Source organism: Paenibacillus durus ATCC 35681 (assembly GCF_000993825.1).
GTDB lineage: Bacteria > Bacillota > Bacilli > Paenibacillales > Paenibacillaceae > Paenibacillus_AQ > Paenibacillus_AQ durus_B.
Window position 1 is genome coordinate 3113043 of record NZ_CP011114.1, and the last position, 55245, is coordinate 3168287.

General features: G+C 47.1%; 70 protein-coding genes, 3 tRNA genes and 1 pseudogene (2 of these 74 running past the window's edge). 11 read left to right on the plus strand and 63 right to left on the minus strand.

What is annotated here, in order from left to right; translation table 11 throughout:
- From hypF to VK70_RS27255, 24 genes are all read right to left on the minus strand, one after another.
- Positions 1–155, minus strand: partial view of a carbamoyltransferase HypF gene (hypF, locus tag VK70_RS14365; protein WP_025693725.1) — the 5' portion only. The gene continues 2212 nt to the left of window position 1, outside the view; only the first 155 of its 2367 coding nucleotides appear in the window; it begins with the start codon at positions 153–155; the stop codon falls past the left edge of the window.
- 285 nt (positions 156–440) lie between these two features.
- Positions 441–1184: a twin-arginine translocase subunit TatC gene (gene tatC / locus VK70_RS14370; RefSeq protein ID WP_025694936.1), complete on the minus strand. Its 744-nt coding sequence runs from the start codon at positions 1182–1184 to the stop codon at positions 441–443.
- Entirely contained in the window at positions 1177–1926 is a 750-nt protein-coding gene (tatC, locus tag VK70_RS14375; protein ID WP_025694937.1) for a twin-arginine translocase subunit TatC, read from the minus strand. The genes tatC (VK70_RS14370) and tatC (VK70_RS14375) overlap by 8 nt, the downstream gene beginning before the upstream one ends.
- A gap of 21 nt (positions 1927–1947) precedes the next feature.
- A complete protein-coding gene (locus VK70_RS14380) occupies positions 1948–2196 on the minus strand; it encodes a Sec-independent protein translocase subunit TatA/TatB (protein ID WP_025694938.1) in 249 nt (82 codons plus the stop codon).
- Between the two features lie 16 nt (positions 2197–2212).
- The gene (hypB, locus tag VK70_RS14385; protein ID WP_025694939.1) at positions 2213–2875 is read right to left on the minus strand and encodes a hydrogenase nickel incorporation protein HypB; all 663 of its coding nucleotides are present in this window, start codon (positions 2873–2875) and stop codon (positions 2213–2215) included.
- Positions 2876–3217, minus strand: coding sequence for a hydrogenase maturation nickel metallochaperone HypA/HybF (locus tag VK70_RS14390; RefSeq protein ID WP_025694940.1), 342 nt, complete (start codon positions 3215–3217; stop codon positions 2876–2878).
- Entirely contained in the window at positions 3210–3686 is a 477-nt protein-coding gene (locus VK70_RS14395; RefSeq protein WP_025694941.1) for a HyaD/HybD family hydrogenase maturation endopeptidase, read from the minus strand. The genes VK70_RS14390 and VK70_RS14395 overlap by 8 nt, the downstream gene beginning before the upstream one ends.
- A 2-nt stretch (positions 3687–3688) precedes the next feature.
- The gene (locus VK70_RS14400; protein ID WP_025694942.1) at positions 3689–5107 is read right to left on the minus strand and encodes a nickel-dependent hydrogenase large subunit; all 1419 of its coding nucleotides are present in this window, start codon (positions 5105–5107) and stop codon (positions 3689–3691) included.
- 17 nt (positions 5108–5124) lie between these two features.
- A complete protein-coding gene (locus VK70_RS14405) occupies positions 5125–6024 on the minus strand; it encodes a hydrogenase small subunit (RefSeq protein WP_046723432.1) in 900 nt (299 codons plus the stop codon).
- Between the two features lie 540 nt (positions 6025–6564).
- Entirely contained in the window at positions 6565–6684 is a 120-nt protein-coding gene (locus VK70_RS27250) for a hypothetical protein (protein WP_233277690.1), read from the minus strand.
- A 16-nt stretch (positions 6685–6700) separates the two neighbouring features.
- Positions 6701–7333, minus strand: coding sequence for a helix-turn-helix transcriptional regulator (locus VK70_RS26510; RefSeq protein ID WP_025694601.1), 633 nt, complete (start codon positions 7331–7333; stop codon positions 6701–6703).
- Positions 7334–7414: 81 nt separating this feature from the next.
- Positions 7415–8365, minus strand: coding sequence for a sensor histidine kinase (locus VK70_RS14415; RefSeq protein ID WP_025694602.1), 951 nt, complete (start codon positions 8363–8365; stop codon positions 7415–7417).
- Positions 8362–9078 (minus strand): response regulator transcription factor, encoded by a 717-nt coding sequence (locus VK70_RS14420; protein WP_025694603.1) that lies wholly within the window; start codon positions 9076–9078, stop codon positions 8362–8364. Before VK70_RS14420 ends, VK70_RS14415 begins: the two co-directional genes overlap by 4 nt.
- Positions 9071–9796: an ABC transporter permease gene (locus VK70_RS14425; RefSeq protein ID WP_046723434.1), complete on the minus strand. Its 726-nt coding sequence runs from the start codon at positions 9794–9796 to the stop codon at positions 9071–9073. The genes VK70_RS14420 and VK70_RS14425 overlap by 8 nt, the downstream gene beginning before the upstream one ends.
- A gap of 106 nt (positions 9797–9902) precedes the next feature.
- The gene (locus tag VK70_RS14430) at positions 9903–10610 is read right to left on the minus strand and encodes a lantibiotic immunity ABC transporter MutE/EpiE family permease subunit (RefSeq protein ID WP_025696247.1); all 708 of its coding nucleotides are present in this window, start codon (positions 10608–10610) and stop codon (positions 9903–9905) included.
- Positions 10611–10650: 40 nt separating this feature from the next.
- Positions 10651–11565, minus strand: coding sequence for an ABC transporter ATP-binding protein (locus VK70_RS14435; RefSeq protein ID WP_025696249.1), 915 nt, complete (start codon positions 11563–11565; stop codon positions 10651–10653).
- A 21-nt stretch (positions 11566–11586) separates the two neighbouring features.
- The gene (locus VK70_RS14440; protein WP_233277851.1) at positions 11587–12351 is read right to left on the minus strand and encodes a lantibiotic immunity ABC transporter MutE/EpiE family permease subunit; all 765 of its coding nucleotides are present in this window, start codon (positions 12349–12351) and stop codon (positions 11587–11589) included.
- A gap of 3 nt (positions 12352–12354) precedes the next feature.
- Positions 12355–13107, minus strand: coding sequence for a lantibiotic immunity ABC transporter MutE/EpiE family permease subunit (locus VK70_RS14445; RefSeq protein WP_025696253.1), 753 nt, complete (start codon positions 13105–13107; stop codon positions 12355–12357).
- The gene (locus VK70_RS14450) at positions 13104–13841 is read right to left on the minus strand and encodes a lantibiotic protection ABC transporter ATP-binding subunit (protein ID WP_025696255.1); all 738 of its coding nucleotides are present in this window, start codon (positions 13839–13841) and stop codon (positions 13104–13106) included. Before VK70_RS14450 ends, VK70_RS14445 begins: the two co-directional genes overlap by 4 nt.
- A gap of 199 nt (positions 13842–14040) precedes the next feature.
- On the minus strand, positions 14041–15387 hold the full coding sequence (locus VK70_RS14455) for a lanthionine synthetase C family protein (protein ID WP_025696257.1): 1347 nt from the start codon (positions 15385–15387) through the stop codon (positions 14041–14043).
- A 14-nt stretch (positions 15388–15401) separates the two neighbouring features.
- Positions 15402–17270 carry an ABC transporter ATP-binding protein gene (locus VK70_RS14460; protein WP_025696259.1) on the minus strand — a complete coding sequence of 623 codons (1869 nt, stop codon included), beginning with the start codon at positions 17268–17270 and terminating at the stop codon, positions 15402–15404.
- 15 nt (positions 17271–17285) lie between these two features.
- Positions 17286–20462, minus strand: a complete 3177-nt coding sequence (locus VK70_RS14465; protein ID WP_025696262.1) for a lantibiotic dehydratase — start codon at positions 20460–20462, stop codon at positions 17286–17288.
- Positions 20463–20562: 100 nt separating this feature from the next.
- Positions 20563–20703, minus strand: coding sequence for an FDLD family class I lanthipeptide (locus tag VK70_RS29545; protein ID WP_201778729.1), 141 nt, complete (start codon positions 20701–20703; stop codon positions 20563–20565).
- A gap of 112 nt (positions 20704–20815) precedes the next feature.
- Positions 20816–20980, minus strand: a complete 165-nt coding sequence (locus VK70_RS27255) for a gallidermin family lantibiotic (protein WP_081754897.1) — start codon at positions 20978–20980, stop codon at positions 20816–20818.
- A 488-nt stretch (positions 20981–21468) separates the two neighbouring features.
- Between VK70_RS27255 and VK70_RS27260 the strand changes: the two are divergent.
- Positions 21469–21561 (plus strand): annotated as a pseudogene (locus VK70_RS27260) (helix-turn-helix domain-containing protein); the annotation flags it as partial.
- Between the two features lie 78 nt (positions 21562–21639).
- Positions 21640–21912 (plus strand): DUF6809 family protein, encoded by a 273-nt coding sequence (locus VK70_RS14470; RefSeq protein ID WP_025696264.1) that lies wholly within the window; start codon positions 21640–21642, stop codon positions 21910–21912.
- A 176-nt stretch (positions 21913–22088) separates the two neighbouring features.
- Here VK70_RS14470 and VK70_RS27900 read toward each other — a convergent pair whose 3' ends face one another.
- From VK70_RS27900 to VK70_RS14595, 24 genes are all read right to left on the minus strand, one after another.
- Entirely contained in the window at positions 22089–22601 is a 513-nt protein-coding gene (locus tag VK70_RS27900) for a hypothetical protein (protein ID WP_144415239.1), read from the minus strand.
- A gap of 149 nt (positions 22602–22750) precedes the next feature.
- On the minus strand, positions 22751–23971 hold the full coding sequence (locus VK70_RS14480; RefSeq protein WP_025696268.1) for an SIR2 family protein: 1221 nt from the start codon (positions 23969–23971) through the stop codon (positions 22751–22753).
- Positions 23934–25250 carry a hypothetical protein gene (locus VK70_RS14485; protein WP_025696270.1) on the minus strand — a complete coding sequence of 439 codons (1317 nt, stop codon included), beginning with the start codon at positions 25248–25250 and terminating at the stop codon, positions 23934–23936. The genes VK70_RS14480 and VK70_RS14485 overlap by 38 nt, the downstream gene beginning before the upstream one ends.
- A 697-nt stretch (positions 25251–25947) precedes the next feature.
- Positions 25948–27003: a DUF4238 domain-containing protein gene (locus tag VK70_RS14495; RefSeq protein WP_081754898.1), complete on the minus strand. Its 1056-nt coding sequence runs from the start codon at positions 27001–27003 to the stop codon at positions 25948–25950.
- A 253-nt stretch (positions 27004–27256) separates the two neighbouring features.
- Positions 27257–27985, minus strand: a complete 729-nt coding sequence (locus tag VK70_RS14500; protein ID WP_025696276.1) for a hypothetical protein — start codon at positions 27983–27985, stop codon at positions 27257–27259.
- 942 nt (positions 27986–28927) lie between these two features.
- On the minus strand, positions 28928–29335 hold the full coding sequence (locus VK70_RS14505; RefSeq protein WP_025696278.1) for a PBECR3 domain-containing polyvalent protein: 408 nt from the start codon (positions 29333–29335) through the stop codon (positions 28928–28930).
- Between the two features lie 127 nt (positions 29336–29462).
- The gene (locus tag VK70_RS28345) at positions 29463–29603 is read right to left on the minus strand and encodes a hypothetical protein (RefSeq protein ID WP_155986927.1); all 141 of its coding nucleotides are present in this window, start codon (positions 29601–29603) and stop codon (positions 29463–29465) included.
- A gap of 442 nt (positions 29604–30045) precedes the next feature.
- Positions 30046–30516: a phBC6A51 family helix-turn-helix protein gene (locus VK70_RS14510; RefSeq protein WP_025696280.1), complete on the minus strand. Its 471-nt coding sequence runs from the start codon at positions 30514–30516 to the stop codon at positions 30046–30048.
- Positions 30509–31120 (minus strand): hypothetical protein, encoded by a 612-nt coding sequence (locus VK70_RS14515; protein WP_025696282.1) that lies wholly within the window; start codon positions 31118–31120, stop codon positions 30509–30511. The genes VK70_RS14510 and VK70_RS14515 overlap by 8 nt, the downstream gene beginning before the upstream one ends.
- Positions 31121–31136: 16 nt before the next feature.
- Positions 31137–32465: a hypothetical protein gene (locus tag VK70_RS14520; protein WP_025696284.1), complete on the minus strand. Its 1329-nt coding sequence runs from the start codon at positions 32463–32465 to the stop codon at positions 31137–31139.
- Positions 32466–32526: 61 nt separating this feature from the next.
- Positions 32527–36891 (minus strand): phage tail tape measure protein, encoded by a 4365-nt coding sequence (locus VK70_RS26520; protein ID WP_025696286.1) that lies wholly within the window; start codon positions 36889–36891, stop codon positions 32527–32529.
- A complete protein-coding gene (locus tag VK70_RS14530) occupies positions 36891–37124 on the minus strand; it encodes a hypothetical protein (protein WP_025696287.1) in 234 nt (77 codons plus the stop codon). The genes VK70_RS26520 and VK70_RS14530 overlap by 1 nt, the downstream gene beginning before the upstream one ends.
- A 67-nt stretch (positions 37125–37191) precedes the next feature.
- A complete protein-coding gene (locus VK70_RS14535) occupies positions 37192–37536 on the minus strand; it encodes a hypothetical protein (RefSeq protein ID WP_025696289.1) in 345 nt (114 codons plus the stop codon).
- Positions 37537–37640: 104 nt separating this feature from the next.
- The gene (locus tag VK70_RS14540) at positions 37641–37919 is read right to left on the minus strand and encodes a hypothetical protein (protein ID WP_025696291.1); all 279 of its coding nucleotides are present in this window, start codon (positions 37917–37919) and stop codon (positions 37641–37643) included.
- 75 nt (positions 37920–37994) lie between these two features.
- Positions 37995–38312 (minus strand): hypothetical protein, encoded by a 318-nt coding sequence (locus VK70_RS14545; RefSeq protein WP_025696293.1) that lies wholly within the window; start codon positions 38310–38312, stop codon positions 37995–37997.
- Positions 38312–38932, minus strand: a complete 621-nt coding sequence (locus tag VK70_RS14550; protein ID WP_025696295.1) for a hypothetical protein — start codon at positions 38930–38932, stop codon at positions 38312–38314. The genes VK70_RS14545 and VK70_RS14550 overlap by 1 nt, the downstream gene beginning before the upstream one ends.
- Entirely contained in the window at positions 38922–39371 is a 450-nt protein-coding gene (locus tag VK70_RS14555; RefSeq protein WP_025696297.1) for a hypothetical protein, read from the minus strand. Before VK70_RS14555 ends, VK70_RS14550 begins: the two co-directional genes overlap by 11 nt.
- A gap of 7 nt (positions 39372–39378) precedes the next feature.
- Entirely contained in the window at positions 39379–39717 is a 339-nt protein-coding gene (locus VK70_RS14560; protein ID WP_025696299.1) for a cold-shock protein, read from the minus strand.
- Between the two features lie 13 nt (positions 39718–39730).
- Positions 39731–39910 (minus strand): hypothetical protein, encoded by a 180-nt coding sequence (locus VK70_RS14565; RefSeq protein WP_025696301.1) that lies wholly within the window; start codon positions 39908–39910, stop codon positions 39731–39733.
- A 172-nt stretch (positions 39911–40082) separates the two neighbouring features.
- On the minus strand, positions 40083–40352 hold the full coding sequence (locus VK70_RS14575) for a hypothetical protein (RefSeq protein ID WP_025696304.1): 270 nt from the start codon (positions 40350–40352) through the stop codon (positions 40083–40085).
- Between the two features lie 127 nt (positions 40353–40479).
- Entirely contained in the window at positions 40480–40686 is a 207-nt protein-coding gene (locus VK70_RS14580) for a hypothetical protein (protein WP_025696307.1), read from the minus strand.
- A gap of 94 nt (positions 40687–40780) precedes the next feature.
- Positions 40781–41341, minus strand: a complete 561-nt coding sequence (locus VK70_RS26525) for a hypothetical protein (protein WP_025696309.1) — start codon at positions 41339–41341, stop codon at positions 40781–40783.
- A 404-nt stretch (positions 41342–41745) separates the two neighbouring features.
- Positions 41746–42018 (minus strand): helix-turn-helix domain-containing protein, encoded by a 273-nt coding sequence (locus VK70_RS14590; RefSeq protein ID WP_025696310.1) that lies wholly within the window; start codon positions 42016–42018, stop codon positions 41746–41748.
- Between the two features lie 208 nt (positions 42019–42226).
- A complete protein-coding gene (locus tag VK70_RS14595) occupies positions 42227–42649 on the minus strand; it encodes a hypothetical protein (protein ID WP_025696312.1) in 423 nt (140 codons plus the stop codon).
- 326 nt (positions 42650–42975) lie between these two features.
- On the opposite strand from VK70_RS14595, the gene VK70_RS28350 reads away from it, so the two are divergent.
- A complete protein-coding gene (locus VK70_RS28350) occupies positions 42976–43299 on the plus strand; it encodes a hypothetical protein (protein ID WP_155986928.1) in 324 nt (107 codons plus the stop codon).
- Positions 43300–43390: 91 nt separating this feature from the next.
- Here the strand turns inward: VK70_RS28350 and VK70_RS14605 are convergent, their stop codons facing one another.
- Positions 43391–43684, minus strand: coding sequence for a hypothetical protein (locus VK70_RS14605; RefSeq protein ID WP_025696317.1), 294 nt, complete (start codon positions 43682–43684; stop codon positions 43391–43393).
- Positions 43681–43854, minus strand: coding sequence for a hypothetical protein (locus VK70_RS28355; protein ID WP_155986929.1), 174 nt, complete (start codon positions 43852–43854; stop codon positions 43681–43683). Before VK70_RS28355 ends, VK70_RS14605 begins: the two co-directional genes overlap by 4 nt.
- Before the next feature lie 165 nt (positions 43855–44019).
- Between VK70_RS28355 and VK70_RS14610 the strand changes: the two genes are divergently transcribed.
- Both VK70_RS14610 and VK70_RS28620 read left to right on the plus strand, forming a co-directional pair.
- The gene (locus VK70_RS14610) at positions 44020–44241 is read left to right on the plus strand and encodes a helix-turn-helix domain-containing protein (RefSeq protein ID WP_025696318.1); all 222 of its coding nucleotides are present in this window, start codon (positions 44020–44022) and stop codon (positions 44239–44241) included.
- A gap of 250 nt (positions 44242–44491) precedes the next feature.
- Positions 44492–44875, plus strand: coding sequence for a hypothetical protein (locus VK70_RS28620; RefSeq protein WP_025696320.1), 384 nt, complete (start codon positions 44492–44494; stop codon positions 44873–44875).
- Positions 44876–45006: 131 nt separating this feature from the next.
- Here the strand turns inward: VK70_RS28620 and VK70_RS14620 are convergent, their stop codons facing one another.
- From VK70_RS14620 to VK70_RS26530, 3 genes are all read right to left on the minus strand, one after another.
- The gene (locus VK70_RS14620; RefSeq protein ID WP_025696321.1) at positions 45007–45948 is read right to left on the minus strand and encodes a tyrosine-type recombinase/integrase; all 942 of its coding nucleotides are present in this window, start codon (positions 45946–45948) and stop codon (positions 45007–45009) included.
- Positions 45949–46088: 140 nt separating this feature from the next.
- Positions 46089–46174, minus strand: a tRNA-Leu gene (locus VK70_RS14625).
- A gap of 184 nt (positions 46175–46358) precedes the next feature.
- On the minus strand, positions 46359–46730 hold the full coding sequence (locus VK70_RS26530) for a WGxxGxxG family protein (RefSeq protein WP_324607935.1): 372 nt from the start codon (positions 46728–46730) through the stop codon (positions 46359–46361).
- Between the two features lie 140 nt (positions 46731–46870).
- On the opposite strand from VK70_RS26530, the gene VK70_RS28565 reads away from it, so the two are divergent.
- Entirely contained in the window at positions 46871–47026 is a 156-nt protein-coding gene (locus tag VK70_RS28565; RefSeq protein ID WP_169733337.1) for a hypothetical protein, read from the plus strand.
- A 99-nt stretch (positions 47027–47125) separates the two neighbouring features.
- Here the strand turns inward: VK70_RS28565 and VK70_RS14635 are convergent, their stop codons facing one another.
- Both VK70_RS14635 and VK70_RS14640 read right to left on the minus strand, forming a co-directional pair.
- The gene (locus tag VK70_RS14635; RefSeq protein WP_025696324.1) at positions 47126–47461 is read right to left on the minus strand and encodes a YolD-like family protein; all 336 of its coding nucleotides are present in this window, start codon (positions 47459–47461) and stop codon (positions 47126–47128) included.
- A gap of 173 nt (positions 47462–47634) precedes the next feature.
- Positions 47635–48159 (minus strand): hypothetical protein, encoded by a 525-nt coding sequence (locus VK70_RS14640; RefSeq protein WP_025696326.1) that lies wholly within the window; start codon positions 48157–48159, stop codon positions 47635–47637.
- A gap of 129 nt (positions 48160–48288) precedes the next feature.
- Here VK70_RS14640 and VK70_RS14645 point away from each other — a divergent pair, with 129 nt between their 5' ends.
- Complete coding sequence (locus VK70_RS14645) at positions 48289–48735, plus strand: NucA/NucB deoxyribonuclease domain-containing protein (protein ID WP_025696328.1); 447 nt, start codon at positions 48289–48291, stop codon at positions 48733–48735.
- 271 nt (positions 48736–49006) lie between these two features.
- Here VK70_RS14645 and VK70_RS14650 read toward each other — a convergent pair whose 3' ends face one another.
- The 4 genes from VK70_RS14650 to VK70_RS29350 all read right to left on the minus strand — a co-directional run bounded on the left by VK70_RS14650 (position 49007) and on the right by VK70_RS29350 (position 50654).
- Positions 49007–49471: a ferritin-like domain-containing protein gene (locus VK70_RS14650; RefSeq protein WP_025696330.1), complete on the minus strand. Its 465-nt coding sequence runs from the start codon at positions 49469–49471 to the stop codon at positions 49007–49009.
- Between the two features lie 163 nt (positions 49472–49634).
- A complete protein-coding gene (locus VK70_RS14655; RefSeq protein WP_025696332.1) occupies positions 49635–49997 on the minus strand; it encodes a YmaF family protein in 363 nt (120 codons plus the stop codon).
- 104 nt (positions 49998–50101) lie between these two features.
- On the minus strand, positions 50102–50359 hold the full coding sequence (locus VK70_RS14660; RefSeq protein WP_025696333.1) for a GlsB/YeaQ/YmgE family stress response membrane protein: 258 nt from the start codon (positions 50357–50359) through the stop codon (positions 50102–50104).
- Positions 50360–50507: 148 nt separating this feature from the next.
- The gene (locus VK70_RS29350; RefSeq protein WP_155986930.1) at positions 50508–50654 is read right to left on the minus strand and encodes a DNA methyltransferase; all 147 of its coding nucleotides are present in this window, start codon (positions 50652–50654) and stop codon (positions 50508–50510) included.
- Between the two features lie 1017 nt (positions 50655–51671).
- Here VK70_RS29350 and VK70_RS14665 point away from each other — a divergent pair.
- The 4 genes from VK70_RS14665 to VK70_RS14675 all read left to right on the plus strand — a co-directional run bounded on the left by VK70_RS14665 (position 51672) and on the right by VK70_RS14675 (position 54303).
- On the plus strand, positions 51672–52583 hold the full coding sequence (locus tag VK70_RS14665) for a hypothetical protein (RefSeq protein WP_025696335.1): 912 nt from the start codon (positions 51672–51674) through the stop codon (positions 52581–52583).
- A 356-nt stretch (positions 52584–52939) separates the two neighbouring features.
- On the plus strand, positions 52940–53602 hold the full coding sequence (locus VK70_RS26535) for a hypothetical protein (protein WP_144415241.1): 663 nt from the start codon (positions 52940–52942) through the stop codon (positions 53600–53602).
- Positions 53603–53643: 41 nt separating this feature from the next.
- On the plus strand, positions 53644–53838 hold the full coding sequence (locus VK70_RS29550; RefSeq protein WP_411431706.1) for a DUF1684 domain-containing protein: 195 nt from the start codon (positions 53644–53646) through the stop codon (positions 53836–53838).
- A 156-nt stretch (positions 53839–53994) separates the two neighbouring features.
- Entirely contained in the window at positions 53995–54303 is a 309-nt protein-coding gene (locus VK70_RS14675) for a hypothetical protein (RefSeq protein ID WP_025696337.1), read from the plus strand.
- 308 nt (positions 54304–54611) lie between these two features.
- Here the strand turns inward: VK70_RS14675 and VK70_RS14680 are convergent.
- From VK70_RS14680 to pyrE, 4 genes are all read right to left on the minus strand, one after another.
- Positions 54612–54685 (minus strand) — tRNA-Ile (locus tag VK70_RS14680).
- A gap of 45 nt (positions 54686–54730) precedes the next feature.
- Positions 54731–54807: transfer RNA gene (locus VK70_RS14685), tRNA-Met, on the minus strand.
- Between the two features lie 81 nt (positions 54808–54888).
- Positions 54889–55053 carry a hypothetical protein gene (locus tag VK70_RS28570; RefSeq protein ID WP_169733338.1) on the minus strand — a complete coding sequence of 55 codons (165 nt, stop codon included), beginning with the start codon at positions 55051–55053 and terminating at the stop codon, positions 54889–54891.
- Positions 55054–55202: 149 nt separating this feature from the next.
- Positions 55203–55245 carry the 3' end of an orotate phosphoribosyltransferase gene (pyrE, locus tag VK70_RS14690; RefSeq protein WP_025696339.1) on the minus strand. Its footprint extends 599 nt past the window's final position, so 43 of the gene's 642 nt are visible here — the last part of the coding sequence; the start codon falls outside the window, past its right edge; it ends in the stop codon at positions 55203–55205.

Consider the following 55245-nt stretch of genomic DNA (forward strand, 5'->3'; position numbering starts at 1 on the left):
CGGCCCTCCGCCTCCAGTCTGACGCCGCTTGCGTCATTCGTGACCCACCCTCCCAGATCATGCTGATGCGCAAGCCGGTAGACAAAAGGGCGAAATCCCACTCCCTGCACAATGCCCTTCACCTGGACACCCACCCGGATGACCTCACTCAACATAGCTTTTCGCCCTCATTCCATTCCTGGATCATATGAACTTGAGATTTTCTCATTTGGGTATCGGTCGTAACTACGAGGAATGTTTGGACTTCCGGCCGCTGTTGTCTCCAGATTTCTTGATTTAAACCGCTTATCGCGGATGAAATCAGGAGACAGCCTATGCTTTCGAAGCGAGCTTTCCTCCGGAAAGCTTTCGGGCGATCGCTATCGCTCCTACAGTTCCAAACTTCCCCTTCGTTACTCCCTTACTCTTATGTCATTTTTCAAGTTCATCTTATATGGATGTTATTCTGAAGCTGCCTCCCTGCGTTTTTCCATCCGTATGACGACTCTCAGGCTGATCTCGTAAATAAGAATCAAAGGAACGGCCAGCAGGATCACCGAAGTAATGTCAGGCGCGAGCAAGCCTTCCCCGATCAATATGGAGAACACAATGGAGAACCGCGCTTTTTTCATCCAGGAGGAACGCAGGATCCCCAGCCTCCCGAGCGCGATCAGCGGAAAAGGAAGCATGAAGACCAGCCCGAAAACGACGCACAGCATCGCAATGAAGCTGAGGTATTCCTCACCCGACAAGGCCGCCTTCATATAAGAGTTTCCGTATGTGAGAAGTGCGCGCAAAACGGAAGGAACGACCACCGCATAGCTGAGAACAACGCCCAAAATGAAACTGGGAACCATATAAAACACCGCCGAAAGCAGCACTTTTCGTTCTTTGGCGGTGAGACCGGGACCGATAAAAGCAAACAGCTGGTAACCGATGAACGGGGACAGCACGACGAGGGACGCAATAGAAGCCAGCTTTACCCTGAGAACAAAAGCTCCGGTTAACGAAAAAAAAGCCAGATCCAGCCCCTCGTTCCCAACGGATCTTTTTAGAATCTCTACAATCAGGAACGCTTTCGTATAAATGACGGCAGTCAGAACGATGAGGGAAGCCACTGTCACAATCAATCTTCTGCGCAGCTCCGCTAAATGCTCCAGCACCGGTTGATCCGTATCTTGCCGCACACGGTTCTGATTAATCATGGGTAGTCACACGCTTCGTCCCTGGCATACCCTTTCGCTCCAGAAGATAAATCACCCAAATGCTGATTTCGTACAGTGCCGCCACCGGTATCGATTCCGCCAGCAGCGAGAACGCATCGGGGGTTGGAGACAATATCGCCAGGATGATCACAATTCCCAGCACGGCGAATTTCCGTTTTTTCATCAGCATCTTGGAATGAACCAGCCCAATTCTCGACAGCACGACCATCACGATCGGCAGTTCAAAAACCAGGGCCACCGAGATCAAAAAGAATGCCATAAACGATACATAAGCACTCCCGGAAATCATCGGCCTCAGTACCCCTTGTCCGCTCTGGATCAGAAAGTCGACGGTGTTTGGCAAAATAAACTCGTAGGCAAATGCGATCCCCCCCGCAAACAGAACGACAGCGAACGGAATGGCTAAAAAATAAATTTTGAGACGAATGCCGCGTCCCAGCAGGGGGGCGAACATGGATACGAGCAGGCAGGCCAGAACGGGAAAAGAAGCTGCAATCCCTCCGAACATCGCCACCTTCAGCTTCGTCATCACACCGTCTACAGGCGTCATAAAGAACAGCGGCTGATCCTGAAGCGGCTGGCATAACAGCTTCAGAAGCGGGTCCGACACCGCATATACGGCCGTCGCCGCGACGATGACAATGAGCACTCCGGCTATGATGCGGACGCGGAATTTCCCCAGCCAGCGGACGGCGCTAACGATATTTTCGCTCTCCCACATCAGCATTCACCGATGAGAAGATTACAACTTGACTTCATTGGTTTCTTGAGAAACAGCTGCTTGAACCGGAACAGAGGCAGCTTGAACCGGAACAGGCTCGTTAACAGCGGTGGAATTGGCACCCTCGCCGGTTAACTCCTTGGACGCTTTCCGGAATTCAGAGAAGGCTTTACCGATGGCCCCGCCCACGGATGGAAGCTTGCCTGGACCGAACACAATTAACGCGATGACCAAAATAACAATAAGTTCGCCAAAACCAATATGAGGCATAGGTAACACTCCTTTTTTAAACTGGATTTGAGATCGAGATCTTTTCCTTCAGCAACGAGCAAAGCTCATCAATTCCCTGGCCGGTCACGCACGAAGTTTCAATAATCTTCGCTTTCGGATTGATTTCCTGTATATCCTTGTGGAATTCATCCTTGTTAAAGTTCGTATAGGGCACCAAATCGACTTTGTTCAAAATGACAATGCCGGACTTTTCGAACATGCGCGGATATTTCTGCGGCTTGTCGTTTCCTTCGGTCGTGCTTAATACGGTGATGATCAGATCCTCCCCCAGCTCGAAGGACGCCGGACAAATCAGGTTCCCGACATTCTCGATGATCAGCAGGTTCGTCCCGTCCAAGTTCAAATGGCTTAAGGCGTTCCGGATCATCTGTCCGTCCAGGTGACACCCGCCTTCGGTGTTGATTTGCACGACCTGCACGCCGTGGGCTTCGATTCTTTCGGCATCCTTTGTCGTATAGAGGTCACCCTCGATCACCGCAATCTTCACTTCATCCTTAAGCTTCGCGATCACTTTCTCCAGAATGGAAGTTTTGCCCGATCCGGGCGAGCTCATCAAATTGATGACATACAGGCCCTTCTCGTTCATCAGCTTCTTGTTCTGCTGCGTCAGCTCGTCATTCACCTTCAGGATGTTGGTAACCACTTTAATGCTGCTCATTCAATCACCCTCCATCGTATCGATATACAGCTCATAACCTGTAAGCACCTGATTGTCCAGCCCACCGCACGAAGGACACACGGGATGGTAAAAACGGATGGGAAACGTAATGTCACAGCTTCCGCATGAGGCTGTTGCTTCCACCTGTTCGATGATAAAATCCGACCCTTCGGCAATCGTACCCTGCGATGCGTTCTGAAAAACGAATTGCATGGCATCAGGAAGGGCTCCCGACAGTTCTCCCACCTTGGCCGTGATGCGTTTGATTTTTGTTAAATGATGCTCTTCGGCTTTCGCGAGGATCAATTCCAAGGCGCTTTCTACAATAGCCGCTTCATGCAAAGTTCGTCTCCTCCTGACTTGCGAAGCCCAACTCTTGCTTAAGAAGCTCAATAATGTCAGGAATTTTGCTTCTCATGAGAGCCGACATTTCGAGTTCATAACCGATCTCCTGCGGCTCAATGCCGAATATGATCACGTCCGGAGCGGCGCCGAGCATGCGGGCCATTCGGACCACATCTAAAATCTGAACATCGTGAATGGATAAATTCCCCTTCTCGTAGCCCGCAAGCTCCTCCGGCCTGATCCGGTATATCGTTCCGGGCTCCAAGCCGGCCCTGAGCGCATCGATAACGATAATTTTCCGGTACTCCAGAAAATAGCTCAGCATGGCAAGGGTGGAAGTCCCCCCATCCACCAGTTCAACGGTAGACGGGAGGTCTTCTTTCTCCAATTCGCGGATCGTATGGACGCCGATGCCGTCATCCTTCAAGAGTATGTTGCCGATTCCAATGACCGCTGTGTTCTTCATTGTTATTTGCCAAGAGGCTGGACAACAAATTTGGACATTTCCACGCCTTCCGGTGACATGACATGCACGGAACAACCGGTGCAGGGGTCAAAGGAATGCACAATGCGGAGCAGCTCCACAGGCTGCGTCGGGTCTGCCACATGGGTACCAATCAGAGCTTTTTCCACAGGACCCGGGTTGCCGGAATCGTCCATCGGGGAAGCGTTCCAGCAGGTTGGGGTAATAATTTGGTATTTGGAAATTTTGGAGCTGGATACCGATAGCCAATGTCCGATCGCGCCCCGGGGAGCTTCCGTTAATCCGGAGGCGCTGCCCGATACCGGATCGCCGATATTCGTAAATCCGCTGGCCCCTGGTGTCAATTGATCCAGCCAAGTCTGCATATTGCTTACGAGTTTGGCCATTTCCACGTAGCGCGCCATATGCCGGTCCATAACGGATACGCCTCTGCGATAGTCGCCGCTTACCCATGCTCTGGCCAGCGGTCCCGCTTCAAAAGCAGTATTGTTGTACCGTGGAGATTTCAACCAGGTGTAAGCTCCGCTCTTTCCGTAGCTCGCCGTTGTGGTGCCGCTTGCCGGGGCTTGTCCGCTTGGAGAAGAGAAGTAAGAATATTTATTGTATTCCTTAATATTCGCTTCGTTGAATGCGCCGACGGTTCCGCCTGTGACAGTGCCGGCTGGGAATAACAAGCCTCCGGAAGTATTCGTGTCAAATGCGCCGAAGGTAATCAGGTTGCCGTATCCTGTACCCACGCTGTAGTAATCGTTGTAAGCCGAAGCCAGCATGTTAACGTCCGATTGATAAGTACTTGAAATGAAGGACTGAATATCGTTCAAATAGTTTCTGAAGTTGGTGATTTCCGTTGCCGAAGGCAAGGCGGTTACGCCGCCCGGAACAATATTCGCAGCATGGGGAAGCTTACCGCTGAAGATGGCCGCCATTTCGTTGGCTTTTCTGCGGATTTGCAGCGCCGAAATATAGTGATCCGTCAGTGTTTGGGTATCGGCGGCACTGAATCTTAGATCCTGCGTGTAGCCTCCCGTCCATGGGCTCATCTGCGGACCTTGAATATAGTCCAGTAACGATAAATGGTAAAAATGCGTGATGCCGCTGTCTAGGAAATTCGCTCCTTGAATCAGATTCCGGAGCATCAGCCCCTGGAGATTAGGTTTAAAGCCCAGTATCTTCTCAACCGCCTTTGCGGAAGCAACGGCCTGGGGAACCGGGCATACCCCGCAAATTCGCTGAGTCAGGAAAGAAGCATCCCGTGGAGGCCGATTCAGCAGCATGTTCTCGAAATCCCGGAACAGCATTCCGGCGACTTGGGCTGAAGCAACCGTATTATCGGCGCCCAGCGTGACTTCAACCTTCAAATGTCCTTCCAAACGAGTTACCGGATCCAGCTTGATCGTGCTCATTCGTTATTCACCCTTTCTTAGCTACCGCTTTGCACGGAAATGATGGGATTTAGAGGAAATGCAGGTGCTGTACAACCGATGCACGGGTAATCCGATTGGATGCACCAGCCTTGTTTGTTGTTCCACTTTAGCGAAGGACATGGCGATTGGTTTCCAGGGCCTTTGCAGCCGACATTCTTATAGCAGCCGTAAATTCCGGGCTGTGTAACCTGGGTTTGCCCTTTTCTCGGACACACACTATGGATGGTTGTGCCGAAATATTTGCTCGGGCGGCTGTTAGCGTCGAGAGAAGGTACACCTGTCAAGATTAAATCAAGCAGCGTCTGCACCATTACCGTCGCATTCACAGGACATCCCGCCAAATTGACGATCGGGTTCGCGGTTTGGCTGCCCAGCAGCGACTTCACGGATACGCAGCCTGTGCTGTTGGGTGCTGCGGCCGCCACACCGCCAAAGGAGGCGCAAGTGCCTGCCGCCACGACATATTTAGCTTTCGGTCCATATTTGAGCACTGCATCATACATCGTGAGCGGAACCCCGTTCTGCTCGCCGATTATACAGTAGTTCTTGGAGGCTCCCCCTGGAATGGCACCCTCGATTACGAGAATGAATTGTCCGTTATACTGGTTCGCCGCATTTTCGAGCGCCTGCATCGCACTTTCACCTGAGGCCGCCATAAGCGTGCTGTCATACTTCATGCTGATTTTGTTCTGAAGCACATCTTCGATCGTGGTTGGGTTCGTTACGTTCAGCGTGGATATGCTACAGCCCGAACAACCCGATCCCAGCAGCCAAATGACCGGCGGATCCGTGTCCGCTGCCATCACCGTGTTCAGCTTGTCCATATCCATCTCCAATTTCAGCGCTGCCACTGCTGCCACCGACCACTTGAGAAAATCTCTCCTGTTGATTCTCATCAAATCTCTCCTTTTCGTCGATTGGGAGTCTCCTATCCATAGAACTACTTACTTCCTATGGCAAATCCACACAGATTATAAGGGGGTAGGGAAACAAAGACAATGAACAAAATGAAAACTTTTTGGATAAAATTCCCTAAAATTTGACCCTTTTTCTCATCATTCGCAGTGAACTCAGTAGAAGGTTGGTGTGGAAGTTAAAGTATAGTGATTGGAAAACGTTTATAATTTAAAAGTTAATGGGGTGAAATTGGGAAGGTTAACAGCAAAAGAAAAACCGCTCCAAAAGAAGCGGTAGACTGCTATCAATGTATCTGCCTGTGTAACTGTTCAAGTTGCCTTTCATTTCTCCCCTTGTGCTCGGGGATATCCAGCGTTTTTTAGACCTGTAGCAGGAAATCCCCTCCTCTTGAGCTTCAGTTAACATTATCAATTCTCTCGCTCTGCTATAGCCACTTTTGGTCAGTTTATCAACACTTACTCAAAATAAAATGACCATGCGTTTTCGCACAGTCATTCTGAAATAATTTTAATGGTCGCTCATTCTTTTTCAATCTCATTTTCAACGAGTTTCACCAACTCTGAAGCCTTCATGCTTAAAGCGCTGGCGATAGCAAGCAAAGAATTTAATGTTGGTTGATGAACGCCACGCTCCAACATAGATATGTATGTCCGATCAATGAAGAAGAGTGTCAATAATATCATTATTGATGTAACCTTTTATTACCCCTTTTAGGGCTACCTCAATTCTTCTTTTCGCATTCATTTTATTAAATAAATTATTGACATAATAAGAAACGGTTCTCTCACAGGCATGGAGCTTCGCAGCGATTTCTTTGTTGGTATACCCGAGCGTTATGAGTTCAAGAACCCTTTGTTCCTGAGGAGACAAGTCATCTTGTCCAATCCTTTTGCACTGCGAAATCGTGAACTGGTCATGCACCATCAGAATGGTACAATAAACTTCAAGCAATGAAATATCTCTTGTAATATAGGCATTGGCGCCGGATGAAATTGTACGCTCTTCAAGAAAAGAGCTTTTGTACGAGGAATAGATGATGATTTTTAGATTGTGAAACAGTTCTCTTATATGTTCAATAAAAACGAAAATATTAGGGTGGTCAATACTCAAACCAAGGATAATCACATCGGGTTGAATCAGCTGAATTTCTTCAAAGGCTCCTTGTTCTGATTTATATTTCCTGCTAACAACATGCATTCCATCCTTTTTAGTAAGGTAGGATTCAAGTCCAAACATAACAATCTCCTGCTTTCCGATTAACAAAATGGATACTTCTTTCATCTCCATGAATTTGTTCTCCTTTTTTGTTTGGCTAGCACCGATTTCTTGTACTTGGCCGATACAATTGGCGGCTGACCCTACTGTTTCTCAGTTCAGGTCCAACCCGGAATGCATTGTTTTTAACAGGTAAAATGAGAACGATGTTTTTTCATAAGGGACACTCCGAACAAAAATTTCGCCGCCCTGTTTTTCAACCAGTTTCTTGGTGATGCTTAGCCCGAGGCCGCTTCCGTGAGAGGTCATATGGCGAGACGCTTCCCCCATATAGAGCCGGTCGAAAATAAAAGAAAGGTCTTCAGGATCAATGCCTTTTCCACAATCCCAAACTTCAATCCACACCTTCTCCTGTTCCTCCCACACTTTGATGCCGTGTATTCCTCCATCATGCCCGTATCGAATGGAGTTGGTAATGAGATTACCCAATATACGCTCCATGCCGGCTGGATCAGCCCATGCAAACACCGAATAAGCAGGAAAATCAAGAACAGGAGAAACGCCTATTTTTTCAAAATCTTGAAAATAGGTTGCAACTACCTCCTGTAATGTGATGGTTATATTCAACTTTTGAAGATTCGGAGCAACGTCGTCGGCTTCTAATTTTGCCCAATCAAAAAAATTTCGAATTAATGCCTCCAGCATTTGTGATTTCGTAAAAATAATATCAATGTACTTTTCGGTTATCACTTCGTCTCGATCGGGATCGGTTTTTAACAGCTCGGCATAACCGGATAACGAAGTAAGCGGGGTACGCAGGTCATGGGCAATATTCGTCATGATTTGCCTTTGCGCTCTTTCCAGGCGCTCTGTTCGATTCGTTATGTTCCGAAGATAGCCGCTGAGAAGATTAAGCTCTTCCGCCAATTCATTTATTGAAGCGTTGCTAGTCCTAATTAAGAAATAACCGTTTCCGTGACCGGACCGGAGCTCCTTCATTCTGCGGCTGATGCGGCGGAGATGTCTCAAGCATTGAATGTACTTGCCGAATACAACGGCGGACAGTCCCCCCAGGATCACCAGAAGCGCCAGTATGAATGTCATACTTGCTCCTTCCCGCTTAACCGGTAACCGATTCCCCACACGGTTTGGATATAGTCCGGATTTGAGGGGTCTGCTTCAATTTTGGTACGTAATCTTCGAATATGAACCATAACCGTGTTATCGTCCACTTCAAGGGAGTACGACTCATCCCAGACATGTTCAAAGATTTGCGATTTGGTAAACACGCGTTGAGGCTCAGACATCAGCAATTTCAAGATGGAGAACTCCTTGGACGTCAGCGGTATGGATTGACCGTGAACGTTCACCTCAAAAGTGTTGCAATCTAACTTCAGACCGTTATAGGTCAACACCGAAGAAGCCTTATCCCCCTCCTTTGGCTGAAAATACAGATAGCGGCGCAAGTTCGCTTTCACACGCGCCAAAAGTTCCCCCACCAAAAACGGTTTCGTAAGATAATCATCAGCCCCCAAGCCGAGGCCAAGTATTTTGTCAACTTCCGTGTCCTTCGCCGATAAAATAAGGACTGGGACTTGGTATTCTTCGCGAATCCTGCGCAATACCTCCAGGCCATCCATCCCAGGCAGCATAATATCCAAAACGATTAAATCATATGACCCATGCTTAAACCGGTGAAAGGTATCGGCTCCATTATGTACTGTATCAACCCGGTATCCTTCCTTAACAAGCGCATGGGCTACCAACTGGCAAATTTCCAAATCATCTTCAACGACTAAAATTTGGATTTCATTCATAGATAAGATCCTTCTTAGTATAGATATATAATCCGAGACCCATGGACAAGACAAGCAAGATTCCTGAAACCAAAAGCCCCGGCTCCCAAACGGGGTAATCCGGAATATTAAGCGGATAGTAGGAAAATAGATATGGGATTAGCCAAGGGCTCAAAGTTATATACTTGGACGATACTACCCCTAAGGGCATACTCATTATCCCGCCTCCCGCACTGGCAATTGCACATAGTATCGATTTTTTTACCAGAATTGCGATAAAAGCAGCCAATGGAGTCAAAGCGATATACAATAGCCATGTTTGAACAAGAAAAGCCAATTGGTACCCCAAATTTGCAAATGTCAGCGGTTCAGACAACAGAAGAAGTCCGATTATCAATTCAAAGGCAAAGGAAACCAGCAAAAGAAAGGCGATAACGACGGCAGCCGCCGTCAATTTGGCAAAATACCATTGACTGCGGCGGTATGGATAGGTAAAGAGGGCGCTTAACGTTCGCTGCTCTTCATCTCTGGTAAACAAATAACCTGACAGAAAGCAGAAAAAAACAGGACGAATCCAAAGATTCATATAACTTGCTCTTAAAAATTCTTCCCAACTCAAGTCTTTAACTTGGCTTTGCAAATAACTTGAGAAGCAATCCAGCACAATGAGCAAAACGATAATCCATAAGACTTTGGAACGCTTGAACTTGAACATCTCCGTCATGATTTGTGTGAGCATTAGCGCCTCCCCTCTTGTATACTATCAGATGGATAATACTCATTATACCATATTATACATTTTTTCTCATTATTTCAATCATATAGTTTTTTTGCTGCTGGATAATCTACTTCACTTCCCTGCCATGAAACCATTTTATACTTATTAACGCGAGTATCATACTTAACCCGATGGAAACCGCGAAGACAGGCCAAAACGTTACAAAAAAAAGAGGATCTGCCGGTGCTTCAATATACTTCGTAAAGATGCCGACACCGAGCCTTGGCAAACCGATTAGTGACGCAATTAGGATTCCAATGATCCCAAACCCGGCGGCAATGGTCCAGCCCAATCCTTCAGCAAGCCAGAGCGAACCAATCAGCAATGGAAGCGAAGCGATCCAACCTGCGACAAATGAGGCTATAAACCCCTGCCATGGCGCTGCTGAGGGGATGGCAATCATTTTTCCAGCGGCTACGGTTAAAATAGCCAACCACAGCGTACTTAACAATGTTTGAATGACGAGGACTGCTATTTTGGAGCCGTACAGTATAGCAGGGGAAACGTTTCTGATCCGTAAAGCCTTCCATCCCCCTGAAGCGGATTCGAGATGAGCGGAGAAGCCGGACAGGAGTCCCCACGCCAGCGGAAACCAAACAGCAAACCAGAGCTGGTTAATAATGCCGAACACTTGCGTCCAGGCATCCTTCTCAAGATGATGCGGGTGAACATCAAGAGCGGTAAAGCCTGTTACAGCAATCGGCGCTAACAATAATAACCAGGGAATCGCTGTACGGCGGCTTTTGATCCATTCTGAACGAATACTCTTAAGCATCAGCTAACATCCCTCCCGACTGTTGAACCGGCAAACCACATTATATATTTTCTCTCATCAGTTCTATCATATAGTCGTCTATTAACCCTTGATTGAAGCTTGCTTCGATCACATCTACGTCATGTTCGATCAGCAAGCGGGTGATCGCCGAGGAACGTTCCAATTGCTCGTAGACCAAGACCAACCCCGGCTCCGAAATTTTATAATCGTGGATCCCCATGTTCTGTTCCAGTAAAACGGCAGCCTTCTTTTCATCGCTTACCCTAAACTTCATGTATCGCCGGGATTTTTGCAGCAAGGTTTCATGATCCAGCTCTGCCGCCAGTGTTGCGCCCTGAAGAATACCGATCCGATTCGCGATTGGCTGAATTCCGTTAATCAGACGGCTTGAAATCACGATGGTCATCTGCCGGGTTTGTGATAACCGGCTGAGCAGCCGGCTGATTTCCTTGATCTCTTGCGAGTCAAGACCGCTCCACGGTTCGTCTAGCAGCAGCAGTTCCGGCTTATGCATAAGGGCTCTGGCAATCCCGAGCCGCTGCCTCATACTCAAGGTAAGTCCGTAGCAACGGACGTTTTGGATGCCGGACAAGCCCACTATTTTCAGCGAATCGGCAATACATTCCTTACCCGGAACACCCATCAGCCTGCGATGAATCTCCAGAATTTCTGCGGCCGTCAGATTGTCGGCAAATCCAAAGGTTTCGCTCATGCATCCAATTCGTTCGAGTAGGCGCCGCTTTGCCCGATGTGAAGTCTCTCCAAACAGTTCCACTTCTCCCGACGTAGGTGCAATCAGTCCCATCATCATTCGCAGCAACGTGGTTTTTCCGGCCCCGCCCTTCGCCAGAATTCCATAAATATCGCCGCGTCTAATGTTTAGATTCATATGGTCAATAACAGTCCGGTTCTTGTATTTTTTCGTTAATGCTATCGTTCGAAGGACACATGTCACAGTTCTCACTCCACAGCCAGTCTACTTTACTTCCCTGCCATGAAACCATTTTATACTAAAATACGCAAATATAGCACTTAATCCGATGGACGAGGCAAAGACAGACCAAAAAACAACAAGAACAACAGGCGTCATCTCCATTTCAATGGACTTCGTGATAAATGCGTAAACGAAGTAGGTCAGGCGTATTGGCCAGGACCATGGAATAAATTGCCAAATGCCGACACCGAGCCTTGTCGCTCCGATCAATGACGCAATCAGAATCCCCAGGGTTCCAAACCCGACGGCAATCGCCCAGCCCAACCCTTCAGCGAGCCACAGCGAAACGATCAGCAAGGGAAGCGAAGCGATCCAGCCCGTACCAAAGGAAGCTATAAATCCTAGCCATGGCGCTTCAAAAGGGATGGCAACCATTTTCCCGGCGATCATGGTCAAAATAGCCAGCCAGAGTGTACTTAACAATGTCTGAATGACGAGAACCGCTATTTTGGAGCCGTACAGTGTGGCGGGGGACACATTTCTGATCCGTAAGGCCCGCCACCCCCCGGAAGCGGATTCGAGATGGGTGGATAGGCCGGACAGGAGTCCCCATGCCAGCGGAAACCAGACGGCGAACCAGAGCTGGTTAATAAGGTCAAGCATTCGCGTCCAGGCGTCCTTTTCGAGATGATGCGGATAAACATAAAGAGCGGCAATGCCTGTCACGGCAATCGGCGCCAGGAATAATAACCAGGGGATTGCTGTCCGGCGGCTTTTGATCCATTCTGAATGAATACTTTTAAGCATCAACTAACGGACCTCCCTCCTGTTGAACCAGAGCGTACCCAAGACAGCAAATACAACGGCCGTTATAATTCCAAGCGCAATTGCTATAGAAATATAAATGGGGTTCAGCAAAGGACTGCCCGGCTCCAATAACATACCATTGGCATGAAATCCGAATATAGGTTCCAACGCCCGAATGGGCCAAGACCAGGGATTGATTATCCAAGACGATCGTTCAGCCATAAGAATTCCGGAAACAAGTCCAATAAATCCAACAGTGATGGTAAGTCCGAAACCAAAGACATGCGCCAGCCACATCATGATCGCCATCTGTCCGAGTCCCGCAAGCCAGGCAACCAAAAATCCGGAAATCAATTTTCCCCAGGGAATTGGCCCTAATGCCACCCAAACATTTAATATAAATACAAATATCGCAAACAGAGCGCCGGCCAACAGAATGTGAATCACCAAGGTCGTCAATTTGGCAACATACAATTTTCCCGGTTTATGCGGATACGTGTTAAGCACCTTCCATGCTCCAGAACGCCTTTCGTAAGAGACGGCGAGAGCAACCAAGAGGATGATACCAAAGGGAAGGGCAACAGTAGACCACCAGTTATGGACATTTAACAGGATATAGACCCATTTAACGCCTTCAGGAATCATAAAATTAAAAATCATCTCGGCCAAGGCTATAATCAAGGGACCACAAACAATCAACCAAGGCGTCACCGTTCTGCGGTATTTCATCCATTCTGAAGAAACATAGGCTTTCATCGGTACATCCCTTCTTTCCCGCTTTCCACATACCGCATAAAAATAGCCTCAAGATCTTCTCCCTCGCTCTGATTAAGCAAATTTTCGAGCGCACCCTGATATTGAATACGGCCTTGGCTGATTATTCCTACTTCTTGCACGATTTGCGCGACTTCGCTGAGAATGTGACTGGAAAGGATGACCGTAATGCCGTGTTCCGTAAATGAATGAATCATAGCGCGCATTTCGCGGATTCCGAGCGGATCAAGCCCATTGGTCGGTTCATCCAGAATCAAGAGCTTCGGATAATTAAGCAGGGCGATAGCGATGCCGAGACGCTGCTTCATCCCGAGGGAATAAGCGGCGCTTTTCTTTCTGCGGTCAACCCCCGCAAGTCCGACAATGTTAAGAACCTCGTCAATCCGCTGTTCCGGCAGGCCAAGCAGACGCTGGTGGACCTGAAGATTTTCCTTACCCGACAGATGACCATATAGAGCCGGCGTCTCGATCAACGCGCCTACGAAGGCAAGATTTTTCCTTGTCCAAGGTTCGCCGAACATCTCGATACTCCCCGACGTCGGATGCAGCAAACCAACAAGCATTTTAAGAATGGTCGTCTTCCCTGCGCCGTTTGGGCCGAGCAGTCCATAGACGCATCCCTTTGATATTTTCAAGTTGACATCCTTTACGGCATCTTGTTTTCCAAACTGTTTGGTCAGAGCCTTTGTTTCAACAATCGACTGCACCGATTGCATTGCTGCATCTCCCCTTTTCTCTTGATTGTGCCTTCCATATCCTCACTATACGATCCAGTTCTTACACCCCTTTGAAGAAATACTTACAAAAGTCTTACATTTTTGCTCAAAATAAATGCTCCTAACTTTGTAGGAATGGTGCAGTGCATCACCTCCAAAGTAAGGAGCATTTAACAAGCAAAATATAAGTCCTGGTCCGTCAGGCAATTAAAAACGGGTAATCCCATATCGGCTCTGTGGTTGAGCTTAAGGATAATAAGAGCAGGGCGATTCCCGCCGTTCCATCCAACAGACCGGCTTTATCAATGCCGTTCATGATTTCCAGGTCGCGGAAGCCCAAGGGTGATTCCGGCTCATAATACCGCATTATTGAATGTAAAAGTCGCTCAATATAACCTAGGAAACGTTCCTCATCCACATCCTGAGCCATTCTGACTGTCAACTGCAGCAATCCGGATAAGCCGTGGCAAAACGTCGGACCATCCAAATTCCATTGCTCTTCAGTACGTGAAAAGATGGAGTCAAACCCCCGGATTCCCCACTGACAGAGTGAATCGTCTTGAAGGGATTTTCCGGCCAGAAATAAAGAACGGGCCACGCCGGCAGTTCCGTAGCACCACGCGTCTCTCGTCTGCTCGGACACTCCATCATGTACCGTTTCCTGCTCAAAGGAAACAGCGCTGGGCCAGAAAAGTCCATGCTCTCCCATCTCCGCATATTCAATTAACCAATTGGATGCCCTCCGTATTGCATCTCTTTGCCCCTTCACTTCCACACCTTTCTGAAGCGCAAGGCTCATAAGAGCGAGAGGGCCGGGAATACCGTGGGATAAGCCGCAATTAAAAGAACCATGGGGATATTTCCTTTTACTTTCTTCTGTAAACTGATGCTTTTGCGGAACATACCATCCCGGAACGGTATATCCTTCAACCTCAATGGGATATGTTAATTGGACGAGATATTCTAATATTCCGGTCAATGATAAAGCTGCCTTGTCACTATGTTTTATCTCAAGCAAGTAGCGGCCTGTTCCCGTAAGCCCCATGACCACGTCATAATCCGTGGGGGAGACACCTTCCCCTTCCGTTTCAGTATGTTTGATTTCATTTAATGCGGTCCAAACTCCATCGGCAATCCGTTCATTCAGTTCCGTTAAAAATCCGGTATACCGAGTTCCATTACGCGATGCGGACATGACGGCAAAAGCTGCGCCTGCCAATCCGCAAAACATGGACATGTTATAATAGCCGCCTGTTCTCAAACCTTCCTGCAGGGCAAGAAGATGAGAATGAGCAACTAAATCCCACCCCTCATCGGGGCATTGACGGTCCCATTCCGCAAAAAGAAGAATGATACCCGGATATCCGGCGGCCAACGCAGCATCATCCCATGGATGGCCCCCTAATATGGAAAGGTTGCCTGGAGCCGTCACAATCTGTTTTACCCGCTGCGGATCTTTCAATCGATTCGTTAATTCCAGACTTAAATTTCGAGCCTCTTCAGCCTTTGTCGTGAAACCGCCCCAATTTCTGTTCTGCACTTCCATTCGTTTTCTCCCCCTTATATGATGTTGGAATACCTCTCATTTCTTAATGCCTGCCTGATATAAGAATCAGCTTGCAAATGATACAACTTGGAGTATTCCCCACTATTATCCATAAGCTCCTCATGGGTTCCCATCTCAACGATCCGGCCTTGCTGTAGAACGGCAATTTTATCGGCGAAGGTTACAGACGACAATCGGTGAGAGATAAAAATTCCAATGCGGTCTTTAACCAGTTCATGAAACCTTTCAAATACTTCGCGTTCGGCTTCCGGATCGAGGAACGAGCTTGGTTCATCCAGAATGTAAACGTCCGCGTCTCTCATAAACGCTCTTGCGATGGCCACACGCTGCCATTGTCCGCCCGACAGTTGGTAGCCGTCCTCGAACCAACGGCCAAGCTGGGTATCAAACTTTTTGGGCAGGTTATCGACGAAAGCATCCATTCCCGCATCTGTAACTGCCTGCCATAATTTTTGCTCGTTGTCGATTTCACCAATGTTTCCATATCCGACATTGTGGCGCAACGGCATCTCATATTGGACAAAATCTTGAAAGACAGCCCCAATTCGAAGCCGGTACGCGGAGAGGTTGTAATTCTGCACCGGTTGGCCGTTAATCAAGATTTGACCGTTATTTTCCGAGTACAACTGCATCAATAACTTAACGAGGGTCGATTTCCCCGATCCATTGTGGCCAACAATAGCCAGGGTTTCACCCCGGACCAGGGAGAAGTTGATTTGCTCAAGGGAAAACCGATCATTCCCCTCATAACCAAAAGAAACATCGCGAAATTCTATGCTTTCAATTTTGGAAAGAGTTTGTCGTTTATCTTCTTCAGGTTCATCTCGCTCAGCGTCATTCATATAATCCGAATCCGCATGAATATCGAGAAACGAAAATAACTGCTCAATATAAAGATTGCTTTGACAGAGACCCAGTACTTGTTGAACAATATTTTGCGATTTGCTTTGAAGCTGCGCAATGGCCTGAATAATCCCTACAACATTTCCAACAGGAATCTGCCGCTTATAAGCGGAGCGAAAGGCCAACAGAATGGTCCCTGAAGATGCGAACAGATCAATGAACTGGAAAAAGACCGAGAGCCGCGCCTGTTTGCGAGCCAATTGTTTGTCTTCCCGAAAAAAATCTTCAACGATTCCTTTGTATTTCGCTACAAAATAAGAGCCCAGGTTATACAGCTTAACTTCCTTAAAGGAGCTGTCCCTCGTAAGCAGATAGCTCAAATACCAGGATGTTCTGGACCGGTCTGCCCGCTTCCACATTGTCAAAAATTCCTGTTGGCCAAATCTCAAAAAGGAGAAAAACGAAGTGGCGGGAATGAGAATAAGCAGCAGGGCCACCCACCATTTCCAGGCGATTAAAAAAGCAGAAACCGATATTAAAGAAACTATACCGCTTATAATCCCGAAAATCTGTTTGGCAATCTGAAAGGGGCGGTACCCTGAATCGTTTTGTACTCTCTTTAATTGATCCTGAACTTTCGCATTCTCAAAATCGGTCAGAGTCAAGCGTGCTGCCTGTTCCATTACCATGACATTAATCGAGTTGGAAAGCTTGGCTCTAAACAGTGTTTCCGCATAATCTTGCAAAGCGGAAGCCAGGAGCGTGAACAGGCTCACGCCTATAAAAAAGATGAAGCCAGCCACTACCTCTTGCCAGCTTGCGGAAATGCTATTAATTAATTGCTGTGTTGCCCGGATCGACAAGACAGGCAGCAGCCCCTGTATAAGATTGATCGCTGTAATGACGAGCAGATTTAACGGAGAAGCCCTCCAAAGCAATTGAAACACCCGCGGCCAATAGCGGAACGAGCGGATTACATTTGGAACGCTGATCATATCCGTATTTTGTTCGAGAGGCATTCCAGGCACCCCTTTTCATTTCCTATGTTTCCAATATTGAAGCAAACCGTCCAATGTATGAGCTGCAAAAGCCAACGATTTTTTCTCCAATTCCTGATTAATTCCCAGTAGACGATTAAAATGCAAATGCATCATACTGGAAATGATGTTGGGGGTATTATTCCATAAACGCTGATTGAGATGCTCATCCTGCATACGTATAGCATATTTTCGCAAGGCATCGGAACGTTGTGCGAATGATTGCAGAATCACCTCGCCTTCAGGCCGGTTTCTCAACTCATTCCAGTGCTCTGAACCAAGGATGTTCATTAATTCACGGCGCCAGGTCCGATAATCTTTACGGTATTCATTTTTATCAATCATTCCATTAAGCAGATCCAGCTGCTCAGAGTAGGTCAAGCCGAATTGATTCATAATATCGATCGCACTAATGGAGGCGATTATATAATTAGGCCAGTCTGTTCCTCCATAGCGAAGCAATCGGATCAACGGTACAGAGGCACAGCTGTCCGCAAAAAACACCTGCTCGGCATCGGAAATCAAAGCCGGTCCGCCGTAACGTCCCACCTCCCGCTCATAGGTGTCCAATAGCAACTTTTGAATCAATCCCTCCCGGACACAAAGCTTTGACCAATCATGAAGAGCCGGCATCAGCTTTTCAACCAATGTTTCCGGTTCTCCCTTGAATCTGAGGCGTATGTGGGGCGCCGGGTCTTGATATCTCATGAAAAACCATTGGTTTGCATACTTTTTTTGTATCATCGTTTCCGCAAACTCATAGATCGCGTTAACGATAAATTCATCCTGGCGATCTTCGCCTCCGTACAGCTTCGCGAAAATCCAATTGCTTCCCGGCAGCTTCATCTGCTCTTCCTTGGGACATGTTTTGACTAGCGGGGATACCGGCTGGTAACGAATTGCTCTCTCTTTTTTCTCAAGCTGAAACACACATTCCATGTTGTAATTGCCCGCCGCTCCGCTCACCTGTCTATCCTCGAAGGAGAGTACCATTTCATGAAGAACGACTTGTTTATTCGCCAGCAATTCTTTCCTCACTTCATCGACGAATTCCGCATTGTCCAAATCCAGCAAGATACGATGATCTGTGAATACCATATACACATAACGGGGAACCGACCATTCTCGCTTCCATATTTCAAATCGCTTATACCATTCTTTGTCATCTCGAACCTGTTTAGGGGAAGAGAAGGTGGACAGATACAAGTTCCATTTAGCCGGCGAAAGGATCGTCCGGCCGTAGCGTAAACGAGGCAAAAACACCGATTGCTCCAGAGGGCCCCACTCAAATGGCTGCCAGAAACGGACCCCTTCAAAGGAAAGCTCCCGCATAAACCGGTAGATATGAGGAGCTTGCTGGAAATTTAACATATGCCCGGCCGTAACGACTATTTTCTTTCCCAAAGAACGCGATTTCAAATAAAGCCGATCATGTGTGGCACAGACAAGGATGTCATCCACAGTTAACGGGATTTTCCCTACAGCGCTGTTCGTGCCTATGGAAATTTCATATTCCCTAAGACAGGAAGTAAGCATCACATTGGCGATTCTTCCGTTTTTCGGTATGAAAGCAGCCTCAGCAAATATCGTTTCAGGCTGATATTGTTGTTGACGATTTTGGATGTCCTTGATCGATTCGTGGATCTCCTCATCAAACATATCAAGAAAACGTCCAAAGGTAGCCCCTGCTTCAAGAGAACCCGGATTGGGACCAACAACTAACAGATAATCTCCGCGATCAAGAGCCTCCGGTGATGACGCCAGTACCTCCATATAAATCTCAATTGATTCCGGAGCCTCGTTGACGTCCTTGTCCCTATCAATAAGCTGGTCTATGAGCTCATCCGTCAATTCCAATTCCATTTGCCGATGCAGCAAAGCGCCTGCCACTTTTTCCATGATCAGACGCTGCCGTTCGAGAGCTTTTCTTGGCTTTGTAGTCTTTTCTTCATGGCTAGTCATTTGAGGAGTCAGGTAGACAGGCGGAACGCCGAGTCCCGTCTCTTCATTCAGCAATTCCAGAATAGGCACATCACAGCAATCGCCGTATTTCTCCAGAAAGCGGTCATGGTATTCTTTGATATGCGCAAATCCTGCTTCAGACTCGGAAAGCAACCATAAGATCTCGCCAACTTTTGCCGCTTCTTCGCCGATGGATTCATGGAGTTCAATGTTTTGCCTGGAAAGAGCCAAATCCACTTGTACGGCAGATTTAGTCTCTCCGTATTGCTTCATATATTCCGTCATTTCCTGGTAGATCTCCAAACCTTCTCCCAGGGAACAATCATCATATTGCCGGATCAAGGACTGAACCTGTGTCAGCATCCGCTTTTCTTCATCGACACCTTCCAGAGGCTCGAGTCGCTCCAAAAGATATTCCAAAGGAGAGGGAACAGTTAAAGGCGGACGAAGTTCGCTGATGAGAAACTCCTTTGAAAACAATGTCCATACAAAATTCGTGATGACTTGTTCGGCTGCTTCCTGTCCTTCTTGATACAGGCTGGTTAGTTTATGTACTAAATCCGCAAATAAAATAGGCTGTGCCGCAAATTCCAGCGCAGTCATAGCGGGAGGGGTAGCCCGAACCGATATTTTGTCATCCTGACTGTTTTCAACATTTTGAGCTTGCCCGGTGAGTGTTGGATACAGGAATTCAATCCGGCTGCCGGTACACTGAACAGCATGGTTTCGCGTCACCCGAAGCTGCCTGACCACATCCAACCGCTCTTCCAAACGGTGTACTACAAATAATAGCCATTCCATATCTGGACGTGTGCGCTTTGTATAATATTCGGGAGGATTCAAACGAACATCGGTTTTTTCAGCCAAATGACCGGCGGTCACACCTGCAAACAAGCCAAATGGAGTAGGACGAGTCGACATACGGGAAAGATACTTTAACACACTCGAAGCCACCTGCTTTGTTTTCCGCTCATCCGATCGGTTTACCAAATGAGGCAAAGCTTCATATAACCTCGGACTTGCTACTGCGATAGCTTCCTTTACATAGCTGTTATCAAGCAGTTCACGTAAAGACTCTATATAATAGTCTCCTCCTTGAATCTCGCGGAACGAATTGAGCGGTAATAATGGCATACGCATCATGAAAAAAGGAAGGGGAGCAAATAACGAGCTTGTTGCAGTGACCGGTTTATCGCTAATTATATGAGCCATTTTAACTCCATCCTTTGTCAAATGATAGATTATGATAAAGGAAGAGGAGAGAGAACCATAGCCCCTCTTCATCGGTCTTACAGGTTAATGAATTAGGCAATTACCAGCACAAGTAACAGCTGTTACATAGGGTAGCTGTTGGACAGCCTTGTGTACAATAAACTGTATCCGTTCGGGGTTCAACTTTGCTGCTGCTTTTTAAAACTTGAATGTCCAACTCAAAGATATTTTTGTCTGCCATTGCCTCTATCTCCTTTAACAAGCTTGAAGTCACAATAACAGCATATGCAGCATGAAAGAGGGGAAAGAAGAGAGATAACGGATTATCTCTCTTCTTCGGTCTTATCAATTCATTAACATGGCGATTTGTAAGTACAATTAAATGCGCAGCTGGTACACAGGGTAGCTGTAGGATTACAGCCTGGTGTACACGCAAATGCACTTGTGACTTGGGGTTCAACTTTGCTGGCGCTCTTTAAAACTTGAACGTCCAATTCAAAAATCTTTTTGTCTGCCATTGTTGTTGCCTCCTAATAATATTTATTTTTAAAATACGTGCTCTGAAGGAACATCGTATCTTAAATCATGTGGAACCTACCCTGCTGCTTATTACTTGTACCGTTAACTACAATGAAATAGTATCATGTCCGAAATTGAAAAATAACGTAATATCAGGCAAAATAAGGTTGCTTATTTACGCAATTTTACATATTAATAGAATATTTCATCATTACGACTTTCGTTGCATCATTGTAGATTTCATAGCGCGCAGATGAACATCCACTTCCATCAAACTAATGGTTTCTTGGCCGGATTCCGCAATCCGGAAGCATCAAGAACAACGACGGTTACGCGTGAAGTCATAAAAAAATCCTCCTTTGCCTCTACCTGTTTTTGCAAAACAGATAGTTCAAAAGAGGATCTCTCGCAGGAAATCCTATGCGAAAAATGCATAAAAATCAACATCCGAGTTTCGTATAAACTAAGATAGGTTTGGGTGATGAATATGTATAAAAAGATTCGGGATTTACGGGAAGACAAAGATTTGACCCAGCAAGAGCTGGCAAATATGCTTCACATCACGCAAGCTACCTATTCCCGTTTTAAAAGCCGAAAGTTGGATATATCGACCGCGGCCCTCAATTCAACAGATTTTTGCAGAAAGGGTGAGGATAAAGTGAGAAGCCTTTTGGAGGAATTGTATCATGGCAATCTGTGTCCCGATGAAAAAGTAATCTCCAACGACCCGAATTATCGGCAGATCAGCCGAAAGACATCCGAGGCGATAGAAGCTTGGAAAAAGCGGTATTCCGAGGAGGAATTTGAGGAGCTTGAGGCTCTGCTGGACTTGTATGCTCAAACGCATGGAATGGAGTTGGCCTCTTCTTTTACATACGGCTTCCGGCTTGGAGCAGGAATGATGGTTGAGATATTAACCGGGAAGGACTAGCTTGCTCGCAAGCTGAGTACCTTTCCTGATGCTCCGATACTAAGGAATATAATTCCACTTCGGCTAATAGCATGAGCGAATGCCTGAATGTTTTGGACACGAAAAAAATCGCACGGATACCCGTTTAAAACGGGGCCATGCGATTATTTCCAATATCCTTTAATTTCTTCAAATCATCAGTTGGGGCTTTCAATGACTGTGAGATCCCACCAGTTCCCAGAGACCGTGATCATGCAAAGCAATCTGATGCTGTTGCCGTAGTAAGTATTATTAGATGTAGGAGAACTCATAGTGCTTTTCCATAGTGCATTCAGCCATTTTTGATTACTTGGGTCTACCATAGCACTAGCTACAAAAGGCGCAGAGAAAGCAATAGCGGAATCGGTATCGTTCAACGACTCTCCGTTTAGTTTATACCCTGCTATAATCTTCCTCGGATTGTCAGTTGTTTTTTGTTGTATCCACGCATTCATTTTTCTTATCTGGCCCAGTGCCCGTGTATCTCCTGTCAGCAAGTAATCAATGGGAACTCTCCATGGGACCCGTGCTGCGTTCCAACTGAAGCATCCATCCCGATCTGTTTCCAGAAAATAGGCAGGCGCTGGTGCATAAGCACTGCGATTCCATACGACAAAATCCGGAAGTAAACAGGTAGTTGGGCTATATTTTCTTGAAATAGAGTTGATCATTTTGTGTGTATCATTTACACTTTTCCCCAGTTTTTATCACCTTTGTCCAGTCTAAATTTTCTTTGATAATGAGAAGGGTAGTAAAAACAATAGAACTACTAAAATTGTTGGGTCGGTATCAAAAATTTAAATCCATTCGTTTTTTGAGCTTACAATGTCTTATTTTTTTTAACAAAATTAAAAAGTACCTTTATTGCTTTGACATAATTTCCATCTGAAACTTTTAAACCAAGTACTTTTATATTTTTATTATTTAAGTTTCTTATTTCCTCATATTCAGGATTAAAAAGAACAATATAATGGACAGTATCCAAGATTTTAACTAATTTGTTGTACATATCAACAAAAAATTTATCCTTAAATGAGAAACCAATAAACAATAGTGGTCTACTTCCAAGGATTGCAGCCAACTGAACTAATGTGCCTCTCTTAGAGTACAACTTATCATAATCCTTCTTAGTGACAATCATTGAAGGTTTCCGATTAATGTGACCATGCAAGTGAATGATACTATTTCCGGTTGTAGACATATTTCTTAAATTTCCAATCTCATCCATGCAAACAGGAGTATTATAGCAACTCACTTTTGTCATAAAGTGTTCCATTGCTAAGTCATAATTCGTTGTAACGTAGTAATCGGATTTTAGATCAATAATGTCATCAAAATTATGTTCTTCATCATCAATTTTCACATCAGCATGCGACATTATATTTATAATTTCATCCTTTAATCTATCTTCATTTGTTATATAGTATGAATTATCGATTAAATACTCTAGTCCACCGAAAAAGTTACCTTTATTGATAAAATCTTTATAAGCTTCTCTCTGAAAATTTTGAGGAAGGTGCTCTTCAAATCTTTTAAGCAACCCCTCCCAATTTGGTAACTTAAGAGGTGTTGATACTCCTGCACCAAGAAAAGGAATTACTTCATCAATTTCTTTAGCTAAACTCTCAAAATTCTTAATTAATTCCTGCATTAAGTATTTTTCTTCATCTTTACTTGCTAGATATTGTAGTATTTCTTCATAACTTTTCCTAGTAAAATGGTACACTCGATTTACTTCATGATTTTCCAATCCTTCATGAAGTATAACATTACAGTAGCGACACCTTGTTGATAAATTGTCTGTCTCTTCATCTTCATCATTATCATGACAAAAATATTTAAAATTAATATCTAACAGACCTTCATTGTGTAGTTTTTCGCAGATTAAAACTCTTAATGGAGAAACAATTTGAGTTATATCATCATCATTAAACAAGTTAGTACCATATTCATTTACAAGCTCGTTAATGCATTCTTTAATCTCATCATCTGTATGAAAAGATTCATGTTTGACGGTATTTATTAATGTTTCCAATGACATGGTGAATAATCTCCTTATTATGATGTCTGCCTGCAATTAATGTAATTTTCAAATACTCCTTCTTAGATTCTATTGTTGTTTGAATAACATCATCATCTTCGTCATCTTTAAGATCAAAGAACCAGGACATTGACCATTTATCTAATTTTTCTGTGTTTTCGAAGTCTGTTAATAAACTATATAAAGTATCTGAACTAGCGATAGGTCTTTTAGCTGTAGATGTGCCTGTAGAACTTCTATTAGTTCTTGAATTTTTATAATCTATTTTTGTTGGGTAACCTATCAATGACAGTTCTCTAGCTTTAGTTCTTAAATCACTTGCGTCCATGTTTGTGCTTATGTACACTCCTAGTAAAAGAGCTTGTAACTTTTTTTCTAAATTTTCTGTTTCATTTCTAGTGGGCTTATTTCCAAGTTCACTAATTTTCCGAATAAGTTGCTTCACTTTCTTTTGTACTAAGTCATTTGTGTTTTCAAAAACCATCTTTCGAGGCTCTTCTACCAATCGATCAAATAAATCTGCACACAATTTATACATCCCTTTTTGATCATCAATAGTTGAAGGTTTTATTATTTTTATACCTAGCAATGAAGAAACCTTTTCTTTTAGGTATGAGTGATACTTATAAACAGAGTATTCCTCTTTACCTTCATTTTCTTTCTCTGATATATTCTTCTCTCTGGGTGCTAAACCAGCTGGATTTCTCGTATAAATAGTGAAGGTTTGCTTATTGAAATCTATTTCCACAGCTCCAAGCAAATACTCATTTTTCACTTGGTCATTTTGCTGTCTTCTATATACATTCCTTCCAAACAAAAGCCTAGCTGAAGAAATTTCACCATCATTTTCTACACAATCATAACCAGCAATAAAGTTAGCTCCTTCTTTACTAACATTAATCGTATCCATTAAATAGAATCCTTTATTTGATAAGTAAGGATATAAGGAACTTGATAAATTCACTTTAAATTCATCAATTAGGCTAGATACCCTTTTAAAAAATATCTCTTTTGATATCTTTTTTGTTTCTATATTAAATAAGTAAATATTTGTAAGCCTTCCATAAATAATATGCTCGAAAAATAATTCATTAATCACTCTCATTTTTTCTCTGTTTTCACCAAAAACTTCAACGAGCTTTGTATAATATCCCCTAAAGTCACCTTCATTCCCAAAATAGTCAAGCTTGTTTTCTATTTCTAATTTGAATGTTTTTAGTTTTGTATATTCAAGAAATTTTACGCCAGCAAATGCATACGAACTTGGATTCACTTCCATAAAACACCTCAAATTTAAATTAATTGTAATTAAGTATGCTTTCATTATTCAACAAATAAATCATTATTCCTTTTTTATACGTCATCTTTCAACAAATCCTGCTATAAAAGAGAACCCTCCACTACTCCTCAACTTCTACAAATGTGATTAAATCTATTCCATTTATCTACAAAGATAGTTACAATGACCTATACATATATTACCATAACTTAAATGAATAGGAGCTAAGAAATTTGGCTAGAAGACGAAAATGCAATTGATTATGAATTTGTCTTAGTTTATGTCTTCATCTGGCCTTCATTAAATAGTGGAGTATTGCTGGGAGAGGCATTGCTAAAACCTACTAATTATCGTCGTTGCATTTTTTACAATAACGATTTGCCTAAGTATAGAGCTCGCCTTATCTTGTCACCAGCACTAAAGAAGATCGTTATACAAGCCAAGCGATGGAATATGAAGCGATTCAGCAGACTCATACTAAGAATGTAAATAGCTGTGCCGACTCGGGGGTCATATCCATCAGCGGGTTTACAGACCTTTATCATCTCCTTTGATTGGTATTTTTTATCTTTGGAGCTATAGATGTACCCAGCCCTAATCCTACAAGTCATTTTGAAAAAAAGGTAGAAACCACCCCCTACCCCTCACCGGTTTCACTTTATCAGGATTTATCCCCTCCCTTTTATGATGTGCATCATCAATCTTGATCGCATTTTCTGGCATCCTTCAATTCCTGAAACTCCATTTCTAAGTTTTTTTGTCCAGTATGCCAATTCTCCCACTCCCTTTTTTCATTTTCGTAGTCTTCACTATTTACAATGCGTGGGCGAATTTCGCTAGTTTCTTTAGTCGGATTAGTAGCAAATATATAGCGATGAGCATTTTCTGCAATAAATCGATTCAGCATCGTAGAAAGTTCTTTTGAAATATTATTCAACGTTACTCTTTCACCAACTTTAGCATACAACAACAGACTTGGAGATAATGGAAATATGATTTCTGTTCCTTCATTTCCCCACCCACCTTTAAAATCATATGATCCTGCATTGTAGTAATTTAACTTAACTACTGGATTGTCACTTGTTAACCACTCTACCCCTTCAGGTGCAAGGAGGATACTCCAAGTATGCTTATTCAATACTTTGTAAGTACTTGAAAGGGTATGTCGAATAGAAAACAACCATAACCCTCGCCCTAATAGCACCTCTGCCTTTAAATACCCCCGTTCAGAGTTATTATCAATCTCTTTAGACACTCTCATAGGGATAATCCCAAAATCTGTATAATTCTTATGAGTTGGAATGCTTCCTATGTTCTCGTCTGCTTCCAATCTGTTAACAGAGGATTGTAACACTTCCTCAATGACGGTTGGCATCTCTGAGTTCCAACGATTCATACTATTTATATAATTTGCAGGAGAACGGATATCATGGAGAGCAACAAAACGTAATAAACATTCCCAATCGTGAGTGTTTAATGGCTCGTTAGAACGCACTTTTGATAATGCTATTTGAGCAGGAGTCTCAATTTCCTGATCCATCCATATTTCGAATTCGTCAGAATCTCTTCCTACAATACTCCGTGTAAATAGATGCTGATGATTAGCTATACTCTTGATTGACGATTGTGACCAAATTGGGACCGAATTATGTGAAACCAAAATCCGGTAGTTCCATACTCTATTATGGTTATTGCCCCATGCTTTTAGGTATGACTGCGAGACATAGTGGTGATTCTTTCGAACATTTGTCATTTGTTGTTCACTCCCCTCTTAGAACCGATAAGAACAAATTAAAGATTTATCACCACCCGAACCAAACCGGCAAGATGACCACATAGCCAAAGACAATCAAATCAAGCTTTGCAATAGGTCCATTAACAACCGAAATTATCGTAGGTATTGGTTCCCCTGCACTTCGTCCAAAATCTGTCACAGTGCCTTTCCCAAAGATGAAAAAGTACCTTCACTATTTTTTTGAAAATTCAACCTTCACTTTATGGATTTGTTATTCCTTTATCTTGTATCCACCAAATAACTTCGGAGAAGCCACCTCTTTACCAAATTCGTCTACAAAGTAGACCTTAACATCATCTTTGCCTGTAATATACATGTACTTCAACACAGTCTGAGAAATTAGAGTGCCATAGGTATCTACGAACCGCTCTTTCTGAAACTCTTGAGAGAGATACCAGGAGTCTGAAACGGTGACATTTATCCCGTCCCAATACTCGTCACGCGGTTTAAGCCTACGTATCACTCCATCCGATTGCTTACAAATCCTCTTTAGTTCCGCCGCCATTTTCTCGGAATTTTGCCTAAGTAGATCAAAAGTAAAAATAAGCTGATTGTGACGATCGACTACTTTATATATAAAATAATTTGTTCGCCCATCTTTGTAAGTCAACCCAGCTACTGCACTTGAAATGGATTTTGCCTTTACTACAGAAATATCCTTTTTCGCTTTGTTTAAGATTATCTTTATAGTTCTGTCCTCATTAGATATCATGTAATAATTGATGAGCGGAAACCAAGTCGTTTCTTTAAAGTTAAATTCCATCTCATTACTTAGAACCTCTTTCGTAAAAAGAGGTGTGCCATTCTTACTGGCCATTTGGGAAGTAATGGTCACTTCTGAAGTTGATGACTTAATGCCATGTGTACCAATAATAACACCAAGAACTACTACGACAATAACACCCACTAAAGAAATACCCTTACTTTTATTACTGTTCACACGCTCACTCCTAAGAAACTATCTAATATAGCGGGACTATAGGATCAACAACATATAACCTAATTCTCCCTAACCAGATTCACTTCCTTCATTTGGATAAAAAGAACTTAAGATAGCTCTTTTATTATCCATGCCCTCTCACTGCACCATTTGAAGAAGGTTCGCAGTTACAAGTTGATTATCATGGGCGACTGGGCTTAATACCTGCTTGGCTCAAATCCATAGCCCCTTCCATTATCTCCTTAATTTTAGTTACACATGAAGCCATAAAAAAAATCCTCCTTTGCCTCTACCTGTTTTTTGAAGAACAGATAGCCCAAAAGAGGATCTCACGCATGAAGTCCTGTGTGTCTAGTTGTGCCCATTTTAAGCACACAGGATTCACTTTTTTCTGGTTTAACAAACATAACCCCAAGGGCTAAAACCCTTGGGGTTACTAAGATGCCGAGGACCGGGATCGAACCGGTACGGTAGTCACCTACCGCAGGATTTTAAGTCCTGTTCCGACAGCACAGCGCTAAAACCCGCATTCCTACGCTATTTATCACGTTTACTGTCCGCCAGCTACCCGAGGACCTGTCCGTTCATTTATTCGTTATGCCCTGCGCAGAGTCCGAAATACTGTGCGCTTGGCTGATATCAGTTTAGCGTAATTTGCTGGCTGGCGCAACAGTATAGCGCTCATCTTACATAAACGAAAAAAAGCGCAGTCCTCAACGGAACCTTATCCGCTAAGACTGCGCTACAATCTAGGAATACGTAATCGTGTGGTTCATCACAACATAAAAAGCCTCGTCACAAGGACGAGACTTTCATGGCTAAGAGTAGGTTGAGGGAGAGTGCCACTTCTCCATCTCTTTAAAGACCATAAAGGCGTGTCGGCTGGCTGTTCCGACCTCAGCAACCTCACTCTTAACTTATCGTATCCATATTATAATCCATTTATGAGTCTTCGTCAACCCTTTTTACGGACCCTGATGCAATATAGGTATCAAAAGTTTCTTGCGAGATTGGGTATGAAGACCGGAAAGCCCAGTTTTTATTGTTACTTATTCGTACCGCTACTAGCATTAATTCATCAATTCTCTTTATGTACTGTATACTATCCCCCTTAGGGTGAAGGCCTACATAGTCAGGCTTTTCAATTATTTGGGGAATCAATTTTATGTGTTTTTCAAAGGCCTCATCTGAGGAAAAATCGGCTCGATGTTTATCCAGATACTTAATTCGGTCCTTCCATAAGACAATCTCCTTCTCTCCATAGCTCAAACTAAGCATCGAGAGAACCTCTTCTGTCACTCTTCCAATTATGACTCTATCGCTCGTCATATTCAAGTCTAGCTGTTCCACCTTACCAAATCCCCCTTTGTCTTAATCTTCGACAAAAGGAGCGGTAATTCCTTCCAATGCGCCAATCTCTCGAAAATAAATCCGCAGACCTACGGTATCCATACCGCAAGCCTGCGTACCTTAACGTTTATTCCTCCGCTCCGTCCTCGTTATTCTCTGCGCCTGCACCGTCCGCAAACCCCTTCGCCAGCATATACGCCACGCACGCGCCTACTGCGCTGATTACGCCGGTTACGTGTCGGACTCTTCCGCGCCAATCGGACCGCAATTAACCCCCGGAGATAATTTCGCTACGCGGATTTTACGGGGGCCTGACGTAGCCTTTTTGTCCGGGGGCCTTGGGGTAACTTCATCGCGGTGGAGCGTTAAATAATCGTAATGTATACGTTATACATTCGTTGCCGCACAGGACTCGGAATCCTGCGCGTATGTGTATCGTGTGAAAACGTAGGCGTGACTCGGCTTTGCGCCCTCCGCTGCATAAACGCACGATATTCATTGCATATACATTTCCAGCGCATAATCCAGCGATCCTTACAGCCGCGCGGATTAACGTTAATCTCCGCTGGTAAATTATACATGCGTAATGATTACGCTTATACAGCGAATATGCAGCGCCGGAAAGCGGTCGACCCCCGAGTTTTCAGGCGTGCGCCCGCCGGGAGCCGCGTGCAGGTGAAACGCGCTTTTAGTCCGAAATAGTCGGACCCTTACGCGCTGTCGCTACCGTTAATCATCGCATCCAATTCGCTAATCTCTGCGCGAATCTCGTCGTCTGATTTACGTCTGTCCTCGACGGTCTGACGCGTATCCTCGACGATTGTTCTATCCGTTAGCAGTCCGTATCTGCGCATATACAGGTCGAGCGCCTTAACGGAAGGGACTCCGTTTGCTCCGCCTCTAATCGCCTTCATTAACTGAACGTTTACCTCTGAGCGCATTGCGCTAAGCTGCAGGTCCGTAAGGTAGTTAACGTATGCACCAAATACCTCCTGCGCCTTCCACTCAAAGTACGTACTACGCGCGATCCCGATCTCATCTGCCAGTTCTTGCGCTGTCTTCTTCTTGCCGTCTTCGTTCAGCAACTCCGCCCATTCGTTATTAACGGTAAGTTGCGCGGCCTTCCGTTGCTGCGGTGTAAGCTGCGCCTCCAATACCTTCCGTTGTCTCGCGTTACTCATATAAATCGTCCTCCTCTTTCGTAGGTAATTGCGTTAGTGCTTCGCTATACGCGGCCTGGAACGCTTCGTCGTCCGCGATAAGGCGTTTCATCTCCGCCTCTGCTGCCTTGCGCTCCTCCGTATAGCTTCCGCCGTATTTATCGTACATACCCCACTGGCTAATTGAGCGGTCTTCCATTAACGCGCTTATGTCGAAGTGAAGACGCCGCATAGCGCTGTTTACATCGAAGTCAGCCGTTTGCCCCTCGTCAATAGCTGCGTTAATACGCTCAAGCTCGCAGAATACCGAATGAACCCCGGATGCGTAAAACGGAGCAAACATACCGTATGAGTAGTTGAGCATGCGCCCATACTCGCGGTACTTTTCGAGCTTGCTAACGTCAATGCGCGGAAGTTGTCCCTGCGCCAGAATAGCCGCAAGCTTAACCGCAATCGCTTTAAACGGGGCGAGGCGGTGTACGATCGCGGCAGCTACCTGCGGCTCAACGACCTCCGGACGCGGCAACGGATCGGTCGGCAGTCCTTGCTCAATACGGATTTGGCGTATGCGCTCCGTCAGTTCAGCGATGTCGGACCGTAATTCTTCGTTAGTTTGTCGTGTCATTTCGTTTCCCCTTCCGTTACGCCGGTATATTTACCGTAGCCAACAACGCACCCGTCCGGCTATACATTTTAAGGTTTCGCGTTGTCAGGTCAAATGCTAGATTATAGCCGCTCTCTGAACGCTCTGCCTTACCGCTGATTGACGACGACAGCGTAGACACTTCGGACTGCAGCGAGTCAAGCGCGGATAGGTTGACGACCTGCACTCCGTTAAAATCGAATGTGCTAACGTCTGACCCGACCGCGATTGTGTGCGTAATTGGGAAATCCTCGACGTTAGCCTCACCGCCCAGCACGACCGTCGGACCCGCAAGCACAAGGAGCCCGGACGATGCCGCTACGTTCAGGCGTCCGTCACTTCCGCTAACCACGCCGCTTTTGCCGCCGGTCGCTCCGTAGAATCTAAGTTCTTGCGTGCCGAAGCCGTCGTTTGTGTCGATTGAAATGCGCCGCGTTCCGTTTCCGTCAAACGAGCGTAGGCCGTTCGGGTCGAGTATAATGCGGCGCGTCGATGTCGCGGTCTGAATCGTCGAGCCGGTTACCGTAGATGCCGTTATCGAACCGCTAAACTCTCCGCTCGTTGTACGCATATGGCCGGTGCTTCCGTCGACGGTAAATGTACCGTTACCGACGTTGATGTGTGAACCCGTTATGATTGCACTAAGCATGAGCGTCCGGACACGTTCGTCTAACTCCTTCGAAAACACCGTATACTCCGGGCCTACACGGTTAAGCGGCGGTTCGGCAATCGTTTGGCTATGAATAATCCGGATGCCGTTACGGTCCATCAAGTAAACGTCCGCATTGCCGCCAATCTGCTCACCGGCCAATCTATCGAATACATATCCGTAGGCTTGAACCGCTCCGACGCCGCGAGCGTACGCCTCTTTTAGAAACGCGCCCGCAACCTCGTCGTTTATTCCGGCAGCTACCGTAACGGAATCATTTTCCGGGGCCTGGCAGCGTTCAATCTCGAAGTTCTTTGCGGAATCAATTAGGTATCCGACTGGCTTACCGCCCTCCATTGCGCACAGAAATGCGAGCAGACCGATACAATCATCGCGCTCCGCAAATCCCGGCCGGATTCTGCAGTATTTATCGTACTCCTGGCGCATGAGCCTGCGGAGTTCTTTCGGTCCCTTAGCCTCTGACTGCTTATACTTTTGAATCGTCCACTCGGACAGGTTAACGTCACCCGAGAGAAAAACGAGGTCATCGCCTACAACGTGTAGCTTCCTGTAATCGTCGGCCGCACGATACCATTTTCCGTCAATCATCGTTGATATAGCCGTATCCGCAGCCAAGACCGCCAAGTCCTCGCCTAAACTCGCCAATAATAATGTCATCCGTTCAACCTCCGTATATTAAATTTAGAGCGCCCGAAATTCGAGCGCCCTTGTTCGTACGTCACTCTTTCACCCCCATCGCTTGCAGCCGGGACAGTGCGCGCGTCCGTTCGTCATAAAACGTAGTAATGTCCGCCTTGTCCGTGAGCGTTACTTCATCTACGCCCAGGTCGATATGCTGCGTAATGTACGTCGGAGCGGCCGGCTCTTTCGAGGCTAAACGAGGAGTGGATACGGCGAGCATATCGAACAAGGCGGCTTGCTGCCGGTAGTTCAACACAACCTCCTGCCCGTGTGCGACGATTGGGACTGGTTGGCCTTGTAATCCTTGAACGATACCTCCATCTTTGAAGTGCTGTAGCTTTTGGCCGTTATCGTTGGGAACTCCGTACTTGTCACGAATCGCCTGGTTCTCCGCCTGTAGGCGCGCCATTTCCGCCGTATTACCTACCGATTTAGCTTGCGCCCAGGAATCCTTATTAGCGTTATAGCGGGCAAGGTCTAACGCTTCCTGCGCTTCAGCTCGCGCTGCGGTAACTGACGCCATCTTTGCGTTATACTGCGAAACGAAATCGTCAAGCCCCGCGAGTATAGAGGCGTTCGCTCCGGCTGCGGAGGATACGCGGAACGACGCAATCGCGGCCTCAATCGTTTGAATATCGCCTGAATACGATTCGAATGCGGCGAGCAGCGCATCATACTGCGCCTCGGCATCCGCCTTCTCGCGTTCGTACGATTGCTCGCGCGCGGTGATTTCGGCCTCGTACGCCTTGGCTTGCGTATCCTTTTCGTCTTGGAGCGCTCCCTTTTGCGATTCGAGCTCACGTTTGCGGAGTTCGCGTTCATGTTCGAGTACCATCCGGTCGCGTTCTTCGATCGTCCGTTCTCGTTCCACTATTCCTTCCGGACCGACTGCTGATGATAATTCCGCAATGCGTGCGTTCTTCTGCGCGAGCTGCGTTTCGTAGTCGGCGTCCGTATTGAGTTCGGCCTCTTTCGCGAGGAGGTCGTCTATGGCGGCAATCTTAGCGTCCTGAGCGCTGATGTACTCGTCTTTACGCTTTTTAATCGCCTCAACGTCCGCATCTTTTGCCGCCTCGATCGCGTCAAGTTCGGCCTTCTTTGCGGATTCGACCGCTTTCTTTTCTGCGTCTACGAGGTCCTTCGCGAGCTCGACCGTTTTAGTCGTCAAGTCCTTGCGTGCGTTGTATAGTTCCTCGTCAGCCTGCGCGTAAAATTCCGTATTGGACTTGTACTTGTCGCGAAGCTCCTGCCATTTGCGGACTCTAAACGCGGCAATCTCTGCGTCAGATTTTCCGGCGTCCTCCATCTGGCGGATTTCCTTTTCGATAAGCTCCGCGCGTTTATCGTACGTGTCGCGTTCCTCCTGCGCCGAGGCTTGCGCTAGGTCTTTCCGGGCTTGGCGCACCTCTTCGTCGGCCTTCTTGTACTGGTCGGAGTCAGCGGCGTACTTCTTCCTAACGTTCGTCCACAAATACAAGCGTTGGTTCGCCATATCTTTCTCCGACTTTCCCGCATCCTCCATACGCTTCATTTCCTGGTCGATGGTAGTCTCGGAGAACTCGAAACGGGACTGTACGGAATCTTCACCGAGACGTTTAAGTTGTAGGGAGAGCGTGCGGGCGTCGTCTACACTCTCTTTGAGGAATTGCGCGTGCTTCTTCTTGAGAGCTTCGTATTTCTCGATTTGTTTTTCTGCCGTGAGGTTGTAGAAATCAGATTGGAACTGCACGGTTTTAAGGTCGGCATCGTACAGTTTTTTGCGGAGTTCGGCGGCAATTTCGGCAGGGGACTTACCGGGCTTTTCCGTTTTGGGTTTCGGTTTCGACGTTCGCTGCTTCTTAGGCTTCGATAGGTCAACGCCGGGACCGGTTGTTCTGCCGGAGTATGCGTCCAAGTTTCCGCTTGTTAGCGCGGATTTTTGCGCTTCGAGTTCGTTTAGCGCCGACTGTACTTGGTTCTGCTCCGGATATAAGGCATCTAGGCGCTTCTGCCCGTGGACGTAGACTTTCTCGGCCGCAAGGGTATCCGGATCGTTTAGCGCTGAACTTCCGGATGCGCTAATGACAGCGTTCATCGTCTTGAGGAGCGCTTGGTAGTTCGCGATTTGCGCCTCGATCGCGGCTTTTTGCGCTTTCGTCGTCCGCTCCATTTGTTCGATGCGGGCTTTTTCGACCTTTAGCGTACCATCGAGCAGGCTGCGTTCGGCTGACGCTTGAGACTCCGCGAGGTTTATGTTCGTAATGCGGAGATTCCCTTCCTTATCCATTTCCGTATGCAAACCAGGATACTGCTTAACTAGCGCAGCCGTCGCCGACCGCAATTGCTCTTTCTGACCGGCGTCAAGTCTCTGCGCGCTGGACAGCTTTTTATACGAAGCTATACTCGACTCAATCGCCGTCAGACGGTCGTTACTTGCAGCCGCCGCCTGTAGATTAGCGCGCTCCTCCTGCAGCAGCGCCGGTACCGAATCGTTAATCGCTTTGTTCATCTTCGCAATTCCGCCCGCCGCATCCTCACTACTTGCGTACCCTAAATCGCGCAGTCTCTTGTCCGCCGCTTCGAGTTCATCGTTCAGCTTGCGTAACTCTGTCGCACCTGCACGCCAGTCCATCCGGGTGTTACCGCTCTTCAAGTCCGCAATCCTGCGCTCGATCGCTTCACGGTCACGAAGTGCCTGCGTAGTTTCTTCGATTCTACCGCGCAAGTCTTCGAGGTCGCCGGTTGTGCGCGTTAATGGCGATTTACTGAGTGCGTCGTTAAGAGACGTTTGAGCCGCCGCAAAGTCTTCCGCAGCTTTTTTCGTCTCTGCGTACTTGCCGGCTAACGCTGCTGCACCCGCTGCTAATGCGGAAATGGCGAGTGAGATTGCGCCGATAATCGGAAGACTCGCGGTAAAAGCGGTCATACCTGCAGCAGCCACCGTAGAAGTAGCGGCAACCTCTTTTAATACGGCAACAAGCGAAACTCCGACCGCTATCAACCCGCCAACAATCGGTCCTGCTGTAGCAAACGCAATAATTGCGCCCTGTACAGGCGGGCTCAAATTTGTAAACCCATTGATGAGGCCCGTAATCTGCTCCGTGACTATTCGGACGGCTGGCGCGAACTTATCGCCTACCGAAATTCCAGCCGATTCAAGCGCGGACTGCATCTCGTTTATCGAACCTTTGAGCGTGTCCATTTGCGTCCCTGCAACTTGCTCGGCCGTTCCTCCTGCGTTTTGAAGCGACGCGGTGTACGATTCGAGCGTTGACTGTCCATTCGAGATGAGCGTTAGAAATCCGCTTGCTGCCTCTTGGCCTACGAGCGTTGCGGCTACGTCGGCCTGCTGCGCTTGTGTCAGGCGGGAAAAAGCGCCTTGCATCTGTCCGATGATTTGCGCGAACGGGAGGACGTTGCCAGTGCTGTCCTGGATTGATACGCCGAGCTTCTGCATGTAGAACGCGGCTTCCTGCGACGGTGACGCGAGCTGCAGGAGGATAGCGCGAAGGGACGTGCCTGCGTTTTCACCACGAATACCGGCGTTAGACAGCGCTTCGACCGCTGCCGTCGCTTCTTCTACGGACAGGCCCATGTTCGCCGCAACCGGAGCAATGTATTTCATACTTAGACCCAGGTCCGAAATATCCGCGTTCGAGTCGATAGACGCTTTTGCTAGTACGTCCACTACGCGGCCTGTTTCTTCCGTTTCAAGGCGGAAACCGTTCAGTACGCTTGCCGCGATGCTGGCCGTATTCGCTAAGTCCATTTGTCCAGCGGCGGCAAGCGATAAAACGCCGGGCATGGCGGTCATAACGTCCTTCGTTTTAAACCCGGCTTGTGCGAGGAGGGCTTGCGCATCCGCCGCTTGCGAAGCGCTGAACACCGTCTGAGCCCCAAGCTGTATCGCCTGCTCACGCAACTTTTCGAACTCGGCTCCGGTCGCCTGCGTAATCGCCTTAACCTTCGCCATCGCTTGCTCGAATGATGCTGCCGTCTGAACGGACTTCGTAATAATCGCCGCCATCGCAACGGCAAGTCCGATATAGGCCGCGCCTAGCGCCTTGACTTCGTTCGCTGTCCGGTTCGTAGCAAGCGCGTTCTTTTCGATCTCCTTCGCGACTTTATCGATCTCGGCCGCGCTCGCGCCAAGCTTACGCATCTCGTCCGTAACGGCTGCGATCTGTTTACGGAGTAATTCCGGATTCGCCTTCCGGAGCGCATCGTTAATCCGCGTGATCTGAGCGGAGGACGCGCCCACGTCCTTGAGCGCCATGTTCAACCCCATGAACGACGCTTGCGCCTGGTGTGCGGAGTGGCCGAGTTCTGCCGATTTCTGCTTTGCTTTATCCATGCCCGCAGTATAATTGCTTATATCAACTGTGAGCTTCGCTTTTATGGCGCCTACCTCTACGGCATCCACTACGCCAACACCTCGGCAATCTTCGCAACGAGTAACGTCGCTTGTTCCCGTTCTTCCGGCGTCATGTCCGGCACTAACCCCGCAGTTTCAAGGCCATACAAAATTGCAGCCGCAGCCGCTGCGTTTGCTGCCTGTTTCTCTTCCTCCGTACCTTCCGCTTTCTTGATATCCGAGAAGTGACCTAACTGCTTCGTGATTAAATCTATTGTTAACGCTAAAATCTCATAGTTCATTCGTGATTACCTCCGTTCAAAATAAAAAGAACCGACGCTTTTGCGCCGGGTCCCGTTATGTTTCTGTTTATCCGATTAACTTCGCTTTGAGTTTTAAGTATCTAGCGGCATCCGTTGCCGTCTGCGAAAATAACGCCTCGTTAAACAATCGACCGAGCGCGTCTAAGTCCGGCCGTATTCCGCTAATATCTACCGTACTTGGATCAACGTTCTGCCCTAGCAGTATCACCGTATGATCTCCGGTCACACTGTACTGACCATTGTCGTGCTTTGTAATGCGCAATTCGTCGCCCGTCCCTACCGGGATAAAATCGAGACATTCCATCCGCCAGAAATGCGGGAACGGTTCGGTTTTGACGGTAATAGACGTTAATCCCTCGGGAAGCGGTAGTACGCCGTTAAATCCGGCCATCTCGCAGGGAGCGCCGCCTTTGACGTAGCTAATTCGGGGCCAGCCATGAGTCAGCTTGACGTGCTTATATCCAGTGACGTCAACCGTTTGGTCACTTGTGCCTGTTACTCCGCATTACCTTCGTTAGTTCGTTTAAACTGGCTATATACCTGCCGCGCGATTCGTTGAATGTCGTTAAGCGTGCTTTCCGGCTTAAGTAACCGAAAGAACTGCTCCGCAATCGCGACCATTCCCGTTGTAAAAATGACCTTATCCCCGATGCAGCGCGCTTTCGGATAAGTGTCCGTTACCAAGTAATTGACCCCTCTGCTGTTCGCTGAGATACGACCGTCTGCGAATACATAAATCTGACCTTTTGTATAAATAGATACACATAAGCTCAATTGCTCATCCCCCTTTTATTTGAAAAGAGCCGGCGTTTAAATGCGCCAGCCCTTCCGTGATTATTCGTATCGTGATTAATTACTCTCATCTGCGGTTCCCCTTTCGTATTCGCGTTTTGCAAGCGCCCATCGCGCAATTACTGCCGGCGTTGGATTGCGCTGAGCTGCTACCCGCGCTGCTTCTACGTCCTCAGCGGTAACCTTCGGCGGTTCCGGCGCAGGAGCCGGCCGTTCCGATGGGTTTTCGTAATCGCGTTTGATTTGCGAGTACAGGGCAAGGTTGGTTGGTGAAGGGTAGCGTTCAGCATATATTCGCGCTTCCTGGACGTCATCAGCCGTCAAGGTATCGCCGTTCTGTAATTTGCCGCGTAAACCTGTCGCTACTTTATGCATTACTTGTCACCTCGCTTCACGTGCAGAACACTTTGGACGGTACGTCCGTTATCTAAATCGTATAGGTCAGCGCCAGTAATCCGGTGTGTGTCGCCCTCATTGACATTAGCAAATCCGACTTCGCGCATCTCGTAACGATGAGGCTGCGGCCATCTTCCGGGGTACATCGTATTAAGTACCGCGTCCTTCTCATCGTCAAACTCTCGCACAGCCTTGCGGTACGCCGTGTATGCGTCGATATAAGCCAGCTTTGCGGAGAGGAGCTCGTCTCGCGCGGGTTGAATGAGCTCCGCAAAATAACGAGGTTGGAAATCAGCATTCCAAGCCGTGACTACATCCTCCGGCGTTGTTTTTGCGGAAAAGGCAGTTTGCGCTATTCTTGATTCCGTATCCTTGCGGAGAAATACTCGCTCCGCTTCTACGATCTTGTCAGAGACTGCGTCGAGTTTAGAACTAACGTCTTCTCCTGAGTAAAGAGACTCTCGAATAATTGCCTCATACTCCGCTTTCAGAGCTTGGGTAGTTTCGAGGGCGCTGTCCCGTTCGAGCTGGGCTGCCGCTTGCTTATCGCAAATTTCTTGTCGATCTCTCACGTAATTATCAATCATTTCAAATCTCATACTTACCATTCCCCTCGATTATTTTTAGTAAGGCCCGAACATGCCGTCCAATCATCACACGCCAGCGTGGTAACGGAGGCAACGGAATAGGCGGTGCTGTCGGCTTGATCCCGTAAAGCTCTATCAGAATATCGCGATTATCCTCGACAGCGCGGCGGGCGGACATTGTATCTGACGGGTGTTTGATCGCTGCAGCCACGCCAGCCACCGCCAGGCAAGCCGCATAGATTTCGGTATTTGCCGTCCAGAGGTCGAACGTCTCGAACTGGTGTGCTTCCGCTAGTTCCCGCGCCGCCTCAACTGCGATTGAAGCGTCTGTACCGTACGGCCACGGCCAGGTAACGGAATCCAGCAAATGGCCGTCCTCACCGTAAAGCTGCGCGGAAAGGAACGTCATAGTTTCGAAGGCCGCCGTTTCGACAATTATCAGCGGACGCATGTCTAGCTCACTCCGCTAATCTGACATATGTCGCGCATACCCGGCCCCGCTTATCCTCTCCGCGTTCAAAGACCACGCGCTCACCCGGAAAGAAGTTCGCTGTATCCGAGTCGCCGGCGGCGGAAATGTGGAAGAAGACGTCTCTTCCGCCTTTCACTCCGATAAATCCAAAGCTCTTTTCTGTGTCAAACCGCTTCACTATGCCACGAAGCCGCTGCGGACCTGCTTTCACGCGTTCTTTCTTCGGTGCGCGTGGGCTTAGCGCGATTGACGGGATAATACCCGGGATTTCATCTCCTGTCCCTGTACCTCCCGCCCATGTGTTTGCTTTTGGGTAAAGTGTCATTGTACATTTCTCCTCATTGTTTGATTGGCTTTGCTGACCTCCACAATCGCGGAGCCATGAACCGTATCCAACGCTCGGTGACGGAATCGCCGTATGTAAGTTCGCGCTGTCTGCCGTTCCTAACGTCAATCATGCGGACAATCCGGTTGTGTCCGGACGGTGTTATCGAAATTACATAGACGTCGTTTTTCACCGCTTACCCCTCCGTGCAACGTTGAATTTTAGGTGCCGGCACTCGACCGACTCTTCGCCGCGCCAAACCTTGCAGCGCGTGTCCGTCCTTCCCATTGCGGCCAGTAGCGCGCAGGTCATATCGGAGTGCCGAAAGTATCCGCAGTAATGCTTTGCGTCAAACTTCCGCTCGTTCATCTTCGCGCCCACTCCTCGGCGAACAGTTCGGCTGCACCCGGAATATTTGACCGAAAAGTGATAGCGGCTTTCTTGTCGATATTTTGCGCTACCCCTGCGCCGATGGCGAGCGATTCAACCGCACAGAGTACCGGATCGCGCAGCAACTCAATTCCGTAAGACCTCGGCAATGTCTCGCGCGGCTTCATCGAGGCCGCCGTATCGTAAATACTGACGGATTCAAGGACCTTTTCGTCTTCGATTCGCAATTCGTGAACAACGTGCATCTTACGTCTCTCCTTTTTCGTGTATATATTGACGTTCAAGCGTGCTTTATCCGTGAAATAAGGCACGCCAAATAGCCCGGCGATAGATTACCGCCCGGAATTATTGCGCGTCTTATTTGCGCTGATTTTACGTAATTTGGACACCGAACATGCGCCGGACTGTGCGGCTATATTCGGCAGGTACGAGGTACTGAAGCGCGCTGACTTCGCCTTTCTCGTAGTAAGTGGCCGCGACCTTGAATCCGTAGCTGCGGCGGATTTTCGCATGAATCGCGCGGTCTTCCGTGTACGCTTGGATATTGCCTGCGGCGTCGCGCCAGAGTGCGTTGGACATTCCGTTTCTTCCATTCGTCGGTCAGCAGTTACCGTAAATTTGTGCCTGCGTAATTCCCTGGCGTTTAACGTCCGCCTGTACGACATCAAAAACGCTAAAATATACTTATGTCGAAATCTGGTTCGTCCTCCGCATCTGCCGTAAGCACCTGGTCTACCTGGTCGCGTGTGGGAACGCCGAATGTCGGAGCGCTTTGCGGAGTGTTTACCGGAATACGCGGCCCGTCGTGCGTTACCAGCTTCGTTCGCTGGGAGCGCTTCGGGCGGCTGGCGCGTTGCAATGCCTTTGTACGGCGGGCTTCCCCTTCGGCGCGAGCTTCGGGAAACCTACGGTAAAAAGCGGAATCGTCTTCGATTGGCTTTTTTAAGTTGTACGTCTTATTATCACCTTTTGCGTGTGATAGGACTTCTACTAATCCCCAAGTAACTAAATCGCCGATTAATTTGCGTACGTGTGTCTCACCGTAGCCTGTTTCAAGTTGAATTGTATAGGACGGCGGGAATGCGTAGCCGTAATCAACGTTCCAATAATGGTATATCGTGTCATACACCGCAATGTGATCGCTCTTGAATCCAGGAATATTCATATACAGCGTCCGGAGCGCTCTTGCTGACGGAACAAATACATTTGACTGGAAAGGTTTTTGACTGGACATAACTGGCCCCCTTTAGTTCGTTTGACTTTTTGCCGCGAGAATTTTGCGGAGCGTAGCTGAATCCTCGAATATAAATACATTCAAGGCGGCATTTCTTCTATGTGGCTCCGTGCGGACCAACTTTAGGCCTTGCGCCATCAATTCCCCAGCAATGCGCTGTGTGAAAATAGGATATTCTCTCATCGTTCTCCCCCTTTGTCTGGTAACCCCCACGCGTTGTGTGGTGGTCGGTAAATCTTTGTGTTGACTTTGTCTTTTTTCTTTGCGCACTCAATATATGTGTACCTATCACTAATGAAATACGTCCGTGTCTAAATAGTGACTTTCTATTTGGGCGCGGTAATATAATTCTTATTACATAATTCTTAGTAATAATTATTAATACACCACACGTGGCGCGGTGGTTACCCACATGACGTGTGGCGGTTACCCACATGACGTGTGGCGGTTAGCGCTAATTGCGTTTCATCATAGATCGCGAGAAGTCTTTCAAGCTTTCCGGCGCTCAATTCAAACTCTTCAATACAGTTACGGCGCATTGTATCGTTAATAGCGCGTTCTCCTTTCTCCACCCGCCAGAGATGCGATTCAGATACGCCAAGCAGCACCGCCATTTCCGCAAGGGAGAGTCGGTATACCGCCCGCAACCTTCTAACGGTGGTGTGGTCGATGTTCATAGCGTTAGCCTCCTTTATTGCGCAAGATTTCTTGCGTAGTGAATAAATAAAAAGACCGCCATCATACCGCCGGGCAGACGATACAAAGACGATTAAAGTTCCCTTCGTTGTATAAGGTCATGAAAACAGCAAAAATATAAGTAAACGCGCAAACAAAAAAGAGCCTAATCCGGCCCTCTCACCTATGTATTTTGTCGCCAGCTAAAAATCAGTAGTCTACCCGGCGAATTGGCTTCTTCCGCCCGCCGCCCATCAAGCGCGCCCGCTCTCTGGCCGCATATATCTGCGCCAGCTTGTCTGGATCGTACGGTTTCTCGTAATTCCACAGCCGCCGCATATACGCCTCGGTATCGTATCGGCGCGGCTTATTCGGTTTGTCTGTGTCCTGTCTCGCGCGCTGGTCTGCCCGCTGCTCCGTCTTCCGTACGGTCTTACACGACGGACCGCACACTTTCGCGTTGCCCGGCCGAGTCCTATCGCGGAAGTAGTAGCTGCAGACTGCGCAGCGCTTTATTTTCGGGCCCGCCGGCGGATGTTTAAGCAGATCGCGGATAACGAGCCGCGCCTCACTTGGCGTAAGCCCTTCCGTTAGCTCGCGTGCGTATTCGACCGCTCCTTCTCCCGGTTCCATTGCGCCCCTCCTTTCGTAAATTTAAGATAACCCGATAAGCGCAATTCGTAAATCTAACTTTCAAAAAATTGGAACCTACGTTCGCCTAGCCCGTATTACTACCATAAAGAAAAACGGACGACCCGTTGCCCGATTCCCGGATTCGCTCCGGCCGAAGTCGTCCGCAGTGCCAGGCGGTTGCCAGCCGCTATATGTTAACGCAGCCTGCGCGCGGCCAAGCGTACAGGTGCAGGAATTAGCGTAATTGAATCCGGCCAATAGTTGGCGCTAGAGGCCGGAATAGTGTTCCGCAGACTGTTGGCGCCGTCTACGTTGTTACCCGAAGCATGGCGGTCCGTGTTAGCGCACGGGCGGTCATCATCGAAGGTTTAGGCCGGTACTGCGCTAACACAGGCGGCGGCCTCCGTTTCTGCTGGCGGGAGAATGAACCCAAGGTCAACGGCTTGGCTGACGGTGATGTCGATTACATTAGCGACCGATCTACGGTCTACGGTTGGCAGTGCGTGGAAAAATGCGCCAGGGAGTACGATGATTTGTTGACGGCGGTGCTTGCTGTTTGCGTGGAAGGTGGAATTGAGTTTAGTGACGATAAAGTTTCCGGTTCTGCAATCGCGCGCGTATCCAATCTCAATCGTTTTTGCCATGAATGACCTCCGCGTTTAAAGCCCGCCGGCTATTATATGAGTGCGGATTTCCGCGACCGGGAAGTTCCCGGTTTCGAGCGCCCCGCAGCGCATCTCATCAGGCGGAGACGTTACGACGGACCAACGCGGCCAGTAGTTCGACCGCAGACATTTCCGTTATACGGTCAAAGAACGCGACATCATCGACGACGAGGTCGAAGCCGACCGAACCGGGACCGCCAGTTGTCCGGTACTCACCGTTGACACGGTCGATGCGCTCAAGGATAACCGTTTTGTACTCGGTATCTATGTAGAACGCGTGTCTTGCGTCAACCAGGACGCCCGGGTACTCGCTGCGTACGGTGCCTTCTTCGATATCATGAATCTCCGTGATAACTACGATCTTATTCATAGGAACACCTCCCGGACGAATACGCCGAGAAGGATGGCGGAAGCTTTAGCGAGAGTCCAGATAGCGGATTTAATCAAGGCGCGGCGGTTACGAACGGAAGCGCGGGTGCATGCGCGGGACGGTGATGGGGAGACTTCGACAGCAGTCAGAATTGAAATAAGATTTGGCATTGCGGAATCCTCCTTTATAATGGTGAAACGTTATGGTACAATCTTCGTATTAAACATTGTAACAAGATATCATGTAAACTAGATTACTTGTTGTCTTGATTACAAGATACCATCAACCTGTAATGATGTCAACTAGATTACAATTATTTATTTGGAGGAATATTTGTGATTAGATTTTCGCTTGATAAGCTGATGAAAGCGCGGGGATTAGAACAGAAGGATATTGTGGAGATTACCGAAATCAATCGGAACACAGTCAAGGCGCTCGCTAACAACGCGAATAATCGTATAGACTTTCCAACGCTTGACAAGCTGTGCCGTAAGCTCGGGGTAAAGCCGGGCGACTTGATCGAATACATAGAAGACGAAGAAGACCGCGCCGAATAACGGTAGCGGTCTTTTTCATGTATGAAATGTCCTATAATAGGTAATTTTATGACTTTGAGAAATACACGCTTACAAAAGAATAGCGGGAGAAGCGATATTCGAGATTGGTTATCGACTAAAACGTGTACGTGATGCAAAGTCCAATAGCCTCGATCCAGAGGAGCGTCTCATCTCACAGCAGCGAGAAGATGTTGGCGGCTGGATTCGGTGGCTTGAGGATCACGTTGATTTCAAACGAACTCAAGCGCATATGTTCATCACGGTATTTGATGACGCCGGGTCTACTGATGTTTGCACGTTCAAACATCGCGGACTGCGCGCCCTTTACGAAATCGCAACGCTACCGCCCGAAGACCGGACGCGCGGCCATACGCTGAAATCCGGAGAAACAAAGACGCCCGACGAAATGACCGTACGCGAGTTGCGCGAAGTCAAGGCGGCACTCAAAGCGGAGCGTGAGGCGCGGGCCAGCGTATGCTTGCGGTTTGCAGCGGTGATAAGAAGGTTCAACCTTGTCACAAAATGTTACGACCAGCAGCGCGAACTCCTCGAAGACCTACCGGTATCCTTAACGTACGAAATCGCAGCTCCATCCGCTGAGTCAACGGAACCTAAACGCCAGGCGGCTTTTTAGCGCCTTCTCGCGCTTCCCCTACCGAATACCCTCCCGACGGATTACGCAGGCTAATACACGCTGATTTACGGTGAAATGGCGACGAAAAAGCGCCAGCCCTAACGGATTGATTCCGCTAAGACTGGCGCCTTTTATTTACGTTTCTTTATAATCGTGTTCCTCTTCGTGACAGCCGCCAGTTTATTTAGCGGACTTGCCTTCGCGTGCTCCACTTTTAAATCCTCGTTAGCCAGCGCTACATATCTGCGCGTCATCTCCATACCGCCATGACCGAGCATCTTCTGCAATCCGAACGCCCCCGCCCCGCTGCGTATATATTCCAAGCTGAACGCGTGCCGAAGGTCGTACGGACGTATACGGAAGCCGAGCTGTTCGCTATACAGTTCCAGCCGATCGCCCCACGTATGGCGGTTCATCTGTCGGCCTTCATACGTACAGAATATCGGCGTGTCCGGCCCCCATTCGTCAGGCCTTGCGAGCAGCAGCTTACGGATCGCGCGTACGGTCATACCCGATAGCGGCAGCGTCCGGCTTTTGCGCGCCTTGGCGATCTTCGCAGGTATACATATTTCGGCCGCTTTTTCCCTGAAATCTACTGGCAGCAAACGGAAAGCTTCTGACGGTCTGATGCCGCAATCCAGCGTTATAAGGATGAGACAATAATCACGGAGTCCTGTGTACTTATCTTGATCCGGCAGCTTTAAAAGCTCGCGCAATATCTTTTCGTCGATATTTACAATGCGCGGATCAGCCTTCCGCTTCTTAATGTTCGCGATCGGATTTGAACCGATAATGCCGCGCTCCACACACCAATTAAAGAACGTCCGCAGATAGACTAGACGGTTATTATACGTAGACGGAGCGATATCTTCCGCTAGGTATTCGAACGCTGCCTCCGCTAACCTGTCCGATGTTGACCAGGCATTAGGGTAGCGCTTCATAAACCGGCTGACATGCTGCGTATAGTCGTTCTGTGTCTGCTCCGCTAAGCTTTCCGCGCGCTTGTATTCGAGGAACCGCCCTAACGCTGATTCCCACGAATGATCCGCCTTAACCGCTTTAATTCTCGCCAAAACAAAAACGCCTCCCATTCGTAATGAACGGAGAGGCGATCGAGTCCTGTGCGTCTGCTTAACGTGCCTGCGCAAGTACACAGGATTAGCGTGTACCTGACGCTCATTTAACGTTGATGCAACCGTGATTTATTGCGGGATGCCGAGGACCGGGATCGAACCGGTACGGTAGTCACCTACCGCAGGATTTTAAGTCCTGTGCGTCTGCCAATTCCGCCACCCCGGCAGGGGTAAAATAAACTTACGCGCGTGACGCGACAAGATATATAATATCATGATTCTGGAGTTGACGCAATCATTATTTTTCTTATCATCATTATTTTTCTATACATCCGCTCTTCTGCCGCTTAGACAAAGGCATGGCCCGCACCGGCGCTTCACCGGATACGGGCCATTGTCCCTACTCCAAATTAACGGCGTTCGCCGCTTCTGTTTCTCATGCCGACCAGACCGAACAAACCGATCAGACCGAGCCATCCCCAATTGGAATAGTTCGTGCGGGGTGCCACGCTTGTAGCGCGGTATGTGCCGGTACGCGTAGTGCCCAGCGGAGTAACGGCTGTGCCGGTACGGCCCGGTGCGGTCATCGTATTGTCGTTGGTGTACGTGGTACCGGTATGATAGGTTACCTGGTCGCCGCGATACATGTTGGCGGTCATTCCGCTATTGGTTTCAACAGCGTTACTGGTCACGCTTCCCACCTCGGCTACAGATGTACTCTCTGCATAACCGACACCCATCAGACTCATCGATAAAACAGTGCTGCACGCAAGGCCAGCCATCAGCTTCTTTTTCAAAGGTGTGTCCCTCCTTTTATGTTAGTCGCTGTTAGCTTCTCCCCATACGCCCCACTCTATGCAGGGCATTCCGCATTATTCAACCGCCGCCGGGAACACTAACTTACAGAAAGGTGGGATCAACCATGGATATATATTTCGACAGCTACAAAATTGCGGCTCTGGAGAAGCAGGACGACGCCGTCGAGATCATTCGGAGCGCCGAAGCCAACATCGCGCGATTGACGGGGAATCCCGTTACGCTGATCGCCTTTGAGAAAAGCGAAGGGACGGACCGTTAACCCTAAATCCGAACCGCACAGATTAGCGCAAGCATTCTTGTACTAAAAAGAACAGACGGGCGCGGACTGTCATCCGGGCCGTTCGTTAGCCCGCCCATTTCATCCAGGGTACACGTCGATAATGCAGTCCAGCCCGATCCATCTCCATTCGTCCGCCCATTGCAGCTTGATTTCACGCGAGTGGGCATGGATGGAGGTGACAAACCCGCTCAGCCGCACATCCTCAAAAGAATCGAACAAAATAACCGTTATCCGGACATGCTCCCGCAGCGACAGCGTCAGCGTCCTTTCCATCTCTTCCCGCTTCTGCTCATCGAGCACGGGCGGTTCCCGGCGGAGTGTCTCCCGCTGTTCCTCCAGAATCCGCTGCTTGTGCTCAGGCAGCATCATGCGGCTGCTTTCCCAAAGTCCGTTTCCCTCCAGTTTCTTACCCAAAGGGAGTCGCCTCCTTTTTTCAACAAATATTCTCCGCTCTCCAACATAGGAACGTATGTTTGTATTATATCCACTATTCCGCTCTTGAATCAACAAGGAAAAAATGACAGCGAAAAAGGCGCTGACAGCTGCTGCCGCTGCGCGCCTTCTTACCCGGGACGGTTTGATCCGGTCTATTCGCTTTTCTTCGTATCCATCAACCCGGTTGCTTCTCTCGCTTGATTAAGCTTGGAAATGCCGTACAGCATAACGATGTCCGCATTTTTATTCATTTGATCGAACTGTTCGGCGGTTACATCGGGAGAAACGGCGCTTTCCGAGGCTTCTTTTTTGATCTCATAGGCTTTTTGAAAAGAGTCCTTGGCTTCTGCCAGAAGCTTCTCGACATTATCCGGAAGTCCAGATGGAATCTTGGCGTCATCAGCCTGGTCCGATAAATCGGATGCCGTATCCTGAAATTTCTTGATGGCCTTGTCCAGCTCATCAGCCGTTAACGTGCCTCCCGAGTAGGAAGCAATCGCTTCGTTAAAATCATCCAGGGACGATTTCGCACTCTGATCAAGTGTCGACATCTCGTCGTAAAATTGCTGAACGCTCTTCTGCACATCTTCATGGGACAATGCAGCTGGCGCTCCTCCGCCGCAGGCGCTAAGCAGTGCAAGTAGTATTACCGCGCCTGCTAGTAAGGCTGTTCTCATGTATCTATCCCTCCTGTTAAAAGGATAGAAAAAATTGTCGAAATGCGCAACTGAAAAAAGTAGGAATCCTCTGTGACAGACCTCCCGAATGGATTATAATGAAATGTACCTGCCGTAAGTAGAAAGGAGATTAAAGTGCGTAGACGAAAGCCAAAGACCTATCTTCTCATCATCATTCTGCTGCTTCTGGTGCTGTCTTACCTCGCCGAAAGAAACGGCTGGAACTTCGAGAATCCTCCTGCTTCCGATTCGGAGGTGGTGCAGTTGATCTTCCCGGCGGATGAATACCCGGAGACGGCAGAGCATATTGAGGAGGCCATTGATAAAGGTGAATCCAGAATATGTACGATTGACCGTGGCGGAGCCGAGGAGAACCGCAAAGAATCGCTAAAAGGCGTCCCTACCAAAAAGAGCTACGACCGCGATGAATGGCCTATGGCTATGTGCCAAGAAGGCGGAACGGGCGCGGATATCGCATACATATCACCGGCTGACAACCGCGGGGCGGGCAGTTGGATTGGGAATCAGCTGGAGCAATACCCGGATGGAACACGGATCGAACTCACTATCAAATGACAACCCCTCCAAGCCAAGCTTGAAGGGGCTGCACCGGTTTTCGCTGCTAGAGCCAACAGGATTTAAGAATAATAACAAGCAGGATGAAGAGAACCAGAATTGCTCCCGTCGAATTACAAGGATACATCATTGGTCCATAATTTGCTCCACCAACACCGCCACAATCAGCACCCATGATCGAAAACCTCCTCTATAATTAAATACAACACAGAATATGTCAAAGGAAAGTATAACGCATGGGCCAATTGGAAATGATCTCCTGACGGATGTCCTATTTGTTTTTGGCGTACAGCCAGTTGTAATAACTTGCATGTTTAATCTCGTCCGTCATAATCTCGAATATCCAATCTCTGTACTGGGGATTGATATGCAGATAGATCGTACGGTATTTTTCAAAAGCTTTTAACTCGCCTAACAATGCTTTTTCAATCCCCTCCAAATAACTGGCGGGCAGTTGTTCAGGAGCTCCGTCCGCCACGGCAGGAGCCTTGCCCGTCAATTGTGTATATAAAGTTCTGAACATCGTCCTATGCTTTCTCTCATCATCGCGAATGCCTGTAATGACCTCTTTCTGCTGCTGGGTAGGCGCAAGCTTGATGAGAAAATCATAGAACAATTCATCGTTGCGTTCCCCTTGAATGGATTGCTGGATAAGCCCAATCACCATATCGCTGCTGCGATGGTAGGGCCAGTTGGCTAACGCAGGCTGGGGAATAATATAAGGTTGATAATACATAGCTGGATGACACCGCCTTAACTGAGGTTTGAACCACTTGTTTACAGGGTATTCACCCATAGACCTGAGAGTGCCTAATGGCCGCCCAGAAATATAGCCAGTAAAAAAGGCCAACCAGAAATCCCTGATTGACCTAATCATACGAAGGGTCAAGCCGTAGGCGTTAGACAAGAGGTGACTCAATCAATGTTGCGAATTTGAATGGGTGTGTATGACCATCGACTAATGTGGTTCGGCCGGTTACAAAATGTACGTGCTTCCCATTTCCAACCGGAATAGCCGGTCCCGTTCTAATTCTTCTCAGATTATGAAAATGGTCCAGGAAATCCGTTCTTTCGAAATCAATTTCATGAACATGAGTCTTTCCTACCCGAATTGCTTGCCCTGTAACGCCTGCAAAGCGATGGTTATGCCGGTCTGCGCCTGTTTCAGCCAGTTGAGTGCTGCCTTCAAATTCATGGACATGTCTCTGTGCCCGTTTAGGAGATGTGGCTGTCTTCTTTACTGTGGGCCGTTTCTTTGGCATCCGTTGTACTCCTCCTTAAGGTTATGCAACTTCACCACATCCTATTAAGGCAGCCATGGATAAGTGCTGGGCTGAATCCAAACTATTTTGGGCATCCATGCCGTTTATCGTCTTCGGTAGCCATCCCCCCGCGCAATCGCGAAAAAAATAAGCAGCGCCACTATTGCGCCGACAATCGACGGTACGACATAAAATCCTCCTACTACCGGTCCACGATTCCCAAGCAATTCTGTACCCAACCAAGATCCAACGAATCCAGCTACGATATTACCAGCTAAGCCTCCCGGCACGTCTCTGCCAATCAGATTGCCGCTTAACCATCCAATCAATCCGCCAATAATTAATACCCAGAGCAGATCCATTCCGTCGCCTCCTTTCAATGTTCAAGGTATGTTTGGGGCTGGAATGGGTGATCTCTTTTTCGCTTGAGGCCAGCCCGATGAGTGAGTATTGGTTTGATGTCTCACAGCTTTTTTGGAGCGCCGCTTAATAACATCACAAATTATCGGATTAAGCTCCATCGTCCGGCATCCGGCCAAGCTGTTCGCAGGTCATCAGCGTGAAGCCGCTGCCGCCGAAGAAATCGACGGCTACATCCCTGCTTTGGCTGCTGTTCCGGATTTGGATGGCCAGTAACTGCAAAACGCTATTTGACATTTTCTTATTTGGAGAAAATGCATCAAAAGGGCTCTTAGGAGTCCCTTTTTGGATTAGTTTTCATCTTCGAGTTGGCGAAAACAAGTCGGCACTTGGTCGGCTACCGAGGCGGGTCTTTAAACCGCTGCTGCTTCCTCTTCACATTAATTCCTCCAAATAAATAAGCCGCCCAAAATGAGCGACTTCCGACTGAATATGTACGCATTTCAGCGATAAAATGACAATTAATGAAAAAATTCACACGCTCTTTAAAGAATGGCGTTGGCCTATCGTCCGCAACAAAACGCTGCTTTTTATTTAAGATATTTACGGATTTTTGTTACAAAGGAGAACAAAACCATTTTACCGAGTTTCCGAAATTGTAGTCAAAATACTTTTTTCAAACCGCTTGTAAAATGACTCGTTTCCCTTCACATTCGTCAATTGGCGAAAGCCAGGGAGTATAGATTGGCATGATTTCTGCAGCCCTTCCTCAGAGTGATGAATGCAGCGAAAAGTTGTCAAAGATAATGTAAAGTAATTCGGTGTTATATAAGCGTTTCCAAATTATGTTTGAAGTCACTTTATTGTTTCCCTGTCTTCCTGTTAAACTACTTTTCCGGTTTGTAATTCAGCGTTCCAAAGAGCTTTACTCCTTAATGTTTTCCATATTTTTGTATACTGGTGTCCATGTGAAAATCAGTTGGACTATAGGGATTATTATTCACTAAATACTACACGAACTCAACTTTCTACTTATATCGACATTAAGTTACAAAATAAGCTCGTTTACAATAAGTGAAATTTCGTGATATGATTTCCAAGTCGAATTAGTTTATGAAATTATTTGAATGAATGCATGATATTTGAAAAAAATCGTTTATCAGCAACTTTGGACGGTCCGATGATAAACGATTTTAGCTTCTTTACTATGTAAAGAAGTAGTCTATTTTTATATATCATTCATTACAAGTGTTTTGCAAATCATGTTTCACTAGCTGATCGACTAACATAATTATTATTTGAGGAGTGAATGATTTGAAGAATGTAGTAAAAAAAGCTTTAATGTGTGTAGTAATGTTTGCAATGATAGGCTCAGTTTCTACTTCTTTAGTACATGCAAGTAGTATTGAACAAACTGAAAACGAACAATTACAAACAGTTTCCGACAAAGCAAATGAAAAAATTAACAAATTGGATGCAGAAATTAATGCTTTAGAACAAAAAGAAATGGAAAAAGCAAGAAAAGAAACTGAAGGGAAATCTGCTGAAGAAATCGAGCAAATTATCAATACATTTAAAGCAGAGATTGAAGAAAAAACCATTAAAATTCAATCTAAGTATGGTTTTGAACCAGTCCCAAATTCTGCTCCAGATTTTACACCAATGGTAGGGTCCGATAATATTTCCTTAAGTGATGGACTTACCTACGACTCTTCTACTGGTGTATATTGCTTTACGGGGAGTTGGAATTGGGTTGATAATCAATATGACTTAACTGTTGATTTGGAAGATTTAGCTGCAGTTCGAATGACTAATCCTACCGGTTACCTCATTACAAAAAGTTACGCAAAAACTTTTGATCAATTAGGACAACAAACTGGATATGTTGATTATAATGGACAACAAACTACAGACTCTAGAATCACAAAAAGATTTGAAGACTCAGCCGGTGTGGTTTTTAATGTTCGGGATGGTTACTATGTAACACAATTTCCAATTTATTACACCGATAATGGTAAAATAACCATGTATTTCAAAAAATCTTCAAGTACAGCAGGCTCAAACAAAGTACTTCTTGATTTTCACCATAATTGGAAACAGTATGATTGGTCTGCGTCTGCATCTTTTAATAACATAGGTCTAACTGGTGCTGGATATTCGCTGAATGTTTCTTATACTAAAGCCAATTATAATTGGCAAAGAGTTAGTGGGGGCAGAGTACTCTAATTTTATTACCAACAGGATGTGACTGAACTTGTACTTAAAAATTATCAGTATTTTGATTGGTGGGTCAATTATTTTCTTGATTATCGCCTCTATTTTTGAAACAGATCAGCCTGTTACAGATATTCTGCTTTCGTTAATATTATCTATTTTAGCTTACAATACATTTATTGAGCCAAAACGTTAATTATTAGTAATTCAAATTTCTGCTGTCGAGAAGATCTCGGCAGCTTTTTTAGTGCGCCTCACAGTCGCACCATCTAGGTGGTTCAAATCCACCCGGTAACTTTACCCTTTAAAGTGCCGTAGCCGAAGCAGACATCCGGCAAAGAGATTGTCGGATGGGCAGGGTGTCTTCCGTGAGGAAGAATCCGAAGGGCCTGCAGGCAAAGTCCAGCCCGGAATGCAGTGAACCAGAGCTGGCGGCGATGCGGGGTGACTCGCCTAGAAAACGGGGAAACCTATACAATGGTGTATATTTTGCAGGAAAACAAACAAAGGGAGATGACATGCAAATTGGTCCACAAGGAATTTTGGCGGAGATCAATCGCTACTTCATTAGTGAACCCTGTTCGCTTGCAGAAATCCCCGGCACTTGGTCTTCGGCCTCCGAGCCGCAGCAGGGACTGTTGCTGTCCTCCTCTGCTGATGACAAAATTGAAGTGGACGGTAAAATAGTGGACGGCACCATGCTGGTGACCCTAATGTCCGCTATTCGTTATATCCATCGGATCACAGCTACAGTCATTTCGCCGGACGGAATCAATTACGGCATTCGTATTTGGGATTCAGACTCTGATGCAATCCGGAACTTTGACGGCATCTCCTCCTATCCCTATAACCCGGAATGGGTTGTGAAAGCGGCGTACTTGTCTCCCGGTAAACACAGAACTGTATCCTTCGAGCTGTTTAATCAAGCAGGGCTTAACTCAAGATTTGCTCTCCCCAGGGGATATCAGATTTCAAATAAACGGGAAGCTATGAACTTGTTACGTATGCATTTTTCAATCAAATCGTTCTGACGTTCAAGGATTTGACGAATGGCCGTCAAACCTATGAGGCATTGCGTTTTCTGTTTATCCAACCCGAAGCAGATGGAACAGTCGTTCTAGAATTCAATTACGCCTTTCTGCCCCCCTGCGCCTTCAATCAGTCTCTGTTATTTCCTTGCCCGCTTCCTCCGGCTCAAAATCGACTTCAATTCCCGATTGAAGCCGGCGAGCAGAAGCCTTTATTAAAAGATAACCAAAAAGCCTGAATATACGGTTGTCATCATCCCTAAGTTTACCGCATTAACCTTACTCTTTCCTGATCGCCCTATTCACAAAAAGCTTTGAGCAAGCATAAACTGTGGTACAGAAGATGCGTCAGTTTATCCTTTTTCAAGATAAAGCTTAGGGAGGAAGGGAGAATCATGGCTCCTCTCGGAAAACGCAAAAATTCAAGCTCCAAAAAGAAAACTACAGGTTCCGCACTTAAGGAAAGTAGAGGGCTTGAATTAACCGTGGCTGCGCTTTTGTTGACCGGAAAACTTAGAGTGGATTCCGTACAAATGTACACCGACGCTTCTCTTTTCGTCAGCCTGGTAGGCAGATACAAAAAATTAAGCGATTTAAGCGACAGCAATGTCGAAAAGCTGGTTAACTTTATGAATGATAACGGCAGCCTAACATTGAACGATCTTATGGAAGCATTAAAAAAGAAAACCGGGAACAGCAAATAATCTCACGAAAAAGGTGGGGAATCTAATGAGCGGCTTCGATGGAGAAAGTTTTGCCGGAAACATTCTTCTCATTATTGTTATTGCTTTGCTAATTTTCGGATCAACGGATATCGAGGATTTAACCGGCGCTCCGACTTCAACCTGAATAGATAGCGGAATCCTTCCGTACAACCGGTACGGCTGAAGTTCACAATACCCCGGCAGGCATAATGCCTGAACGGGGTTGCTGTCTTGTCTAGGCATCCATCCCCTACAAAAAGAATCCCGGGACAGCAAAAAACCCTTGCGCAGCAAGGGTTTTATTGTAGTGGGCCCTGAGGGACTCGAACCCCCGACCAATCGGTTATGAGCCGACCGCTCTAACCAACTGAGCTAAGGGCCCTGATCAAAATATCCGAAATAATAGCTGATGAACTCTTATGAAAATTGGTTGCGGGGGCAGGATTTGAACCTGCGGCCTTCGGGTTATGAGCCCGACGAGCTACCGGGCTGCTCCACCCCGCGTCAGTAATCATATTCAAACAGCAACAGTAAATATTATACGCTATACTATGGTGTAAGTCAAGAAGCTCCAGCTAATCTTTTTCAAGGAAGAAACCGAACCCCATATTTCCCTTTGCGTGAACGATAAATTTCTACCAACTGCGGATCATGATAGCCGTAAATCCAACCGTCCTGTTCGAGCCGTTTAGCCAGACAGCCTGCTTGAAATTTGGTTCTGAACAGCCTCGCAAAATATACCCAGTTCATGCGCATTCTTCTCCCTGTTATAAAATGATCAAGCCCGCTTTCTCCGTTAGCTTGCCCATATTTACAAAAAACTTGCGGCATCCAGATCATTGATCCGACGCCATAAAAACAAAAACCGCCCTGCAATCGGACGGTTTCTTCAAAATCAATCAGTTTCCAAAAGAGGATGGGTCACGTCTCCACGACTGAAGC

What these genes read in the sequence shown, in the direction of transcription:
- tatC (WP_025694936.1), bottom strand. Translation starts at nt 1,184, where the DNA reads ATGATTAATCAGAACCGTGTGCGGCAAGATACGGATCAACCGGTGCTG.
- tatC (WP_025694937.1), bottom strand. Translation starts at nt 1,926, where the DNA reads ATGTGGGAGAGCGAAAATATCGTTAGCGCCGTCCGCTGGCTGGGGAAA.
- VK70_RS14380 (WP_025694938.1), bottom strand. Translation starts at nt 2,196, where the DNA reads ATGCCTCATATTGGTTTTGGCGAACTTATTGTTATTTTGGTCATCGCG.
- hypB (WP_025694939.1), bottom strand. Translation starts at nt 2,875, where the DNA reads ATGAGCAGCATTAAAGTGGTTACCAACATCCTGAAGGTGAATGACGAG.
- VK70_RS14395 (WP_025694941.1), bottom strand. Translation starts at nt 3,686, where the DNA reads ATGAAGAACACAGCGGTCATTGGAATCGGCAACATACTCTTGAAGGAT.
- VK70_RS14400 (WP_025694942.1), bottom strand. Translation starts at nt 5,107, where the DNA reads ATGAGCACGATCAAGCTGGATCCGGTAACTCGTTTGGAAGGACATTTG.
- VK70_RS14405 (WP_046723432.1), bottom strand. Translation starts at nt 6,024, where the DNA reads ATGAGAATCAACAGGAGAGATTTTCTCAAGTGGTCGGTGGCAGCAGTG.
- VK70_RS27250 (WP_233277690.1), bottom strand. Translation starts at nt 6,684, where the DNA reads ATGTTGGAGCGTGGCGTTCATCAACCAACATTAAATTCTTTGCTTGCT.
- VK70_RS26510 (WP_025694601.1), bottom strand. Translation starts at nt 7,333, where the DNA reads ATGGAGATGAAAGAAGTATCCATTTTGTTAATCGGAAAGCAGGAGATT.
- VK70_RS14415 (WP_025694602.1), bottom strand. Translation starts at nt 8,365, where the DNA reads ATGACATTCATACTGGCGCTTCTGGTGATCCTGGGGGGACTGTCCGCC.
- VK70_RS14420 (WP_025694603.1), bottom strand. Translation starts at nt 9,078, where the DNA reads ATGAATGAAATCCAAATTTTAGTCGTTGAAGATGATTTGGAAATTTGC.
- VK70_RS14425 (WP_046723434.1), bottom strand. Translation starts at nt 9,796, where the DNA reads ATGCTCACACAAATCATGACGGAGATGTTCAAGTTCAAGCGTTCCAAA.
- VK70_RS14430 (WP_025696247.1), bottom strand. Translation starts at nt 10,610, where the DNA reads ATGCTTAAGAGTATTCGTTCAGAATGGATCAAAAGCCGCCGTACAGCG.
- VK70_RS14440 (WP_233277851.1), bottom strand. Translation starts at nt 12,351, where the DNA reads ATGCTTAAAAGTATTCATTCAGAATGGATCAAAAGCCGCCGGACAGCA.
- VK70_RS14445 (WP_025696253.1), bottom strand. Translation starts at nt 13,107, where the DNA reads ATGAAAGCCTATGTTTCTTCAGAATGGATGAAATACCGCAGAACGGTG.
- VK70_RS14450 (WP_025696255.1), bottom strand. Translation starts at nt 13,841, where the DNA reads ATGCAATCGGTGCAGTCGATTGTTGAAACAAAGGCTCTGACCAAACAG.
- VK70_RS14455 (WP_025696257.1), bottom strand. Translation starts at nt 15,387, where the DNA reads ATGGAAGTGCAGAACAGAAATTGGGGCGGTTTCACGACAAAGGCTGAA.
- VK70_RS14460 (WP_025696259.1), bottom strand. Translation starts at nt 17,270, where the DNA reads ATGCCTCTCGAACAAAATACGGATATGATCAGCGTTCCAAATGTAATC.
- VK70_RS14465 (WP_025696262.1), bottom strand. Translation starts at nt 20,462, where the DNA reads ATGGCTCATATAATTAGCGATAAACCGGTCACTGCAACAAGCTCGTTA.
- VK70_RS29545 (WP_201778729.1), bottom strand. Translation starts at nt 20,703, where the DNA reads ATGGCAGACAAAAATATCTTTGAGTTGGACATTCAAGTTTTAAAAAGC.
- VK70_RS27255 (WP_081754897.1), bottom strand. Translation starts at nt 20,980, where the DNA reads ATGGCAGACAAAAAGATTTTTGAATTGGACGTTCAAGTTTTAAAGAGC.
- VK70_RS27900 (WP_144415239.1), bottom strand. Translation starts at nt 22,601, where the DNA reads ATGATCAACTCTATTTCAAGAAAATATAGCCCAACTACCTGTTTACTT.
- VK70_RS14480 (WP_025696268.1), bottom strand. Translation starts at nt 23,971, where the DNA reads ATGTCATTGGAAACATTAATAAATACCGTCAAACATGAATCTTTTCAT.
- VK70_RS14485 (WP_025696270.1), bottom strand. Translation starts at nt 25,250, where the DNA reads ATGGAAGTGAATCCAAGTTCGTATGCATTTGCTGGCGTAAAATTTCTT.
- VK70_RS14495 (WP_081754898.1), bottom strand. Translation starts at nt 27,003, where the DNA reads ATGACAAATGTTCGAAAGAATCACCACTATGTCTCGCAGTCATACCTA.
- VK70_RS14510 (WP_025696280.1), bottom strand. Translation starts at nt 30,516, where the DNA reads ATGAGTAACGCGAGACAACGGAAGGTATTGGAGGCGCAGCTTACACCG.
- VK70_RS14515 (WP_025696282.1), bottom strand. Translation starts at nt 31,120, where the DNA reads ATGACACGACAAACTAACGAAGAATTACGGTCCGACATCGCTGAACTG.
- VK70_RS14520 (WP_025696284.1), bottom strand. Translation starts at nt 32,465, where the DNA reads ATGACATTATTATTGGCGAGTTTAGGCGAGGACTTGGCGGTCTTGGCT.
- VK70_RS14530 (WP_025696287.1), bottom strand. Translation starts at nt 37,124, where the DNA reads ATGAACTATGAGATTTTAGCGTTAACAATAGATTTAATCACGAAGCAG.
- VK70_RS14535 (WP_025696289.1), bottom strand. Translation starts at nt 37,536, where the DNA reads ATGGCCGGATTTAACGGCGTACTACCGCTTCCCGAGGGATTAACGTCT.
- VK70_RS14545 (WP_025696293.1), bottom strand. Translation starts at nt 38,312, where the DNA reads ATGCATAAAGTAGCGACAGGTTTACGCGGCAAATTACAGAACGGCGAT.
- VK70_RS14550 (WP_025696295.1), bottom strand. Translation starts at nt 38,932, where the DNA reads ATGAGATTTGAAATGATTGATAATTACGTGAGAGATCGACAAGAAATT.
- VK70_RS14555 (WP_025696297.1), bottom strand. Translation starts at nt 39,371, where the DNA reads ATGCGTCCGCTGATAATTGTCGAAACGGCGGCCTTCGAAACTATGACG.
- VK70_RS14560 (WP_025696299.1), bottom strand. Translation starts at nt 39,717, where the DNA reads ATGACACTTTACCCAAAAGCAAACACATGGGCGGGAGGTACAGGGACA.
- VK70_RS14575 (WP_025696304.1), bottom strand. Translation starts at nt 40,352, where the DNA reads ATGCACGTTGTTCACGAATTGCGAATCGAAGACGAAAAGGTCCTTGAA.
- VK70_RS14580 (WP_025696307.1), bottom strand. Translation starts at nt 40,686, where the DNA reads ATGTCCAACGCACTCTGGCGCGACGCCGCAGGCAATATCCAAGCGTAC.
- VK70_RS26525 (WP_025696309.1), bottom strand. Translation starts at nt 41,341, where the DNA reads ATGTCCAGTCAAAAACCTTTCCAGTCAAATGTATTTGTTCCGTCAGCA.
- VK70_RS14590 (WP_025696310.1), bottom strand. Translation starts at nt 42,018, where the DNA reads ATGAACATCGACCACACCACCGTTAGAAGGTTGCGGGCGGTATACCGA.
- VK70_RS14595 (WP_025696312.1), bottom strand. Translation starts at nt 42,649, where the DNA reads ATGGAACCGGGAGAAGGAGCGGTCGAATACGCACGCGAGCTAACGGAA.
- VK70_RS28350 (WP_155986928.1), top strand. Translation starts at nt 42,976, where the DNA reads ATGGCGGTCCGTGTTAGCGCACGGGCGGTCATCATCGAAGGTTTAGGC.
- VK70_RS14605 (WP_025696317.1), bottom strand. Translation starts at nt 43,684, where the DNA reads ATGAATAAGATCGTAGTTATCACGGAGATTCATGATATCGAAGAAGGC.
- VK70_RS28355 (WP_155986929.1), bottom strand. Translation starts at nt 43,854, where the DNA reads ATGCCAAATCTTATTTCAATTCTGACTGCTGTCGAAGTCTCCCCATCA.
- VK70_RS28620 (WP_025696320.1), top strand. Translation starts at nt 44,492, where the DNA reads ATGTTCATCACGGTATTTGATGACGCCGGGTCTACTGATGTTTGCACG.
- VK70_RS26530 (WP_324607935.1), bottom strand. Translation starts at nt 46,730, where the DNA reads ATGGCTGGCCTTGCGTGCAGCACTGTTTTATCGATGAGTCTGATGGGT.
- VK70_RS28565 (WP_169733337.1), top strand. Translation starts at nt 46,871, where the DNA reads ATGGATATATATTTCGACAGCTACAAAATTGCGGCTCTGGAGAAGCAG.
- VK70_RS14640 (WP_025696326.1), bottom strand. Translation starts at nt 48,159, where the DNA reads ATGAGAACAGCCTTACTAGCAGGCGCGGTAATACTACTTGCACTGCTT.
- VK70_RS14650 (WP_025696330.1), bottom strand. Translation starts at nt 49,471, where the DNA reads ATGTATTATCAACCTTATATTATTCCCCAGCCTGCGTTAGCCAACTGG.
- VK70_RS14655 (WP_025696332.1), bottom strand. Translation starts at nt 49,997, where the DNA reads ATGCCAAAGAAACGGCCCACAGTAAAGAAGACAGCCACATCTCCTAAA.
- VK70_RS14660 (WP_025696333.1), bottom strand. Translation starts at nt 50,359, where the DNA reads ATGGATCTGCTCTGGGTATTAATTATTGGCGGATTGATTGGATGGTTA.
- VK70_RS29350 (WP_155986930.1), bottom strand. Translation starts at nt 50,654, where the DNA reads ATGTCAAATAGCGTTTTGCAGTTACTGGCCATCCAAATCCGGAACAGC.
- VK70_RS14675 (WP_025696337.1), top strand. Translation starts at nt 53,995, where the DNA reads ATGGCTCCTCTCGGAAAACGCAAAAATTCAAGCTCCAAAAAGAAAACT.
- VK70_RS28570 (WP_169733338.1), bottom strand. Translation starts at nt 55,053, where the DNA reads ATGAACTGGGTATATTTTGCGAGGCTGTTCAGAACCAAATTTCAAGCA.